62 protein-coding genes (1 of these 62 only partly in view) are annotated in these 56,901 nt (G+C 41.9%); 17 read left to right on the top strand and 45 right to left on the bottom strand.

The annotated features are described in order from the left end of the window. Window positions 1-64, top strand: the final stretch of a protein-coding gene (locus tag BUC10_RS16290; RefSeq protein WP_073181630.1) for a sterol desaturase family protein. 386 nt of this gene lie to the left of the window's left edge; 64 of the gene's 450 nt are visible here — the last part of the coding sequence; its start codon lies off the left edge, out of view; its stop codon occupies window positions 62-64. On the opposite strand, the gene BUC10_RS16285 is transcribed toward BUC10_RS16290, so the two are convergent. The 6 genes from BUC10_RS16285 to BUC10_RS16260 all read right to left on the bottom strand — a co-directional run bounded on the left by BUC10_RS16285 (window position 65) and on the right by BUC10_RS16260 (window position 6,875). Continuing rightward, window positions 65-631 (bottom strand): TlpA family protein disulfide reductase, encoded by a 567-nt coding sequence (locus BUC10_RS16285; RefSeq protein ID WP_073181725.1) that lies wholly within the window; start codon window positions 629-631, stop codon window positions 65-67. Window positions 632-640: 9 nt separating this feature from the next. Continuing rightward, complete coding sequence (locus BUC10_RS16280; RefSeq protein WP_073181628.1) at window positions 641-1,201, bottom strand: TlpA family protein disulfide reductase; 561 nt, start codon at window positions 1,199-1,201, stop codon at window positions 641-643. A 75-nt stretch (window positions 1,202-1,276) separates the two neighbouring features. Continuing rightward, window positions 1,277-3,547 (bottom strand): aconitate hydratase, encoded by a 2,271-nt coding sequence (locus BUC10_RS16275; RefSeq protein ID WP_073181626.1) that lies wholly within the window; start codon window positions 3,545-3,547, stop codon window positions 1,277-1,279. 101 nt (window positions 3,548-3,648) lie between these two features. Continuing rightward, entirely contained in the window at window positions 3,649-4,602 is a 954-nt protein-coding gene (locus BUC10_RS16270; RefSeq protein ID WP_073181624.1) for an AAA family ATPase, read from the bottom strand. Window positions 4,603-4,606: 4 nt separating this feature from the next. Beyond that, window positions 4,607-5,980 carry a peptidylprolyl isomerase gene (locus BUC10_RS16265; RefSeq protein WP_245812847.1) on the bottom strand — a complete coding sequence of 458 codons (1,374 nt, stop codon included), beginning with the start codon at window positions 5,978-5,980 and terminating at the stop codon, window positions 4,607-4,609. A gap of 13 nt (window positions 5,981-5,993) precedes the next feature. Further along, entirely contained in the window at window positions 5,994-6,875 is an 882-nt protein-coding gene (locus BUC10_RS16260; protein ID WP_073181620.1) for a peptidylprolyl isomerase, read from the bottom strand. Window positions 6,876-6,990: 115 nt separating this feature from the next. On the opposite strand from BUC10_RS16260, the gene BUC10_RS16255 reads away from it, so the two are divergent. Genes BUC10_RS16255 through BUC10_RS16240 form a run of 4 tightly spaced genes read left to right on the top strand, consistent with a single transcriptional unit; the run spans window position 6,991 to window position 9,350 of the window. After that, on the top strand, window positions 6,991-7,443 hold the full coding sequence (locus BUC10_RS16255) for an SRPBCC family protein (RefSeq protein WP_073181618.1): 453 nt from the start codon (window positions 6,991-6,993) through the stop codon (window positions 7,441-7,443). Between the two features lie 5 nt (window positions 7,444-7,448). After that, on the top strand, window positions 7,449-7,706 hold the full coding sequence (locus BUC10_RS16250) for a hypothetical protein (protein ID WP_073181616.1): 258 nt from the start codon (window positions 7,449-7,451) through the stop codon (window positions 7,704-7,706). Further along, entirely contained in the window at window positions 7,681-8,841 is a 1,161-nt protein-coding gene (locus BUC10_RS16245) for a serine hydrolase (RefSeq protein ID WP_245812846.1), read from the top strand. The genes BUC10_RS16250 and BUC10_RS16245 overlap by 26 nt, the downstream gene beginning before the upstream one ends. Continuing rightward, entirely contained in the window at window positions 8,838-9,350 is a 513-nt protein-coding gene (locus BUC10_RS16240; protein ID WP_073181612.1) for an SRPBCC family protein, read from the top strand. The genes BUC10_RS16245 and BUC10_RS16240 overlap by 4 nt, the downstream gene beginning before the upstream one ends. 7 nt (window positions 9,351-9,357) lie before the next feature. On the opposite strand, the gene BUC10_RS16235 is transcribed toward BUC10_RS16240, so the two are convergent. From BUC10_RS16235 to recR, 22 genes are all read right to left on the bottom strand, one after another. After that, complete coding sequence (locus BUC10_RS16235; protein ID WP_073181610.1) at window positions 9,358-10,977, bottom strand: Gfo/Idh/MocA family protein; 1,620 nt, start codon at window positions 10,975-10,977, stop codon at window positions 9,358-9,360. Then, window positions 10,974-11,462 carry a DoxX family membrane protein gene (locus BUC10_RS16230; RefSeq protein ID WP_073181608.1) on the bottom strand — a complete coding sequence of 163 codons (489 nt, stop codon included), beginning with the start codon at window positions 11,460-11,462 and terminating at the stop codon, window positions 10,974-10,976. The genes BUC10_RS16235 and BUC10_RS16230 overlap by 4 nt, the downstream gene beginning before the upstream one ends. 77 nt (window positions 11,463-11,539) lie before the next feature. Continuing rightward, entirely contained in the window at window positions 11,540-12,859 is a 1,320-nt protein-coding gene (gene rimO / locus BUC10_RS16225; protein ID WP_073181606.1) for a 30S ribosomal protein S12 methylthiotransferase RimO, read from the bottom strand. 82 nt (window positions 12,860-12,941) lie between these two features. Then, window positions 12,942-13,463, bottom strand: coding sequence for a cupin domain-containing protein (locus tag BUC10_RS16220; protein ID WP_073181604.1), 522 nt, complete (start codon window positions 13,461-13,463; stop codon window positions 12,942-12,944). Next, window positions 13,456-14,079 carry an FMN-dependent NADH-azoreductase gene (locus BUC10_RS16215; RefSeq protein WP_073181602.1) on the bottom strand — a complete coding sequence of 208 codons (624 nt, stop codon included), beginning with the start codon at window positions 14,077-14,079 and terminating at the stop codon, window positions 13,456-13,458. Before BUC10_RS16215 ends, BUC10_RS16220 begins: the two co-directional genes overlap by 8 nt. A 68-nt stretch (window positions 14,080-14,147) precedes the next feature. Next, window positions 14,148-14,531, bottom strand: coding sequence for a RidA family protein (locus BUC10_RS16210; RefSeq protein WP_073181600.1), 384 nt, complete (start codon window positions 14,529-14,531; stop codon window positions 14,148-14,150). A gap of 15 nt (window positions 14,532-14,546) precedes the next feature. Next, window positions 14,547-15,389, bottom strand: a complete 843-nt coding sequence (locus BUC10_RS16205) for a sigma-70 family RNA polymerase sigma factor (RefSeq protein ID WP_073181598.1) — start codon at window positions 15,387-15,389, stop codon at window positions 14,547-14,549. Between the two features lie 98 nt (window positions 15,390-15,487). After that, a complete protein-coding gene (locus BUC10_RS16200) occupies window positions 15,488-17,251 on the bottom strand; it encodes an amidase family protein (protein WP_245812845.1) in 1,764 nt (587 codons plus the stop codon). Continuing rightward, window positions 17,224-18,099 carry a DUF2911 domain-containing protein gene (locus BUC10_RS16195; RefSeq protein ID WP_073181721.1) on the bottom strand — a complete coding sequence of 292 codons (876 nt, stop codon included), beginning with the start codon at window positions 18,097-18,099 and terminating at the stop codon, window positions 17,224-17,226. Before BUC10_RS16195 ends, BUC10_RS16200 begins: the two co-directional genes overlap by 28 nt. Before the next feature lie 7 nt (window positions 18,100-18,106). Then, window positions 18,107-19,507 (bottom strand): sialate O-acetylesterase, encoded by a 1,401-nt coding sequence (locus tag BUC10_RS16190; protein WP_073181596.1) that lies wholly within the window; start codon window positions 19,505-19,507, stop codon window positions 18,107-18,109. 40 nt (window positions 19,508-19,547) lie between these two features. Further along, window positions 19,548-20,318, bottom strand: coding sequence for a hypothetical protein (locus BUC10_RS16185; protein WP_073181594.1), 771 nt, complete (start codon window positions 20,316-20,318; stop codon window positions 19,548-19,550). A 12-nt stretch (window positions 20,319-20,330) separates the two neighbouring features. Continuing rightward, window positions 20,331-21,287 (bottom strand): signal recognition particle-docking protein FtsY, encoded by a 957-nt coding sequence (ftsY, locus tag BUC10_RS16180; protein ID WP_073181592.1) that lies wholly within the window; start codon window positions 21,285-21,287, stop codon window positions 20,331-20,333. Window positions 21,288-21,378: 91 nt separating this feature from the next. Then, window positions 21,379-21,531, bottom strand: a complete 153-nt coding sequence (locus tag BUC10_RS16175; RefSeq protein ID WP_073181591.1) for a DUF4295 domain-containing protein — start codon at window positions 21,529-21,531, stop codon at window positions 21,379-21,381. A gap of 7 nt (window positions 21,532-21,538) precedes the next feature. Then, on the bottom strand, window positions 21,539-21,721 hold the full coding sequence (gene rpmG / locus BUC10_RS16170; protein ID WP_073181589.1) for a 50S ribosomal protein L33: 183 nt from the start codon (window positions 21,719-21,721) through the stop codon (window positions 21,539-21,541). A 26-nt stretch (window positions 21,722-21,747) separates the two neighbouring features. Continuing rightward, complete coding sequence (gene rpmB / locus BUC10_RS16165) at window positions 21,748-21,975, bottom strand: 50S ribosomal protein L28 (protein WP_073181587.1); 228 nt, start codon at window positions 21,973-21,975, stop codon at window positions 21,748-21,750. Window positions 21,976-22,048: 73 nt separating this feature from the next. Next, window positions 22,049-23,296 (bottom strand): competence/damage-inducible protein A, encoded by a 1,248-nt coding sequence (locus BUC10_RS16160; RefSeq protein WP_073181585.1) that lies wholly within the window; start codon window positions 23,294-23,296, stop codon window positions 22,049-22,051. Then, complete coding sequence (locus BUC10_RS16155) at window positions 23,297-23,635, bottom strand: Hpt domain-containing protein (RefSeq protein ID WP_073181583.1); 339 nt, start codon at window positions 23,633-23,635, stop codon at window positions 23,297-23,299. Next, window positions 23,635-24,246 (bottom strand): fumarylacetoacetate hydrolase family protein, encoded by a 612-nt coding sequence (locus BUC10_RS16150; RefSeq protein ID WP_073181581.1) that lies wholly within the window; start codon window positions 24,244-24,246, stop codon window positions 23,635-23,637. Before BUC10_RS16150 ends, BUC10_RS16155 begins: the two co-directional genes overlap by 1 nt. Before the next feature lie 24 nt (window positions 24,247-24,270). Further along, window positions 24,271-25,047 (bottom strand): 3'-5' exonuclease, encoded by a 777-nt coding sequence (locus tag BUC10_RS16145; protein WP_073181579.1) that lies wholly within the window; start codon window positions 25,045-25,047, stop codon window positions 24,271-24,273. A 7-nt stretch (window positions 25,048-25,054) separates the two neighbouring features. Next, on the bottom strand, window positions 25,055-25,837 hold the full coding sequence (locus BUC10_RS16140; protein ID WP_073181719.1) for a carboxylesterase family protein: 783 nt from the start codon (window positions 25,835-25,837) through the stop codon (window positions 25,055-25,057). A gap of 66 nt (window positions 25,838-25,903) precedes the next feature. Further along, complete coding sequence (locus tag BUC10_RS16135) at window positions 25,904-27,244, bottom strand: dihydrolipoamide acetyltransferase family protein (protein WP_073181577.1); 1,341 nt, start codon at window positions 27,242-27,244, stop codon at window positions 25,904-25,906. Between the two features lie 94 nt (window positions 27,245-27,338). Continuing rightward, window positions 27,339-27,959, bottom strand: coding sequence for a recombination mediator RecR (gene recR, locus BUC10_RS16130; RefSeq protein ID WP_073181575.1), 621 nt, complete (start codon window positions 27,957-27,959; stop codon window positions 27,339-27,341). 76 nt (window positions 27,960-28,035) lie between these two features. Between recR and BUC10_RS16125 the strand changes: the two genes are divergently transcribed. Beyond that, complete coding sequence (locus tag BUC10_RS16125) at window positions 28,036-29,523, top strand: sodium:solute symporter (RefSeq protein ID WP_073181573.1); 1,488 nt, start codon at window positions 28,036-28,038, stop codon at window positions 29,521-29,523. Here BUC10_RS16125 and BUC10_RS16120 read toward each other — a convergent pair. Then, complete coding sequence (locus BUC10_RS16120) at window positions 29,500-29,859, bottom strand: CoA-binding protein (RefSeq protein WP_073181571.1); 360 nt, start codon at window positions 29,857-29,859, stop codon at window positions 29,500-29,502. The two genes, BUC10_RS16125 and BUC10_RS16120, sit on opposite strands and share 24 nt — an antisense overlap. A 346-nt stretch (window positions 29,860-30,205) precedes the next feature. Here BUC10_RS16120 and BUC10_RS16115 point away from each other — a divergent pair, with 346 nt between their 5' ends. Continuing rightward, window positions 30,206-32,659, top strand: coding sequence for a TonB-dependent receptor (locus BUC10_RS16115; protein ID WP_073181569.1), 2,454 nt, complete (start codon window positions 30,206-30,208; stop codon window positions 32,657-32,659). Window positions 32,660-32,757: 98 nt separating this feature from the next. Here the strand turns inward: BUC10_RS16115 and BUC10_RS16110 are convergent, their stop codons facing one another. The 4 genes from BUC10_RS16110 to BUC10_RS16095 all read right to left on the bottom strand — a co-directional run bounded on the left by BUC10_RS16110 (window position 32,758) and on the right by BUC10_RS16095 (window position 36,378). Continuing rightward, entirely contained in the window at window positions 32,758-33,297 is a 540-nt protein-coding gene (locus tag BUC10_RS16110) for a pyridoxamine 5'-phosphate oxidase family protein (protein WP_073181567.1), read from the bottom strand. Then, on the bottom strand, window positions 33,298-34,305 hold the full coding sequence (locus tag BUC10_RS16105; protein ID WP_073181565.1) for a 3-oxoacyl-ACP synthase III family protein: 1,008 nt from the start codon (window positions 34,303-34,305) through the stop codon (window positions 33,298-33,300). Window positions 34,306-34,404: 99 nt separating this feature from the next. After that, window positions 34,405-35,715 (bottom strand): ABC1 kinase family protein, encoded by a 1,311-nt coding sequence (locus BUC10_RS16100; RefSeq protein ID WP_073181563.1) that lies wholly within the window; start codon window positions 35,713-35,715, stop codon window positions 34,405-34,407. Window positions 35,716-35,721: 6 nt separating this feature from the next. Then, entirely contained in the window at window positions 35,722-36,378 is a 657-nt protein-coding gene (locus BUC10_RS16095; protein ID WP_073181560.1) for a TetR family transcriptional regulator C-terminal domain-containing protein, read from the bottom strand. Window positions 36,379-36,710: 332 nt separating this feature from the next. Here BUC10_RS16095 and htpG point away from each other — a divergent pair, with 332 nt between their 5' ends. Beyond that, on the top strand, window positions 36,711-38,597 hold the full coding sequence (htpG, locus tag BUC10_RS16090) for a molecular chaperone HtpG (RefSeq protein ID WP_073181558.1): 1,887 nt from the start codon (window positions 36,711-36,713) through the stop codon (window positions 38,595-38,597). Window positions 38,598-38,671: 74 nt separating this feature from the next. On the opposite strand, the gene BUC10_RS16085 is transcribed toward htpG, so the two are convergent. Together BUC10_RS16085 and BUC10_RS16080 are read right to left on the bottom strand one after the other, a co-directional pair. Beyond that, window positions 38,672-39,076, bottom strand: a complete 405-nt coding sequence (locus BUC10_RS16085) for a hypothetical protein (protein WP_073181555.1) — start codon at window positions 39,074-39,076, stop codon at window positions 38,672-38,674. After that, window positions 39,063-39,647: an RNA polymerase sigma factor gene (locus tag BUC10_RS16080; RefSeq protein ID WP_073181553.1), complete on the bottom strand. Its 585-nt coding sequence runs from the start codon at window positions 39,645-39,647 to the stop codon at window positions 39,063-39,065. The genes BUC10_RS16085 and BUC10_RS16080 overlap by 14 nt, the downstream gene beginning before the upstream one ends. Window positions 39,648-39,779: 132 nt before the next feature. Between BUC10_RS16080 and BUC10_RS16075 the strand changes: the two genes are divergently transcribed. Together BUC10_RS16075 and BUC10_RS16070 are read left to right on the top strand one after the other, a co-directional pair. Beyond that, window positions 39,780-40,133 (top strand): DUF6249 domain-containing protein, encoded by a 354-nt coding sequence (locus BUC10_RS16075; protein ID WP_073181551.1) that lies wholly within the window; start codon window positions 39,780-39,782, stop codon window positions 40,131-40,133. Window positions 40,134-40,199: 66 nt separating this feature from the next. After that, window positions 40,200-40,835, top strand: a complete 636-nt coding sequence (locus BUC10_RS16070; protein WP_073181549.1) for an MOSC domain-containing protein — start codon at window positions 40,200-40,202, stop codon at window positions 40,833-40,835. 204 nt (window positions 40,836-41,039) lie between these two features. Here BUC10_RS16070 and BUC10_RS17895 read toward each other — a convergent pair whose 3' ends face one another. Beyond that, complete coding sequence (locus BUC10_RS17895; protein WP_165614922.1) at window positions 41,040-41,201, bottom strand: hypothetical protein; 162 nt, start codon at window positions 41,199-41,201, stop codon at window positions 41,040-41,042. 29 nt (window positions 41,202-41,230) lie between these two features. On the opposite strand from BUC10_RS17895, the gene BUC10_RS16065 reads away from it, so the two are divergent. Beyond that, window positions 41,231-42,388, top strand: coding sequence for an Omp28-related outer membrane protein (locus tag BUC10_RS16065; protein ID WP_073181546.1), 1,158 nt, complete (start codon window positions 41,231-41,233; stop codon window positions 42,386-42,388). A 564-nt stretch (window positions 42,389-42,952) separates the two neighbouring features. On the opposite strand, the gene BUC10_RS16060 is transcribed toward BUC10_RS16065, so the two are convergent. Further along, the gene (locus BUC10_RS16060; protein ID WP_073181544.1) at window positions 42,953-43,303 is read right to left on the bottom strand and encodes a hypothetical protein; all 351 of its coding nucleotides are present in this window, start codon (window positions 43,301-43,303) and stop codon (window positions 42,953-42,955) included. 202 nt (window positions 43,304-43,505) lie between these two features. On the opposite strand from BUC10_RS16060, the gene BUC10_RS16055 reads away from it, so the two are divergent. Continuing rightward, window positions 43,506-44,381, top strand: coding sequence for an AraC family transcriptional regulator (locus tag BUC10_RS16055; RefSeq protein WP_073181543.1), 876 nt, complete (start codon window positions 43,506-43,508; stop codon window positions 44,379-44,381). A 1-nt stretch (window position 44,382) separates the two neighbouring features. After that, window positions 44,383-44,979: an alpha-ketoglutarate-dependent dioxygenase AlkB family protein gene (locus BUC10_RS16050; RefSeq protein ID WP_073181541.1), complete on the top strand. Its 597-nt coding sequence runs from the start codon at window positions 44,383-44,385 to the stop codon at window positions 44,977-44,979. Window positions 44,980-44,982: 3 nt separating this feature from the next. Here the strand turns inward: BUC10_RS16050 and BUC10_RS16045 are convergent, their stop codons facing one another. Further along, window positions 44,983-45,753, bottom strand: coding sequence for a S1/P1 nuclease (locus BUC10_RS16045; protein WP_073181538.1), 771 nt, complete (start codon window positions 45,751-45,753; stop codon window positions 44,983-44,985). Between the two features lie 155 nt (window positions 45,754-45,908). Between BUC10_RS16045 and BUC10_RS16040 the strand changes: the two genes are divergently transcribed. The 4 genes from BUC10_RS16040 to BUC10_RS16025 are packed head-to-tail and all read left to right on the top strand — an operon-like array spanning window position 45,909 to window position 50,939. After that, entirely contained in the window at window positions 45,909-48,107 is a 2,199-nt protein-coding gene (locus BUC10_RS16040) for a DUF5916 domain-containing protein (protein ID WP_073181536.1), read from the top strand. Next, on the top strand, window positions 48,108-48,905 hold the full coding sequence (locus BUC10_RS16035) for a Cof-type HAD-IIB family hydrolase (RefSeq protein ID WP_073181534.1): 798 nt from the start codon (window positions 48,108-48,110) through the stop codon (window positions 48,903-48,905). Window positions 48,906-48,939: 34 nt separating this feature from the next. Then, window positions 48,940-50,202 carry a DUF819 family protein gene (locus tag BUC10_RS16030; RefSeq protein ID WP_073181531.1) on the top strand — a complete coding sequence of 421 codons (1,263 nt, stop codon included), beginning with the start codon at window positions 48,940-48,942 and terminating at the stop codon, window positions 50,200-50,202. Window positions 50,203-50,246: 44 nt separating this feature from the next. Further along, window positions 50,247-50,939 carry a DUF4369 domain-containing protein gene (locus BUC10_RS16025; protein WP_073181529.1) on the top strand — a complete coding sequence of 231 codons (693 nt, stop codon included), beginning with the start codon at window positions 50,247-50,249 and terminating at the stop codon, window positions 50,937-50,939. Window positions 50,940-50,942: 3 nt separating this feature from the next. Here the strand turns inward: BUC10_RS16025 and BUC10_RS16020 are convergent, their stop codons facing one another. The 7 genes from BUC10_RS16020 to BUC10_RS17890 all read right to left on the bottom strand — a co-directional run. Continuing rightward, window positions 50,943-51,215: a hypothetical protein gene (locus BUC10_RS16020; protein WP_073181527.1), complete on the bottom strand. Its 273-nt coding sequence runs from the start codon at window positions 51,213-51,215 to the stop codon at window positions 50,943-50,945. A gap of 24 nt (window positions 51,216-51,239) precedes the next feature. Continuing rightward, window positions 51,240-52,208, bottom strand: coding sequence for a type I phosphomannose isomerase catalytic subunit (locus BUC10_RS16015; RefSeq protein ID WP_073181526.1), 969 nt, complete (start codon window positions 52,206-52,208; stop codon window positions 51,240-51,242). A gap of 3 nt (window positions 52,209-52,211) precedes the next feature. Further along, window positions 52,212-52,619: a 6-pyruvoyl trahydropterin synthase family protein gene (locus BUC10_RS16010; protein ID WP_073181524.1), complete on the bottom strand. Its 408-nt coding sequence runs from the start codon at window positions 52,617-52,619 to the stop codon at window positions 52,212-52,214. Then, window positions 52,600-53,142, bottom strand: coding sequence for an isopentenyl-diphosphate Delta-isomerase (gene idi, locus BUC10_RS16005; RefSeq protein WP_073181521.1), 543 nt, complete (start codon window positions 53,140-53,142; stop codon window positions 52,600-52,602). The genes BUC10_RS16010 and idi overlap by 20 nt, the downstream gene beginning before the upstream one ends. A 71-nt stretch (window positions 53,143-53,213) precedes the next feature. Continuing rightward, entirely contained in the window at window positions 53,214-54,173 is a 960-nt protein-coding gene (locus BUC10_RS16000) for a PorP/SprF family type IX secretion system membrane protein (protein WP_073181520.1), read from the bottom strand. After that, window positions 54,174-56,195, bottom strand: coding sequence for an Ig-like domain-containing protein (locus BUC10_RS15995; protein ID WP_084732688.1), 2,022 nt, complete (start codon window positions 56,193-56,195; stop codon window positions 54,174-54,176). 22 nt (window positions 56,196-56,217) lie between these two features. Then, on the bottom strand, window positions 56,218-56,901 hold a 684-nt coding region (locus BUC10_RS17890; protein WP_073181518.1), incomplete at its 5' end, for a RodZ family helix-turn-helix domain-containing protein.

Below are 56,901 nucleotides of genomic sequence, written 5' to 3'. Positions count from 1 at the left end.
GGGAAAACAGGATGGTGAATGCTTTGGAATGCTAGTGGTTCCTTTCAAATATTTTAAGAAATAGTTATTGATCTTCCGCAAGTAACTGATCCAATAAATCCCTGGTACTTTGGGCATCCCATTTGGCTGCCCCGATTTCCTTTACAACAACTTTCCCCTTTTTATCCAAGATATAGGTAGCTGGTATACTGCTCGACACCAACACATCCGGAGTCTTTGTGTTTTCAAAATATACTGGAAAAGAGTATCCTTTTTTATCCAAAAACTTCGAAACCTTGATTTTTTCATCGCTGGCCACAAAGGCAAAGATAACCCTATCCTTATAATCCGAGTGAAGCCTTGCCAAACTGGGCATTTCTGCAACACATGGTGGACACCAGGTTGCCCAAAAGTTTACCAAAACAACTTCATTTTCGAAGGATTTGAAGTTGACCGGATTTCCTTTCATATCCTGAAGCTGCCAATTATAGCTTTCCAACATCTCCCGGTCTTCAACCGCTATCACATCTGCCGTTCCCGAAAATAACTTGCCTACAAATACCTTCAAATGGAAACCTATAGGTGTAAATAGGATGAGCAAAATCACCACAATCCAGACCACATTCCCAATCTGCTCTTTGCTAAGTTTCATTCCCATTCTTTACTCGGCAATCAATTCGTCTAGAAGTGCATAAACTTTGGACGTACTCCAATTTGCAATTTTCTTTTTGTAGATGACAATATCTCCAGATTTGTCTATGAGATAGGAGGAAGGAACCTCGTTTGGATTTATGGGCATCTTTTCTCCAATGATCAAATACGTGACAGGAAACGTAAAGCCATGTTTGTCCATAAATTCCTCAACGGGCGGCCTGTTCTCATTGGTGATAATATAAAAATCCATCTTCCCTTTGTAGTCATCATACATTTTCTGAATACTTGACAATTCCGCTTCACTAGGCAATCTCCAAGAGGCCCAAAGGTTGATAAATACAACTCGACCTTCAGAGCGCTCAAAATTGAAAAAATTCCATTCCTCATCCTTTAATTTCCAATCATAGTCACCCAATTTCTCGCGTTGTGACACTTCAATAATTGGAGGAGAAAACGAAAAGGCACGGTTTAAAAGTATTTTCCCATAATGTCCCAAAGGGGTGACAAAAAATGAGACTATGAAAAGAATGAGAACAATGTTGATTATAGTCTTTTTACCCTTCTTCATCTGGTTGGTTTGGTCTCAAAACTAAAAAACTCCTGAAACAAAATCAGGAGTTTTTTCATTTATCCGTTTAGGAGTCTAAGCGTTTTCCTTTTTAATCATGTTCAAAGCAGAACCTTCCCTAAACCAATCTATCTGTGAAGCGTTATAGGTATGGTTCACCTTGATGGTATCAGAACTGCCATCTTTATGGGTAACCTCTAAGGTCAGCTGTTTCCCTGGTGCAAATTCTTCAATATCAACAAAGCTGAAGGTATCATCCTCCTGAATCAAATCGTATTCGTTCTCATTATCAAAGGTCAAGGCCAACATCCCCTGTTTCTTTAAATTGGTCTCATGGATTCGCGCAAAAGACTTTACCAATACCGCGGCAACCCCTAAATGTCTAGGTTGCATGGCCGCATGCTCCCTTGAAGAACCTTCACCATAATTATGATCTCCAACAACGATGGTTCGAATACCTTCTTTCTTATAGGCACGTTGTGTATCTGGCACAGCACCATACTCTCCTGTCAGCTGGTTTTTCACAAAATTGGTCTGCTTGTTAAATGCGTTGACGGCTCCAATCAAGGTATTATTGGCAATATTATCCAAATGACCTCTATAACGTAACCATGGTCCTGCCATAGAAATATGGTCGGTAGTACATTTGCCAAATGCCTTGATCAATAGTTTAACATTCTTAAGGCTATCTGGCGCTATTGGCACAAAAGGTTCCAACAACTGCAATCGCTCAGACGAAGGTGAAACCACCACCTGTACACCACTTCCATCCTCCATTGGCGCAATAAAACCAGCATCTTCAACAGCAAATCCCTCTGGAGGCAACTCATATCCTCTTGGCTCATCCAACATCACTTCTTCGCCTTCTTCGTTGATCAACTTATCTGTAATTGGATTAAAATCCAATCGTCCCGCAATGGCTATAGCAGTGACCAATTCCGGTGAACCGACAAAAGCCAGGGTATTTGGGTTTCCATCGGCCCGTTTGGCAAAGTTCCTATTGAATGAATGCACGATCGTATTTCTTGGTCCGTCTGCGGCTTTGTCCCCATAGCGATCCCACATACCAATACAAGGTCCACAGGCGTTTGCAAATACCGTTGCCCCAATTGCATTGAAAGTATCTATATATCCGTCCCGGTCGATGGTATATCGCACCTGTTCAGATCCCGGTGTAATGGTAAATTTAGATTTTGTCTTTAGATTTTTATCGGCTACTTGCTTCGCCAAGGAAGCAGCTCTTGAAATATCCTCATAGGATGAGTTGGTGCAGGAACCAATAAGTCCTACCTCAACATTCAGGGGCCAGTCGTTAGTTTTCGCCGCCTCGCTCATTTTAGAGATTGGTGTGGCCAAATCTGGGGTAAATGGTCCATTCAAATGGGGTTCCAATGTGGTCAGGTCAATTTCAATTACTTGATCGAAGTAACTCTCTGGATTGGCATAGACCTCCGGGTCAGCCGTTAAATGCTCTTTGACTTCGTTTGCGGCATCCGCCACATCAGCTCTATCAGTGGATCTCAAGTATCGGTCCATAGATTCGTCATACCCAAAAGTAGACGTGGTTGCCCCAACTTCAGCTCCCATATTACAAATGGTACCTTTTCCTGTACAGGACATTGAGGTGGCACCCTCTCCAAAATATTCAATGATGGCCCCTGTTCCACCCTTAACGGTAAGGATATCGGCCACTTTTAATATAACATCTTTTGGAGCCGTCCATCCGGATAATGTTCCGGTCAGTTTAACCCCGATCAATTTTGGGAACTTTAGTTCCCAAGCCATTCCAGCCATTACATCCACAGCATCAGCACCACCAACTCCAATAGCAACCATGCCCAATCCTCCGGCATTAACGGTGTGCGAATCAGTCCCAATCATCATCCCACCAGGAAAAGCATAGTTTTCCAAAACTACTTGGTGAATAATTCCGGCGCCTGGTTTCCAGAAACCAATCCCATATTTGTTGGATACGGATTCTAAAAAGTTAAAAACCTCATTACTCGTCTCATTGGCTCGTTTCAAATCTGTTTTGGCATCAACTTTGGCTTGAATCAAGTGATCACAGTGTACAGTAGTTGGCACAGCCACTTTAGGCTTACCTGCATGCATAAATTGAAGCAAAGCCATTTGGGCTGTGGCATCCTGACAAGCTACCCTGTCAGGGGCAAAATCCACGTAATCTTTCCCTCGGGTAAATTTTTGGCTTGGTTTACCTTCCCATAAATGTGAATACAATATTTTTTCAGCTAGGGTCAACGGCCTTCCCACTAATTCGCGGGCTTTTCCTACACGCTCACCCATTGAGGCGTATACCTCCTTGATCATGTCAATGTCAAATGCCATTCTGCAGTTTGGATTTAAGAAGTTTGTAATTCGGTAAATTTACTAATTTACCTACGATTTAGGAATTAGAATCCTCTAAATAAGTCGGTCTCTTATTGAATTTATAACAATTCTAAGATGATTTTTTCTTCTGAAATACCTTCGGCCTCAGCTTTGTAGTTTTTAAGGATTCGATGTCTTAAGATACCCATGGAAACCGCTTTGACATCTTCAATATCGGGAGAGAACTTACCATGGATCGCTGCATGTGCTTTTGCTCCCAAAACCAAATTTTGAGAAGCGCGGGGACCAGCACCCCAGTCCACGTAATTGTTTACAAAATCGGAGGAATCTGGCAATCCTGGACGGGTCTTGTTTACCAAACGCACTGTGTAATCAATAACATTGTCAGGCACGGGAATCCGTCGTACCAAATGTTGGACCGCAACAATTTCGTCAGCGGAAAACAAGGTTTGAATATCCACTTTATCATCTGTTGTAGTTGACTTTACGACCTGTATTTCCTCCGCTATGGATGGGTACTTCAATTCTATAGCGAACATAAAGCGGTCCAATTGGGCCTCAGGTAACGGATAGGTGCCTTCCTGCTCTATTGGATTCTGGGTCGCCAAGACAAAATAGGGCATGTCCAGTTTATGCTGTTCCCCGGCTATGGTAACCGCACGTTCCTGCATGGCCTCCAATAAAGCGGCTTGGGTCTTTGGTGGAGTTCTATTGATTTCATCCGCCAATATAATATTGGCAAACACAGGTCCCTTGATAAACTTAAAGTTTCTGTTCTGATCCAGTATCTCACTACCCAAGATATCACTGGGCATTAGATCAGGAGTAAACTGAATTCTTTTAAAATCCAACCCCAAGGTCTGGGCAATGGTATTTACCATTAAGGTTTTGGCCAAACCAGGTACACCAATGAGCAAGGAATGTCCTCCAGTATAGATGGAAAGTAGAATTTGCTCAATTACTTTTTCTTGGCCAACAATGACCTTGGCAATTTCGTTCTTAAGCGCTTGATGTTTTTGTACGAGGTTCTCTACTGCTGCAACGTCTGACATGCACTTATTGCTTTAACCAATTATTTGCAAAATCACATCCCCTATTTCCGGTATTTACATGTATGTAGGTATCCTCAATATGTTCGTCCATCCATTCCTTGATAGCCTTAAACTGCTTTTCCCTTAAAGCCAGTTCTTGGATCTTTAGGTAGTCTTTTGCAAAATCGGCCTTGTGTTCATCATATCTATTGGAAATCTTCATGATCTTGAACTTGGGTGGGCCTCCGCGCTGATCATCCTCCCGCAGTGGTCTGGAAATCTCACCATCTTTTAAATTCCTTACCTGATTGTACAAAGCAGGGTCCATATTGGTCAGTTCAAAACGGGACCCATAGTTGATTGGATTTCTAAGAACACCACCATCGTTTTTGGTTTCTTTTTCATCCGAAAAATTCAATGCAGCATCAGCAAAAGTATATTTCCCGTCCAAAATGTGCTGACGGATACTATCCAACTCCTTTACCGCATCATCTATAGCACTTTGCGGAATCTCGGGAATCAAAAGAATATGTCTCAAATCCAATTCCTGTCCCCTTATTTTTTCAATATATATGATATGATATCCGAAGTCGGTTTCAAACGGATCGGAAATCTCACCTTCCTGCAAACTAAAGGCGACATCCTTGAACTCTTTTACGAATGGAGTTTCCCTTGTCATGCTATAAAAACCTCCCTTTGACTTTGATCCAGGATCTTGTGAATACAGAATGGCCTTTACGTTGAAACTTGCATCGTTGTCCTCCACATCCTGCTTGATCTGATTCAACCGGTCTATAATTTTCTGCTTTTCATCTTCCGAAGCTGTAGGCTGCTTCACAATTTGGGCTATCTCTAATTCCGCTCCAAAAACAGGGCGTTCATCCTCTGGAATTTTGTAGAAGAACTGTCTCACCTCTTCTGGGGTCACTTCCAATTCCTCAACAATTTTGGTCTGCATCTTCTCGGAAAGCATCCTTAGTTTGTTGATTTCAAAAAGTTCCTCCCTAAAACTTTCCACATCGGATTTCTTATAAAACTTCAACACCTTCTCCATAGAACCTACCTGGGAAACCAATTGCTGAATTTGTCTATCACTTTGGGCATTCACCTGATCATCGGAAACCAGCAAGCTATCCTGTACGGCCTGATGGGCATAAAGTCGATCTTCCATCAACTTCCCCAGTAGACTACATTTAGTGATATCTTCAGTGGAAGCACCTTGGCTTTTTAAATCAATCAACGTCTTTTCAACATCGGAATCCAGAATTACATAATCCCCAATCACCGCAGCGATGCCATCCAGTTTAACCTTGGTAACCGACTCGGTGGAGTCTTTTGTCACTAGTGCCACATCGTTTTCTTGGGCATTGGAAATTCCCACCAACGCAAAAAACGCCATTATCCACAGGTTTCTATTCATCTTTTCCATAAACTTCAAATTCATTCTTCTGTATCGCTTCATCAATAATTTCCGTTTCCAGCCTTCTAATGTAGTCCATTCTCCTTCTGTTCAAAATTAGCTGCTTAATATCCGGTGATATATATTCAAAAGGAGCTATATCGTTAATTTCCAGCACATCGGTCACCTTACCCAAATATACCTCCAAGGAATCCTGTATTTCAAAAAATTGTGATTTTTTTAAGTAGTCCTCCTCGTTCAAGGGGTTTAAAGGCGGTATTTCCTCCATTACACGGGAGGCACTTACCCAAATAGAATCATTGAAATGAATCTTTTTAAACTGCATTGCAATGGAATCCAAATAGTTCCTATCAATATCCTCCCAGTTTTTCATTCTGGAAACCACCTCATCCTTATCCAAAAATTGCGCGGGCATTCCAATAAACCTTAGCTGGACCAACTTTTCGTTAAGTTTGAAATTTTCCTTCTCCTTTTCGTAGTACTGCCGCAATTGGGTAGTGGATATGGCAGTGTCTTGATCCTTAAACACCAATGCCTCCACATAGGCCCTAGTATATAGGTCAGCTTTGTAATCGGACACCAAACGATCAAATTCAGCCAATTTCTCTTCCGGCAGATTGATTCTGGATTTGGATAATAGCAATTGTTTAGAGGCCCAATTGTTGATATAATTGGTCACGAACAAGGCACTGTCCTGTTCGGTCATATCAGGGTGAATCAAGGGTGCCATATCCTCCTTGTACAAAAATTGCTCCCCAACCCTGGCAAGTGGCTCCTTTTCCACTTTTTCCCTAAAAAGGGAATCGCATGATGCTAACAACATAAGTCCAGCCATGGCGATGGGGACCGCCTTATTTTTCTTAAGAAAAAGCATTGCGCAAAAATAACAATAACTTAAACCCACACAAGAAGTATGGGAAGGAGTTAACAGATTTTTAGTAGGCCTAGCGAACCATATATTTATTACATTAGTACAATAACCAACTAAAATGAAGTATACCTGTGAAATTATCGTGGATCTTCCGCGGGACGAGTTCATTAAAAAATTGGACAATCCCGAAAATATGAAGCACTGGCAGAGAGGCCTAGTGGCTTACGAGCACCTTACCGGAACACCAGGTAACGAGGGAGCCCAAATGAACCTAAAGTACAAAATGGGTAAACGGGACCTGGAAATGGTTGAAACCATCATTAGAAGAGACTTGCCCACCGCATTGCACGCTACATACGACACCAAGGGTGTCCATAACATTCAAAAAAATCACTTTAAAGAAGAAGGTGGGAAGACCAAATGGATATCCGAAAGCGAATTTCAATTTTCCGGATTTGGGATGAAATTAATGGGCTTTTTGATGCCAGGTGCCTTCAAAAAACAATCCATGCAGTATTTGCAGGATTTTAAAGCATTTGCCGAAAATGGAACTTCAGTCTTAGATATCTAACTTCTATGGAACCCGTACTTGACAGAAAAATTAAGATTATTTGGGATTTTCGAGGACCTGGAGCTGCCAGAACTGCAGAGCATTACCAAAAACATTTGGAAGAATTCATTGTCATTGAAGAGCTCAAATTTGATATTACCGGATTCAATCACTTGAGTGATACACACAGTATTACCTATATGGTGGTTGCCGAGTTTGAATTAAAAGAAGTAAAGGATATCCTAAAACCACATCGAGGTGAAATTTATCTGGATGATGCCTAGAAAGTCAGTACTTTTTATTCTGTTCGCGGTACTATTCCTTTTTTCTTGTACCGAAACAAGTAAGAACGAGAATCCACTACAAATGGTGCTCCGTTCTGAGAACCCTAAAATTAAAAGGGTTGTGGACAACCTTGAGGCACATGAAGTTCAGATAAGGTACACACAGATAAATCGTGAAAACGACAGTATTGTCTTCACAGATTTTGATTTCCAAGTTGATCCCAATCGTTATTTCTATCCTGCAAGCACCGTAAAGTTTCCTGCTGTCGTTGCCGCCCTGGAAAAAGTAAGTGAAATTGATTCTTTAACCTCACGGACCATATTCTATATTGAAGGGGATTCTGTGGAAACGACAATTGCTAAAGCCGTTTCAGAGATTTTTGCGGTTTCGGACAATGCTGCCAATAATCGACTCTTGGAGTTTTTGGGCCAAGATGACCTCAACCAAAGGATGGCGCATAAAGGTGTTGCACCTATCAGAATAGCCCACCGGCTTTCCACTCCAAATGCGGATGATGCCACGACAAGACCTTTGGTGATTTATATAAACGATTCCACCACTTCAGTTTCCAAATCCATCATCAACACCTATCCTTCACCATTAGATATCCTAGGTGTTGAAAAAGGCACAGGATTTTATACGGATGACTCTTTGCATAGAGAGCCCTTCGATTTCTCGTTGAAGAACTACTATCCCATACAAGCACAGCATGGGTTGTTAAAGCGGGTTATTTTTCCAGAAGCTTTTGCCATGGAAGAACGTTTTCAGATTACGGACGAACAGCGCCATCTTCTATTGGCCGCCATGCATACCCTACCCAAAGAGGTAGGCTACGATTCCAACACTTACTATGATAGTTATGTGAAATTCTTAGTGTTCGGGGATAGCACCGATCCCATTCCAGAACATATCAAGATATACAACAAAGTGGGTTATGCGTATGGCACACTAACCGATTGCGCTTATATCAAAGACACTCAAAACGATATCGATTTTATGGTTACCGCCACCATTTTGGTGAACAAAGATGGTATCTTTAATGATAACTTCTATGAATACGATGAAATTGGAATCCCATTTTTGGCAGAATTGGGAAGGGAACTTTACGCTTACGAACTAAAACGAAAACGATGAGCCAATTATCATTTGATTGTTTCAACAAAAAAATCTACATCAAAGCTAGCAAGGAGAAATTGTATTGGTGCTGGGGCACCGAAGAAGGCATAACTTCATGGTTTCTGGAGAGTGCCATTTACACTTCACCAAATGGTGAACGGCGAAAACCAGGAGAAAACATACAGGCTGGGGATAGTTATACCTGGAAGTGGCACAATTGGGATGGGGTGGAAAAAGGCACAGTACATATGGCCAATGGCACTGATTTTATGGAAATCTCCTTTACGGACAGTAAAGTATCCGTAACCTTAGAGGACCATGACAAGGCCGTTTTGGTTACTTTAAAACAACATCAAATCCCTACCGATGAAGAAAGCAGACTAAATATCCATCATGGCTGCAGCAATGGATGGACCTTTTGGCTAGCCAACTTAAAAGCCTATTTGGAGCACGGTATATTGCTTAATGAAACCGAATTTGACCTTAGGAACATCCCATTGTCAGGTTTTGAATTTGTAAATATGTAGTCTGGGGTCAAACCTCTAGGTTTTCCGTTGGACTTTCCCATTCCCCATTGGATAGGAGCACTTCATCAAAGTTGATTCCCTCAATAGGTTTCAACTCCTCTTTTTCGGTATCCCATTCAATTCGTCGGCCTAATTTCCAGGAAAGACCTGCCATATGCGCTGCGATAGCTTCTTCAAAACCTTCCTTGATACCACAACTCACTTTACCACCATTTTTGATAACGCTCAACCATTCCCGCATGTGTAAAAATGTAGAATCGACCCGAACTCCATTGATGTAGGTCCACATCAATCCCTTATCCGCAAAATATTGGGAAGTGGCGGATGAAATAGCATCTGGCACGTTGGCGGCAGGATTGTACTGATAGATAGGTACGTTAGGTTTCATTTTCCCTTCCTCCAGCATTTCTGCATACCGGGTAGAAGCACCATCGGGCCATACCGTCAATCGGTTTCCCAACTCCATCGTTGCATCATGTCCCATCAAAATTGTTGGACGTCCAAATGCATTTCCCAAGGAGGCGCTGTAGCAGAAGGTCATTCCCTTTTCCTTGCCCTTCACTTGGCTGCTTCCTGTTGAAAAATTCGGAAACTCCATGTTCACCTGCAATACATCCGGAACATTACGACCATCGTTATGGGTATAAATACCTCCGGACGCTGAAACAGCTTCAGGAATCCCCATATTGAGGACACAATTCAATCGGTCATAGTCATGCGTCAACAAATCACCGGACAAACCTGAGCCATAGGCCCACCATTTGCGCCATCTAAAAAAGTGGTTCTTGTTGAACGGTATTTTGGGTGCAGTGCCCAAAAATTGTTCCCAATCTATGGTTTGGGGGTTGGCCTGTTCATGGATATCGTAGTTCCAAGCGCCATTGTCATCATTTCTGTTCGTATTGGTCTGTATAAGGGATATATGCCCCAAAGTACCTTTCTCAACAATGTCTCTAGCGGTGCTAAAACTTAAAGTCTGCCTATGCTGATGCCCTACGGCCAAAACTGCCTTAGAGGCCTTTGCGGCATCCCTTAACCTATAAGTTTCCTCAACGGTATGGGTCATAGGTTTTTCCACATAGGCATGAACATTATTGTTCAACGCCTCAATGGCCATTGGAGCATGCCAATGATCGGGAGTGGCTATCACCACGGCATCTACCTCACCGCTTCGAATCATTTCTTGATGGGTTCGATATCTTTTGATAGTGTTATCAGGACTGGAAAATGACTTCAGGGCTTTTTCTGCTCGATAATCGAAAATATCGCAGACGCCTACCAGCTTAAGGTTCAACTTTTCTTGGCTCAAAAAATCTTCAAGGGCTTTATTGGCAGGATCTTCTTCCGCTGCCAATCGCATTTCCTCCATCCATTCCTTCGTTGCAAACCCTAGGGAACGGCATAATTGTTCGCCTCGTATTCCAAAACCAATAATTCCTACCCTAACCGGTTCACCGGTGATTTCTGGAACAGTGGGGGGCAAAGAGGGCCTAATATTCAATTGTTCCAAAATCTCTGATCGTTTCTTTCTCCCATAGGCCACGCTTGCGGCACCAGCCCACCAAACAGCTCCTAAAATTGGAAGTCCACCTAAGCCTTTCAATAAGTCTCTTCTAGTCCACTTCATGATTTTTCAATTTTGGTTAATCGTTCTTTTCTAAAATAGCCCAGGCCGAAAAAGTGACCTGTAGGATAGTGGTACAGCAAAATACAGACTGTCAATTCTATCAGATTTTTGTTAACCAACCAGTAATTTCCTTCCACATTAAGTTGGTGTAGGCCTGGCAAGGAGGGGTGCGCCAGATAATAGAGACTCAATAGACCTATTCCAACCAATGCGCCCTTTTTCTCAAATATTCCAAGAATAAGCGTAATGCCCACGACCAATAAGGCCGTCATGTTCAGGGCATCTACCCAAGTGATTACCGATGGGTGTGTCAACATTGAAAAAAGTGGTTTCAACGGGCCTTGTGAAGAAGCCAAATACCCAAATGATGTCCAATCTGGATTGTATAATTTAACAATCCCTTCGTACAAGAAATGCCACCCGATAAGTACCCTCAAAACGGTGACCCAAATCTTGACCTTACTAGTTTTAGAGTCATGTTCCATGCTGCTATCTTTTTGATTTGCTACAAACAAACCAAAGCTACAATGAATCTAATAAAACAGCAATGATATTTGTCAAGCTAGGAATCTTGGACAACCGATACTGGAATTCCGTATAAATCAAAGTCTGAAGCTTCCGTGATTTCTATGTTCACAAATTCCCCAATTTTAACGTAATGTTGGGTTGCATCAATCAAGACTTCGTTGTCAACATCCGGGGAATCAAATTCGGTACGGCCCACAAAATGGTTCCCTTCCTTACGATCAATGATACATCGAAATGTTTTACCTACTTTTTCTTGGTTGAGCTCCCAAGATATTTGGGATTGGAGTTCCATAATCTCATTGGCCCGTTCCTGCTTTATTTCCTCTGGAACATCATCGGTCAAGGTATAGGCGTGGGTATTTTCCTCGTGGCTATAAGTGAAGCATCCCAAGCGTTCAAATCGCATTTCCCTTACCCATTCTTTCAGGGTTTTGAAATCTTCTTCGGTTTCGCCGGGATAGCCCACGATCAAAGTAGTACGAATGGTCATTTCAGGAACGGCAGCCCTGAACTCTTCCAATAATTTTGTGGTTTTGGCCTTGGTTGTTCCTCTGCGCATACTTTTCAAGATAGGGTCCGCGATATGCTGAAGGGGAATATCAATGTAATTGCAAATTTTTGGTTCTTTTCGCATTACCTCCAAAACATCCATTGGAAATCCCGTTGGGAAGGCATAATGCAATCGAATCCATTCCACGCCCTCAACCTTGGCCAAGGCCTGAAGTAGTTCAGCGAGATTCCTCTTTTTATACAAATCCAAGCCGTAATAGGTAAGGTCTTGGGCAATCAGAATCAACTCCTTTACTCCTTTGGCGGCCAATTTTTCAGATTCACCCACCAACTCTTCTATGGGTTTGCTCTTGTGCTTACCACGCATCAAGGGAATGGCACAAAAGGAACAGGGTCTATCGCAGCCCTCGGCAATTTTTAAATACGCGTAGTTCTTGGGAGTAGTGGTCAATCGTTCTCCAATAAGTTCATGTTTATAGTCCGCTCCAAGGGCTTTCAACAGATTGGGAAGGTCACTTGTTCCAAAATACTCATCCACATTTGGAATCTCCTTTTCTAAATCGGGTTTGTACCGCTCACTTAAGCAACCTGTCACAAAAACCTTGTCCACCTCCCCTGACTCCTTTTTCTGGACGTACTCCAAAATTGTATTGACGCTCTCCTCCTTTGCATTGGCAATAAATCCACAAGTATTGATCACCACCACATTGCCTTCTTCCTCATGGGCAACTTCCTTGTTGTTGGCCTTCAACTGTCCCATGAGCACCTCTGAATCGTAGACATTTTTGCTACATCCAAGAGTTACTACATTGATTTTGTTCTTCTTAAGCGATTTTGTGCGCATGCTTGTGTAAAATGGTGTGCAAAAATACAATAAAAAAGCCCCGAAATACTCCAGGGCCTTTTCTTGGTTAACTAAACAAGAATTAAGGTTCCCTTTTGGGAATCATATTGGAAGTATCCACCGGGAAACTATCATATTTATTGTAAAGCTTTAAGTACTTTTTTGGATCAATGGGTTCCTCCATAAGTGTTTCCTGAAGTCCTCTAAAAAAACCTTCCCTTTTTTGAGATGGATTGAAGAGCAACGTAAGTTCCACTTTTTCCTCAGTGTCATTTTGAAAGCCATGGGGCGTAAACCTAGGAACATACACAATGGTTCCCACACCAGCCTTATACTCTTCTTCCCCTACTTGAATGGTCAGTTCACCTTTGTCCACAATAAAGGTCTCGTCCATGAACCTATGGTAGTGCAACTTGGCGCCAATGGCCATGGGATTCAGGGTAATTTTGTAAACTCCCAATTGGTCATTGGACATTTCACTGGTGACTTTAAAGGTAAACTCAATATCGTTGAGCAGAAGTTGTTCCCCTTTCTCGGGTAATATTACAGTAGCTCTATCTTCCAGAACGTCATTAAAATAGTCGGTTTTAGCTATATCATCCATTTGTTGTCGTTTTAAGAGTTGAATCAATTGCGTTTTGAATGTTCATTTTATTCTTAGCCACCAAATTTTGGTAGCTGGTTCCTTCTAGAGAGAAGGTTTCAACATCCGTTATCCCCATATGCGCAAAGATGGCCTTGAGGTAAGGTTCTTGGAAATCCAATTTTTCCAACGGAGTGTTTTTATAGACCCCTCCTTTGGAAGTGATCAAAAACACCTTTTTGTTTTGGAGTAATCCGTGGTACCCTTGTGCATCCATACCAAAGGTATGCCCTGCGCGTACCACCTGATCCATATAGGCTTTAAGGTTGGAAGGCACATTAAGGTTGTAAAGAGGGCTACTTACGACCACCTCATCAGCCTTTTTAAGTTCGGCAATCAACCGATCAGAAAGTGCTACCGCATTTTTCTGATGGACATCTGCCTTGTCTGGAGAAACATGGAAGCCCTCAATAGTATTGTTTTGGATATGGGGCAATTGTTCCCGTGTTAAATCCCTGTGGACAACACGACCTCCAGGATTGGATTGTTTCCATCTTGCTTCAAAATAATCTGTCAATTCCCTGGAATGGGAACCTAGCTTTCTAGCGCTACAGTCAATTCGTAACAATGTCTTCATAGTATTTTGCTTTGTATGAATAGGACAAAATCCGAACGGAAAACGTGACACTGTTGCCATAGTATTTCTTATTTCTTCTTTAATGCGGTTACTTGGATTTCAATTTTCATACGGGAATCTGATAACCCAGCAGAAATCATGGTTGCCGCCGGACGAACAGTTCCAAAGTATTCACGTAGTACGGGCCAACACTTTTCAAATTTCTCAGTATTGGGAAGGATGTACAGTACACGTACCACATCTTGCAAGCCAGATTCGGCTTTCACTAGGGCCTCTTCAATATTTTTAAGGCATTGCTTGGTTTGTTCTGTCAAATCTTCCGAGATGGTCATGTTGGTGTAATCAAAACCTGTGGTCCCGGAAACAAAGACCCAACGTCCATCAACTATGGCGCGGGAATAGGCAATCTGTTGCTCAAAGGTTGAACCCGAGCTAATTCGTTCTCTAGTCATGTTATTTTTTTGGATTTATGGATTAACGGCCGATCTGAGTGCCTTTAATTTATTGGGTGCCAGTTGCGCATGGATTTGGACAATCTTCCTTTCCTCAATCTGAAAAATCTGACAATTGACCAACACCTCATCTTGATAGTAGAGCAAGGCAGGTTGATGGTTAACCTCGGTAACAATAATCCTGTTTTTTTGCTGATAGGTCTTAAAAACGTAAAGAAGGAGCTTAACAGCCGCTTTAAGACCATGGGTCAGTTCCCGAACCACCTGGATTTCGTCGCCACCATCGGCAGAAACCATAATATCCTCGGACAACATTTGCTCCAAATTCTTGATATCTCCATTACGTATGCTTTCCACATACCGCTGCAAATAGGCCTTGGGAACCTTGGCATGATCTATGGACACCCCGCTTTTAAGGGTGCGCAATCTGCTCCTTCCCCTGCTCAAAAGCTTCCTTGAATTTTCAAGGGTCATTTCCAACACCAAACCAATTTCCTTGTGGGAATACCCAAATGCTTCCTTAAGAATAAAAACCGCTCTTTCCTTGGGCGAAAGTTTTTCCAAAAGCACCATCATGGAATAGGATATGATTGCTGAGCTATCTATCTGTTCATCGGCGGCATCCGTTGCAATGGGTTCTGGGAGCCATAGTGCATCGGACAAACCCAATTGCCGTTTCTTTTTAAGGTTGATGGACTCATTGATCACGGACCGTACAAGATATCCCATCTCATTTTGGACGGCTTGGTTTACGTTTTGGTATTTGATCAAAATTTCCTGTATGGCATCTTTGGCATCATCTGCGGAGCCTAAAATGTTATAGGCGTAGGGAAATAGCTTATTTTGATAATCTTCCATAACTTAATGACAAACCAAAATCAAAAAGCGTGACACCATTTTGAAAAAAAATTGCCTCCCAAAAGGATACCAGCATACAAACCTGGGCAACCATGGAATCAATCCATATATGCTTTTGGAATTTTGCGAGCTTGGATGAGGGATTCAAATGCCGCCCCCAGGGCATATAGCTTTCCTTCTTGAAATTGCTTTCCAATAAAGGTCAAATTTATGGGTTCTCCCGAAACTTTATATCCCATGGGAATAGTGAGGGCGGGATATTCAGCGGCGGCGGCTGCGCCAGCGTCATAGTTATTAATAGATAGTATGGCATCCAAACCATAATCGTTCATAGGGGTATTAAAATAGGTGCGGCCAGTAATTTTCATGCGTTTCTTTATTTCTTTTAGCCCTTCTGCCGATGTGGTATCGGCCAAAATACCGTCAAAACGAGGCTGCCCGTAGGGAATTCTGGCCGAGCTGTCTTTTTGGTTAAAATCCACCACGTCCTGCACACTGCGAACAGCAACTCGATTTGTGTCTTTCACATGCGCTTCTATATATACTGGCAGGTCATTTTTCATGTCTATATTCAGGATCGAAAGGAATCCATCAAAATTGACTTCCGGGGGTTCAAATTCAATAATCGTCGCGCCAGCCGCCTTTAATTGCTCCATAGTCGCATGATAAACAGAATCACTTTTCATGTAATTCTTAAAGACGCCAAATCTTTTACCCTTTAAGTTCACTTCTTCTGCATACCAATTTTCATCCCAATCTGCCTTCACCGATTTTTCATCTTCAATGTCAAACCCTCGCATGGCATCCATTAGTATTCCGTTATCAATAACACTTTTTGTCATAGGGCCAGGAGTATCCAAAGTGCTGGAAATGGGTACTATTCCAGTACGGCTTAGCAACCCAATTGTGGGTTTCATGCCCACCACGGAATTCTGTCCGGACGGTGACAAGATTGATCCAGAAGTTTCTGTACCCACTGCGGCCACCGCATAATTGGCAGCCACTGAGGTCCCGCTTCCCGCGCTGGATCCACCTGTATCAAAAACACGTCGGCCATAAGGGTTTAAGGTTTGTCCCCCAACGGCACTTTGACCGTTGGGGCATTCACAAATAAAATTGGCCCATTCACTTAGGTTTACCTTGCCCAAAATAAGTGCGCCATTTTCTTTTAATCGTTGCACGATATATGCATCCTCCGTTTGATTATCCTGTAGCACAATGGCTCCAGCAGTGGTATTCATTCCCGAGGCACCAATATTGTCCTTCAGCAAAATTGGCATTCCATAAATCGGATGGTGTCCCTCCGCATTGGCATCCAATTTCTTGGCTTCATTCAAAATATTGGGGTTTAATGCGATTATCGTGTTCAGGGTGGTGGCTTTGTCCAGCTCATACCTGTAGATTCTGCTGAGATAGAACAACACCAATTCCGTGTAGTTGAATTTGCCCTCCTTAACCGCATTTTGGATGTTAGGTATGTCCTGTTCCAGCACCAACGGTTTCATCATTTCGTATTTTTCCTTTGGAAACTTAGACACCTCGGTATAAAGCGGAGCAAAAACCTCATTCTTGTCCAAAATTTTGGATTGAATGAATCTGAATCGCATTCGCTCATTTTCATGATTAGCGTTCTCCTGAATTTCTGCGGTCTCGTCATATGGAGTCCAAAGGGGTTCCTTGATTGTCTCCGTTATTTCTTTTTCCGTTTCCACAGCTGTCGAAACACTTTCATCTTCTGTCTCAACCTCTTTCTTCTCAATGAATTGGCAGGATTGCAACGCAAACCACAATGTCACCATTCCCAAGGCAACCCTAAGGGAATTCTTTGGTATTTTTATTTTTGTTCCAGTAATTTTTCCCATTTGACAATGTTCTTTTGATTCATCCGAACAAACTCATCTTTCTCCAGATTTGCAGCAATTTTTAGTGATTTCCGAGCAGAAGCTATAGCTGATCTATAATCTCCCAACTGAGCTTCCACAAGGGATTTTACCCTATGAAAGTAATAAGTGTCACCTCCTAATTCCAGGGCCTTTTTCAAATAACCCAAAGCTCTTTTGGGGTCTTCGTTCTGCTCCTGCAGGTAGCGTGCCGCTTCATAATAGGTTTGGGCCGTTGGCGATTCCTCTAACTTTTTTGAGATTTCCTTTTCCATTTGGGCATGGGTATCAACTTTGAAGGGGATTACCACCTGGGTGTTTGCCCATATCAATTTCATTTGCGCGGAATTATGGGATATGGCATCAAAAGTGATCAGAAAGTTCTCTTGATGGCCTCCTATTTTCTCCGGTTGTACCGAGATACGAAATAGGTCTTCCTCTGGTTTATAGTTCTTTCGACCATCTCCCCAATGGCTCAAATTGTTGTGGAATGCAATTTCCCATTCATCTGATTCAGGAAAAGCATATAGCGCATAAGTTCCTTTGGGAAGGGCTTTTCCCGAAACCTCCATAGCTGTATCCAGAGTAATTTTAGTGGATTCATTGGCCCCAACACGCCAAATCCTACCGTAAGGCACCAAGTCGCCAAAAATACTTCTCCCTCTAACTGCGGGTCTAGAATAGTGGACTGTTACCTTAGAAAGTCCCACCGCCTGTTCCACCACCGATGCTGGACTGGCCTTAGGATATTTGAGCTGTGCTGTGAGCTGCCCTATTGACAACACAACCAGCGATCCAAAAATTCGCAAGGTCAATTTAAGCTGCCCCATCCTGATATCAATCCAAGTTAATTTCCCAATCATCTGTTCTAAAAGCCGAAGCAGGTAAGCCCTCCTGGTTGAATAAATTGGGCAATGCCTTGTCATAAAATGCAAACCTGACTGCAACGGGTTCCTTTACTTTTGAAGAAGATACCTCAACGGTACTTCCTTTAATTCTGGCCTTGGCCTCATGAAAGATTCGATCCTCACCTGCCACATAAAATTCTTTTAAGGTCTTTCCCTTCATAATCAAACCTTCATCCGCAAAATCAAAGTGCAAAACAGCCTTGTTTTTCCGCAGTTCCATATTTTTAAATACCGGACCGCTATAGGGTTGTTTTACGCCATACGTTTTTGCCAAGGCCCACAAAGCCAACCGTCGCCCTACCTCCTGCTTGTTTGTTGGATGGATATCATCGAGGTTTCCAATATCACTGGTAACCGCCATACCGGTTTTAGCAATATTCCGCAACGCATACAATTGGGCATCACGGACCACAGCGGCCCTGATGTCGTTTTTTTCTTTATCGTAATTGAAAGGTGCTATTTGTGCAAAGTAAAATGGAAAATCCTTTTTCCAGGCTGTTCGCCATGATTCAATAAGCAATGGAAAAGATTCATAATACGAATTTGCATTGGCCCGGTTAGACTCACCTTGGTACCAAATGGCCCCAGCAATTTGGAACTTGGTCAATGGATGAATCATAGCATTGTAGGTAGCTCCGGGTTTTTCCGGCCACCATTCAAATTCGGAAAGTTGACCGGCTGCGGCCTTTAATTCTTCATTTTCCACAATCAATTCCTCGGGAATCCAAACCTCAACTGGCGTCCCCCCCCAATTGGAACTTATCAATCCCACAGGCACGTCTAATTCTTTGTGTAGTTTTCTCCCAAAAAAATAGGCCACAGAACTAAAATCCTGCATCGTTTTCGGTGAACAACTCACCCATTTTCCGGGAGTATCGTCCTGTTTACCATCCGATTTTCGCTGGGGGACATTGAAAAAGCGAATATTGGGATAAATGGCATTTTTGATTTCCTCCTTTGCATTATCGAGCCCCATATTTGGGGTCCACTGCATATTGGATTGCCCAGAGGCTATCCATACCTCCCCAATCATCACATTTGAAAAAACCAATTCTTCATGTCCCTTTATGCTTATGGTATGTGGTCCTCCAGCCCCCGGGGTCGGGAACTCAATGCGCCAAACACCTTGGTGGGCTTTGGTAGTCATCTCCGAATCATCCCAAGAAAGTCTTATGGTAAGTGTTTCATTGGTTGCAGTGGTCCAACCCCAAAAAGTTGCTGTGGATTGCTGTTGCAAAACCATATTGTCGGAAATAATAGAGGGGGTCCAAAGTTTTGCATAGCCTAAATGGACCAATAGGAAGCTAAGAATAAACAGTGCCTTTTTCATTGGGTATAATGTTGGTGGTTATCTATTATGATGGATTCCCTTATTTGGGAATTCCTAAAAGATACAAAATCACGCCGGGACCCGACTTTATTCTTTGAATTTCCCAATCGTATGACTCAGATTTATCTAGATTGGCAACAAGATCTTGCATTTCCTTCACAGAATAGGTTCTGAGGGATGAAACAACACCGTCCCATAAAACAAACAGGGGCACAATGGGAATTAGATACGTAAAAATGATTCTCCCAAGGCTAAATGGTTTTATAAACGGGGTGGTAAAAAGAACACTTATGGGCGAAAAGAGCATGGCCAAAACGCTGGGGACACTTCTTTCCTGAGCTTCAAAAACCCCAATACAAGCTCTGGAATCAACCGCATTCTGAAGGATTTTCGTAGCATCAGTGGGTTTAAAATGATGCAACGATAAAAATTGAGTTCTGATTCCCTTTAGGTCTTCCGGAACATCACGTGCATCTATGGAACGCTTAACAAAATCAAAGTTGGCAGCCTGTTGTTGGGAATATTCAAATGCCTTTATATTGGGAAAGTAATCGGTAAGGATAATTTTTAAATCGGGAATCGACTTCTTAAGTTCACGGTTGAGCCAGAGTAACCCCCCGCCTCCACCAGATGCCAAATCTACAATTTGATGGGTGCCACTTGCTCGAATTCCCCGTTCCAAAACGGGAAGAATGGGTTTGTATAACTTGGTCTTGTTTGCAAGAAATTGCAGAAAATCTGTTCCGTAGTTCCTCAAAAAGGCAGGGAACCATTTTTGGTCTTCAAATTCGAACAGATGTATTCTGCCCATAGGTTATGGGATTCAAACTTTAAAAAAAGAATCTACAAATTCATATTTATTGAAGACCTGCAAATCCTCAATTCCTTCGCCTACCCCAATATATTTTACCGGGATTTGAAACTGGTCTGAAATTCCTATCACTACTCCCCCTTTGGCCGTGCCATCCAATTTGGTGACTGCCAAACTGCTCACCTCGGTTGCCTTTGTAAACTGTTTAGCCTGTTCAAATGCATTCTGCCCCGTAGAACCATCCAACACCAAAAGGACATCATGTGGCGCATCTGGCACTACTTTTTGCATGACCCTTTTCACCTTGGACAGCTCGTTCATAAGATTCACCTTGTTATGAAGTCTGCCAGCAGTATCAATAAGTACCACATCCGCCCCGTCGGCTACAGCCGAGTTCAATGTATCAAAAGCTACCGAGGCCGGGTCGCTTCCCATTTTTTGTTTGACAATAGGAATATCCACACGTTCTGCCCAAACTTGCAACTGATCTATGGCTGCCGCCCTAAAGGTATCTCCAGCACCTAAAACTACCTTAAGTCCTTGTTTTTTGAACTGATGGGCCAACTTGCCAATGGTTGTGGTCTTGCCAACGCCGTTTACCCCCACCACCATGATCACATAGGGCTTTTTATCCTTGGGAACTACAAATTCTGTGTCCTCCCCAACATGCGTCTCGGATAGAAGACCAGCTATTTCTTCCCTTAAAATGGTATTTAATTCCTCAGTTCCCAGATACTTATCCCTAGAGACCCGCTCTTCAATACGTTCAATTATTTTCAGGGTGGTATTCACACCAACATCTGAGGTCACCAGTACTTCCTCCAAGTTGTCCAATACCTCATCATCCACCTTGGATTTTCCTGCAACAGCCTTTCCAAGCTTTCCAAAAAAACTGGTTTTGGACTTTTCCAAACCCTTGTCCAAAGTCTCTTTTTTATCCGAAGAAAATATGTTTTTAAATAGGCTCATATGCAATCGTCATCAAGCTTCAAAGATAGGAAAGTAAGTGCATAAAAAAAGCCGCTTAACAAGCGGCTCTATATATTGTATTACGAATGGGTTATTTTTTGTTCAACCAATCGTTTACCAATTCCGGTGCCATTACAGACTCCACAAAAGTATAAGCTCCCGTTTTTGGGGATTTCACCATTTTGATAGCTTTGGTCAACCTTTTGGATGAGGACTGAAGTGTTGCTACTGTTTTCTTTGCCATGGTCTACTTATTTAATTTCTTTATGAATGGTCATACGCTTCAAGATAGGATTGAACTTTTTGATTTCCATCCTGTCCGGCGTGTTCTTTTTATTCTTGGTGGTGATGTACCTTGAAGTACCTGGCATACCAGAGTCCTTATGCTCTGTACACTCTAAAATAACTTGAATTCTATTACCTTTCTTTGCCATTGTATCGTACTTAAAAAATTATCTCCCTATTTTTTGGATTTGATATCCTTTAAAACGGCAGAGATTCCTTTTTTGTTGATAATCTTTAAACCTCTCGAAGACACGTTAAGGGTAACCCAACGATCTTCTTCAGGGATGTAAAATCTCTTTTTAGAGATATTTACATCAAATCTTCTCTTGGTTTTATTGATAGAGAAGGAAACGTTGTTTCCAAACATTACCTTCTTACCTGTTACTTCACAAACTTTAGACATCTCCCTAACTTTTGAGTGATTTTATTGAGGCTGCAAATTTATGGCATTTATACGGGACGCACAAAATTCTTTTTCAGAAATTTAAAATTTCTTTCCAGAGCATTTCGAAGGCCTTGTTTACTGACCGTTTTACGATACGTTCCCGACTATTTCCCATGGTAAAACGCTGGGCAAAAGTACGTTCAGGGGTGCTGATAGCAATAAAAACCGTGCCCACATCTGCATCCGAGTCACCCTTGGTTGGCCCGGCATTGCCTGTGGTTGCAATGGCAAAATCTGATTCCATTGCCCGCTTTGCATTTGTGGCCATGGCCATAGCAACTTCTTCACTCACAACGGAATATTTATTCACCAATTCCTCAGGAACACCCAAGACCTTAATCTTGGTTTCAGTGGCATAGCTAACCAGACTACCCTTGAAATATGCTGATGCCCCCGGGATTGAGGTTATACGTCCTGCAATAGCGCCTCCAGTAAAACTCTCTGCGGTTCCCAAGGTAAATCCCTTTTGCGTCAACCATATTCCAATTTGACGTTCTATGGCATCTTCCTCCTCCTCCCCAAAAATAATGTCACCTATTACGGCATATAGTTTTTTAACTTCAGCAACGACAGCTTCTTCAATAGCTTCCTTATCGGTTCCCTTTGCCGAAAGCCGCAACCGAACCCTTCCCAAATTGGGTAGGTAGGCCAGTTTTATAAATTCGGGTAAATTATTCTCCCAGTCTTCAATTTTGTTCGCAATTGCACTCTCTCCCAACCCATAGGTGATTATGGTCTTATGGAAAATATGTGGGCGTTCAAATTCCTCTGTAATCTTGGGGATAACCCTATCTGTTATCAGGTGTTTCATTTCAAACGGCACGCCGGGAAGCGAAACAAAAACGGTCTCCCCCTTCCTCATCCAGATACCTGGTGCCGTACCATTGGCATTGTGGAGGACTTCAGATTTGGATGGAACCAAGGCCTGTTTTCGATTGAGGTCCGAAATGGGTGTGGAAATGTAGGTCTTGAAAAGTTCTTCTATATGCTGAAGTACGTCCTCATTTTTAACCAATCTATCCCCAAAAAACTCACAAAGGGTGTGTTTTGTAATATCATCCTTGGTTGGACCTAGGCCTCCTGTCATGATTACTACTTGAGATCGGTCACCAGCCTCTTCCAGTACTTGAAGGATTTGCTCCCTGTCGTCTTGTACAGAGGTAATTTGGTAGACCGCTACACCAATCTTGTTTAATTCCTTGGAAATGAATGCGGAATTAGAGTCCACAATCTGCCCAATGAGGATTTCATCCCCAATGGTGATGATTTCGGCTTGCATTTATAAGTTGAAGTCTTTTTGCAGTTCGGCTACCACCTGGAGTACATCTTTCTTTAGAACGGGAAATTTCTCCTCAATTTGGGTCATGTTGTCGGCATTCTTACCCAATGTCTCAATCTCCAGGGCTATGGCACGGGTTTGTTCCATTCCAAGTAAATCCACATTGGGTTTTATTTTATGGGCAAGCTTGTACACATTTTCATAATCCCTTTCAGCGATGGCCTTCTCCAAACCTTCCAAATCTATAGGAACTTCTTCCAAAAAAACGGAAATAACCGAGGTGATAAAATCTTGATCGCCCTCCGCCATTTCGTTAATCTTATCGAGGTTGTAAATCATTATCTCACATTAATTTCAAATACCTGCTCTCCTTCGAGTGTCCCTACAAGGTAATCATTTGGACTTACTTTACCAACCCCAGAAGGGGTGCCCGTAAAGAGAATATCGCCCTTTTTCAGCATAAAATAAGTGGAGACATGGGCAATTAACTCATCTATTTTCCACAGCATCAAGGAAGTATTGCCATTTTGTACATTTTCCCCATTTTTTAACAAGGAAAACCCCAGTTTGTCTATATTTTCGTACTTTTCTTTTTGTATCCATTTACCAACAACGGCCGAACCATCAAAACCTTTGGCTTTTTCCCAAGGCAATCCCTTGGCTTTTAACTGGGATTGTAAGTCTCTTGCTGTAAAGTCGATTCCCAATCCTATTTCATCGTAGTAGGTATGTGCAAATTGTTGGGCTATGTGCTTGCCCACCTTCTTGATTTTTACCAAAACCTCAACTTCATAATGTATATCCGTGGAAAACTCGGGGATATAGAAATCTTGTTCCTTGGGTAAAATAGCGGAATCCGGCTTCATGAACACCACGGGTTCTTGGGGACGCTCATTCTCAAGTTCTTCAATATGGGCCGCATAGTTACGGCCAATGCAAATCAGCTTCATAGTGCTCTGGTTTTGGGGTTAAATTTATGAAAGCTTATTATTCAGCTTGCTCAGCTTTAACTGGGTAAGTACTTTTTTTGTGTATAAGGGGAAGTCTGCATTCAGAATCCAGCCAAAATAGCCTGGCTCCTTTTCCATAACCTCATCTACCGTTTTTCCTTTGTGCTTGCCAAAAGCGAAAATGGGTCGGTCTTCTTTATCCACTCCAATGAATCCGGCGAAATCCAAGGATTGTTTTCTAGTTGTGAACTCAGAAAGCTTTTTAACATCATTATCCAATTCTGGGTAACGGTCTAACTGAGCCAAAAGCACTTCGTAGGTTGCCAAGGTATCTGCCTGTGCGCTATGCGCATCGTCCAGGTTTTTATCGCAATAAAATTTATAGGCGGCCTCAAGGGTACGCTTTTCCATTTTATGAAAAATGGTCTGCACATCAACGGAAACCATGTTTTTCATATCAAAATCAACATCCGCTCTTAACATTTCTTCGGCCAGTAATGGAATATCGAACCTATCCGAATTAAAACCGGCCAAATCGCTGTCCTTTATCATGCGGTAGATTTCCTTGGACAGCTCTTTGAACGTGGGCTCATTGGCCACCTTCTCATTAGAGATGCCATGGACGGCCACAACCTCAGCAGGTATGGGCATTTCTGGATTCACCAGCCAGGTTTTACTTTCTTTATTGCCGTTGGGAAACACCTTGAGTATCGAAATTTCAACAATGCGATCTTTGGCCACATTGATACCGGTGGTTTCTAGATCAAAAAAACAAATCGGCTTCTTTAATTGTAGTTGCATGAAGTAGTTATTTGGATTTGGAAAAGACCCAGGAGAGCAATTCGGGTTCTGCAAAAGCATTGTCCCAGCTGTTATGTCCGACTCCCGGATATATGGAATACTTGATATTGACCCCAAGATCTTCCATTGCCTTAACCATTTGGGCCGAGTATTTCTCCGGAACAACCTGATCGTCGTCCCCATGAAAAACCCACCAGTCAAGTTTTGTCAGTTTTTTACTGATTTTTGGGTTTGCCCCGCCACAAATGGGAAAAGCAGCGGCAAACATTTTGGGGTTTCTACGAACCAATTCAAAGGTCCCCATTCCACCCATGGACAAACCGCCCACATACCATCTTTTTTTATCCAATTTGTAGTTTTTCCTAAGGTGCTTCAAAAGTCCTTCCAACAACAACATATCGGCAGTAGGTTCGGCATTTTCGTAATAGATGAACTCCCTATTTGGAAAATCACCTTCAACATCGATTTTGGCCCATGAACTCCCAGCGGCACATTGGGGAAACACCACAATGGCCTCGTAGGAATCCCTGACCTCCTCCTTTAAGAACAAACTTGAGCCATGCACCAATTGTGCTTCATTGTCGTTACCGCGTTCCCCAGAACCATGCAAAAACAAAAGCAGAGGGTATTTTTTATTGGCATCATAATCTTTTGGCAATAATAGACGATACGGAAGGCTCTTTCCATCCTTAACAAATACTTTTTTTTGATAGGGTGAAGAATCCTGTGCGGTCATTTGGGTACAAAACAAAAAAAGGAATGTTATTCCAAGGGTGTTCAAAAGTTTCATGGATTGATGAATTGGTTTCATCCCCTAAAATAAGAATAGTGAAAAGAATTCAGGTGTTTTTTGGGCTTAGATTTCCCTATTCACGTCCCAAGCTTCCAAATAATCCGCCACCGTTTTTACAAACATCCCGCCCAAGGCCCCGTTTACCACCCTATGGTCATAACTATGGGACAAGAACATTTTACTTCTGATGCCAATATACTCTCCTTGGTCAGTTTCTATTACCGATGGCATTTTGCGAATTGCACCCAGTGCCAGAATACCTACTTGTGGCTGATTGATTATGGGTGTACCGAAAATACTTCCAAATGATCCTACGTTGGTCACGGTGTAAGTTCCATCCTGAACTTCATCCGGCTTAAGTTGATTGGTTCTGGCCCTGTTGGCCAAATCATTTACGGTCTTCGCCATGCCCACAAGATTTAACTGGTCGGCATTTTTGATGACCGGAACAATTAGATTTCCATCGGGTAAGGCCGCTGCCATACCCAAGTTGATGTTTTTCTTTTTGATAACCTTGTCCCCATCCAATGAGATGTTCATCATCGGATATTTCTTCAGTGCCATCGCCACAGCTTCCATAAATATTGGAGTGAAGGTAAGTTTCTCACCTTCCCGTTTTTGAAAGCTGTCCTTGTTCTTGTTTCGCCAATTTACCACATTGGTCACATCCACTTCCACAAAACTCTGAACATGTGCAGAGGTGGAAACACTTTCCACCATATGATGGGCGATTAGCTTACCCATTCTTGTTAAGGGGATGATTTCATCTCCACTAGCTACAGGTACTGGAGCTGCCTTAGGTTTTTCTTGGGCTTGCTTAGTCTGGGGAACCGGGGTTTTCTCAACCACAGGTACCGCAGTTTGAGCGCTACCATTTGCGGAACGATGTTCCAAAAATGCCTTAATATCATTTTTTGTCACTCTCCCTTCCTTCCCCGTACCTATAATGGCATCCAATTCTTCCATGGACACCCCTTCTTCTTTGGCAATGTTGCGCACCAAGGGTGAATAGAACCGTTGGGATTCTGAAAAGTTTGGGGTCGCTGCTGTTACCGTTTCCTGTACTTCGGCCATTTGGGTTTCGAGTACTGCAGCCGGTGCCTCAATTTGCTCCTCCACTTGGGGAGTTGCCTCAACCCCGTTTGCAGGAGATTCTAAAGCCTGGTCGGTCTGGATAACGGCCACAACCTCACCTACTTTAATAATGTCGTCCACATTGAACCGTTTTTCCAGCAATACGCCCTCCACTTCGCTGGGAACCTCGGAATCTACCTTGTCCGTGGCGATCTCAAATACAGCCTCGTCCATTTCAATGGTATCCCCTACTTCCTTCAACCAAGTAGTTAGAGTTGCCTCGGCAACACTTTCTCCCATCTGCGGTAATTTTAATTCAAATTTTGACATATTCTTATTTAACGGTCTTTTCTGGACTTATATTTTGCAAAAATAATAAAGAATTCCTCTTATTCTTAATTTATATGCATTTATTGATAATCTGTCAGCTTGCTTTTATAGAGTTTTCAAATGGTATTCTGTTCAAGATACTCCTACCCAATGTCACCTCATCCGCATACTCCAACTCGTCCCCTACAGCTATTCCACGAGCTATGGTCGAGGTGGTGACATCAAGGCCTTCCAACTGTTTATAAATATAGAAATTGGTGGTATCGCCCTCCATCGTGGAACTAAGTGCAAAAATAAGCTCCTTCACCTCCCCTTCCTTAACTCTGTTCACTAAGGATACTATGGATAAGTCTTGTGGGCCAATGCCTTCCATTGGTGATATTTTTCCACCGAGTACATGGTACAACCCATTATACTGGGAGGTACTCTCTATTGCCATTACATCACGTATATCCTCTACCACGCAAACCAAACTCTTATCCCTCTTATGGTTGCTGCAAATTTCACATATCTCGGTATCCGAAATGTTATGACAGCTTTTACAAAAGTTAACCTTGGCACGCAAGTCTGTCAATGCCTCCGAAAGCAGATTGGTTCGCTCTTCGGGCTGTTTTAGCAGATGAAGAACCAATCGTAGGGCGGTTCGCTTACCAATCCCTGGCAACTGTGACATTTCGTACACCGCATTCTCCAAAAGCTTAGATGAAAAATCCATTTCTTCAATTATGGCACAAAATTACGATTTTACGGTTACCAATTAACTTTTGTACTTTGCAATTCAAATTGCTCTTATGTCCGCAGTACAGATTCTCTTGCTCATCAGCGCCTATTTTTTGGTGTTGATGATTATTTCCTACTTCACAGGAAAAAACGACTCCAATTCAGACTTTTTTAAGGCAGGAAGACAGTCACCGTGGTACTTGGTGGCATTTGGAATGGTAGGGGCCTCCCTCTCTGGAGTAACCTTTATTTCTGTACCCGGGTGGATTGAAGCTTCCGAATTTGGCTATATGCAAGTAGTTTTTGGATACCTATTTGGCTACTTCGTTGTGGCATACGTGTTACTTCCGCTCTACTATCGTCAAAATCTTACTTCCATTTACGAGTATTTACTGGAACGATTTGGGAACGTTAGCCATAAAACCGGAGCTTTTTTCTTTTTCATTTCGCGGGTGTTGGGAGCCGCATTTAGATTGTATCTCGTAGCCATCGTGTTACAGCAATTTGTCTTTGATGACCTGGGTGTACGGTTTGAATTTACCGTGGTGCTTTCCATACTATTGATTTGGATTTACACCAACAGGGGAGGGATTAAAACCATCGTTTGGACAGATACGCTGCAGACCCTTTTCATGATACTGGCGGTTGTGCTGTCCATTATTTTCATTAATCGGGAATTGGAATGGAGTTTTGGGGAGTTCTTAGTTTCGGATGAACTTAAAAACTATGACAAATTCCTTTTTACGGATAGCCTTTTGGAGCGAAACCATTTTCTTAAATCCTTTATTGGAGGAATGTTCGTGACCATTTGTATGACCGGATTGGACCAGGACATGATGCAAAAAAACCTAACGTGCAAGACCTTGAAGGATGCTCAAAAAAATATGGTATCGTTTAGCTTGGTCTTGGTTGCCGTGACCTTTCTTTTCATGCTGCTTGGAGCTTTGTTGTTTATTTTTGCTGGAAAAAACGGGATTTCCATCCCACTAATGGATGGCAAACCAAAATCTGACCTGCTATTTCCGGAAATAGCTTTGAACAGCGGTCTGGGACTGACCCTGGCCATTACTTTTATGTTGGGACTTATTGCCGCTGCCTACAGTAGCGCGGACAGCGCATTGACATCGTTGACCACTTCTTTTTGTGTGGATTTTTTACATATTGAAAAGGAAAAGGAAGCCGATCAGAAAAAAATTCGGAAACGAACCCATATTGCCATGAGCGTTATGTTGGTGCTGGTCATCATATCCTTTAAATATATCTTGAACAGCAACGTCATTGACAGCTTGCTTACTGTGGCGGGTTATACCTATGGCCCATTACTTGGCCTTTTTGCCTTTGGTATTTTAACGAAACATGAAATACAGGACAAGTTTGTATGGTTGGTGAGCGGATTGTCTGTCTTAATCATATGGATGATTGCCAATATTCCAAAGGAATATCTTGGCGGCTATGTGGTAGGATATGAACTCTTGCCCTTGAACGGGTTATTAACCTTCTTTGGCCTTTGGTTGATTCGAAAAAAAAGCGCAGCCTCAAAATTGGCCAGTGGCCAATAATACCAAAGTGCAGGAATTTTCCACCTTTATTCCCGCTTTTGTAAGCATCTTATAAAACTCAGGATTTTCTGTTCCTGGATTAAAAATTACACGTTTCGGCTTCAAATCAAGGATTTGCTGATAGTATTCGGGTTGGCGCGTTGGATTGATGTACAAAGTAATGGTATGTACATTTTGAAAATCACTAAGGTTGGTTTTAATTTGTACTTTGGACACAGTTCCTTCCCTGACCCCAAATGCTACCGTTTCTATGTTGTTTTCCAGTAATCGGCGTATCGCAAGATTACTATATCTGCCTGGGTTAGTGGAAGCCCCAATAACAAGTGTCTTTGCCATTTGTTAATTTAAATGTTAAACTGAATTAATGATTGTAACTATTCAAAAAAAAACTCGTCTATTGTACATACGAAATTAGGCATTGGTAAGTCTGTATTTTTTTATAGTTAATGGTTAGTGTTTAGTATAGCTTATCAATGTATCAAGCCCTGGCGTTTCGGTCACTATCGAAAGTCAGGGTTTCTCTTTTCCCGAATATCGATTTTTGTCTTTTCAAAACTACCTCCCTTACAGTGCCTTAACATTTTTGCAATAGTTAAAATATGTTAAAGCAGAAATAATATGTAACATCCGCACTTGGATATCGTCTTGTAGACAACATCAATCAATCAAAAACGAACAACTCATGAAAAGAGTAATTCTTCTTTTTGCGCTTGTACAGTGCATTATTTTTTCTGAAAACGCATATGCCAATCCCGAGAACGAACCCCCAGTGGGTTCTATTTCAGGTACTGTAGTGGACAATGCGCTAAATCAACCTGTAGCCTACGCCGCCATCGTGGTTAAATCCGAAGATGGATCGCAGACCATTACCGGAGGAATCACAACCGAAGATGGAAACTTTGAGATCAAGAAACTTCCTGAAGGTTCCTTTGTGCTGGAGGTTCAATTTATTGGGTACAAGACCCATTCCCAAAAGCTGGTCATTACCAAAAAGAATCGAAAAGTAAACGTGGGCACCATTACCTTGATGGAAGAAACAGAAGAACTTTCCGAGGTAGAAGTGGTCGCGGAACGCACTACTATTGAACAGCGGGTAGACCGGAAGGTAATCAATGTAGGGAAAGACCTTACTACCGCGGGAGCAACGGCATCGGATATTATGAACAACATTCCCTCACTTAACGTGGATTCGCAGACAGGTGACATTACCATGCGAGGTAACTCCAATGTAAGGGTTATGGTCGATGGTAAATTGTCCAATGTACCTGTTGCCCAGTTACTACGGCAAATCCCATCCACTTCCATAAAATCAATTGAATTGATCACCAATCCTTCGGCAAAATACAATCCTGAAGGAATGAGTGGTATTATCAATATTGTACTGCACAAGAATGCCAATATCGGTTTTAACGGAAACATCACTACGGGACTTACCAAAGGTGTGGAGGCCAAGTTCAATAGTTCCATCGATATGAACTACAGAAGTGGAAAATTCAACTTTTATGGTAATTATGGCAACAATATTGGGAAATATGTCAATGATGGCTTTATCGACCGTTTGGATGAAAACTCACTCCAAGAATTTGATTTCTTCAACAACAACAAATCCCATTTGTACAAGGTAGGGGTGGATTTCTATTTGAATGATAAAAACACCATCTCGGTTTTCACCAATCAAAACATATTTGATGGAAAAGGTGAAGGCATAACTGCGGTGACCTACAACAATGATTTGGCTAGAAATGTAACCCAAATCTTTAGTGACGTCAGCGAGAACCATAGCGAACAGTACAACTTTGATTATAAATTGGATTTCAACAAAGAAGGTCACAACATTGAGTTGGAGGTAGATCACAATCGCTTTGAAAACGACCAAGATGCGAACTTTGATTCCACTGGGGCCAGTTTGTTTCCAGACTACATGGACTTTGTAGATACGGAGCGAACCCAGACCATTGCCAATTTAGACTATGCCAATCCTTTGGACAGTATTTCCAAATTGGAAGTTGGGGTGGAATCCAGGCTTTTTGAAACCAATGTGGGCTATACTTCCACTGGGCTTTCATTTAATTCTGGCGGGGATTTGATTCCCACACCCAGTACCGACTTTGATTACAATATGGATATCTACTCCGCTTATGTGACCTTTTCGCAAAACCGAGAAAAGTGGTCATATCAGGTGGGTGCGCGAATTGAAAACGTGGAGGTCAAAGCTGATACCAACAGGATTAGGGCTTTTACCGATAAGTATACGGAAATTTATCCTTCGGCATTTGTTACCTACAAACCGAACGAAAAAGACCAAATACAAGTTAGTTACAGCCGTAGGGTAGATCGACCCGGTTTGGATCAGGTCAACCCAATTCGAGAATGGGCAACACCACTGATCTCATCCTTCGGAAACCCTAGTTTGGTACCACAGTTTACCAACTCCTACGAAGCCAATTACACAAAGCGTATCAAAAATGGAAGCATCACTGCCGGCGTTTTCTACCGATCCATCTCGGATGAGATCAACCGAGCAGTATATGTGGACCGATTGGATTTCAACAGGCTTATTTTGACCTTTGATAATTTTGACAATACATCTGCCTATGGCTTTGAAGTATCCAGCAACTACAGGCCTGCTAAATGGTGGAACATCAACGGAAGTTTTGATTTTTACTCCCAGACCCAACGCGGTATTACGGAGAGTTTAAGTGGCAATAGCCCAAATCCCACAGAGAACGAAATCGAAGTGGAAAGGGTTGAAGTGGACAACACGGCTTGGAATATGCGATTGAACAATAGCTTCACCGTAAACAAAAAACTTACGCTACAGCTATTTGGATTTTATAGGGGTCAAAACAGGACTATTCAGTTTACGGCACGCCCTATGTATTTTGTGAACCTTGGCGCCCGATATACCTTCGCCCAAGGCAAGGGTACGTTTAGCGTAAACTACAATGATATTTTCAATACTATGCAATTTGGTTTTGACGGAGACCGTCCTTACCCGCAAAAGGGTGAATTCAATTGGGAGAGTAACAATCTCTACGTAGGGATGTCGTACCGATTTGGAAGCGGAAAGAACAGAGCCAAGCAACGTAAAAGAAGGGATAACAACACCAAGCAATCAGGTGGCGGAATCCTATAGTGAAAATCTTGATATTCCTTGCTAGAGTGTTGGTTGGTTAGTCTTTCAAGGTCTATCATTAAAAAGCCCCAATTTCGTATGAAGTTGGGGCTTATTTTTTATTCAGTTTTGTGGTCAAACCCATCAATACTGGTCTGATTTTTTTTCTTCCAGTATTTTTTGAGGCCCTCGTCACCCTGTTGGGCCGCCCAGTCCACTAAGCCCTGTCTTTGTGCCGAATAGTCCATCAAGGGAACTCCCATACCGCAAGAAGTTTGTACCCTGTCAATTTTGACATCGATAAGCTGTCTTCCCCCGGGAATCTCCGGAAAAAGTGAAATCAATTTCCTGTAGGAATCATCACCGGCCCCATGGACCTGGGCCGTGCCATATAATCTAAGAATGATAGGGTCTCCTTCAAAAGCACAGAACATCAAGGTGATTCGATTTTTATGGCTTAAGTGGATGGCCGTCTCGTTGCCGCTCCCAGTCAAGTTGAGCCAAAGCACTCGGTTCGGGTCCATGACCCGGAGCGAATCCAATCCTTTCGGCGAAAGGTTTATGGAACCTTCTTCCCTGGCAGTAGCCACGAAAAACAGTTTTTGATTTTGAATAAATTCAATTAAATATGGTGTAAGTTCCGGTAACAGTCTCCCCATCTACCATCTTATTATAACACTCCCCCAGGTGAACCCGCTACCAAAAGCGGCCAGCACCACCAAATCACCCTCTTTGACCTTACCTTGTTCCCAAGCTTCTGTCAATGCTATGGGAATTGAGGCAGCGGTGGTGTTTCCGTAATTCATGATATTGTTAAAAACTTGGTCATCTGAAAGTCCAAACTTCTTTTGGACAAACTGCGAAATGCGAAGATTGGCCTGATGGGGTATCAACATATCTATATCCTGAGGCCCTAAATTATTCGTCTGTAGGCCCTCCATAATGACCTCGCTGAAGCGGACCACCGCGTTTTTAAACACGAACTGTCCGTTCATATATGGAAAATAGGAAATGTCTTCTGGATCTTTTTCTTCTATAATATCGGTAACCCATCTTTTGCCCATTCCCGGAGCAATTAGCGACAGTTCTTCGGCATGTTGCCCTTCAGAATGTAGATGTGAGGACAAAACTCCTTTTGAGGAATCTTCTTCCCTGGTTAAGATCGCTGCTCCCGCTCCATCGCCAAAAATAACGGAAACTCCCCTACCCCTAGTGGTCATATCCAAGCCATGCGAATGTAATTCGGAACCGATGACCAGCACATTTTTATACATGCCACTCTTGATATATTGATCAGCAACGGAAACCCCATACACAAAGCCAGAACATTGATTTCTCACATCCAGGGCTCCAACCGTTTTTATGCCCAAATCACGCTGGACCAATACTCCAGGACCAGGAAAATAATAGTCTGGGCTTAGGGTAGCAAAAACAATAAAATCGATATCATCCTTATCAATTCCGGCTCGTTCTATGGCTTGTTTGGCCGCCTTCACCCCCATTGATGTGGTGGTATCAGTGCCTTTTTCAACATGTCTTCGTTCCTTGATTCCGGTGCGTTCCTGAATCCATTCATCACTGGTATCCATTACCTTGGACAAATCATCATTCGTCACCACGTTTTCCGGGACGTAGTATCCCAAGCCAGATATTCTTGAGTTGTACATAGTTAGTAAGTTTGAAACTTCTCTTTTTTTAAAAAAACGGAAGCTATTTCAAGGAAAAGTATAAAATATATTCAACGTAGTACGAATATCGCTTGAAAATTAGCCCATGTACCTTCTAAACTGATTGACCTGCACCTTTGCCCTAAGATCATGCAACAGGTTAAAAAGCCCAAAAAACGTGCGGTTCATGTAAAGAAAATGTTTGGACCCCCTATTACCGTTCATCTTGCGTATTTGTTCATCCTTGGAATAGCGCTCGCTCAGATCAGCAATCCGTTCCCAAAAATCACCAGAACCAAAATCAAATTCTTCTTTATGAAAAGGTGATGTGAAGAGGCTCAACATCTCCTTGAACAAGGCCTTAAAAAACTCCAATTCCTTTTGCGAATCTGTTGGGGTAAGGATTTCCAGTTCATAGAGTTTTTCCATGAAAACAGCATCGTTGTTGATGTTTTCCTCTTGGGCAAGCTCAAAATAAGGTTTGTAAAACTCATCCGGAATCTGCTTGATGCAACCAAAATCGATAGCAATAAGCGAATCCTTCTGGCTTACCAAAAAGTTGCCCGGATGCGGATCGGCATGAACTTTTCGCAACTTGTGGATTTGGAACATATAAAAGTCCCATAGGGCCTGGCCAAGTTTATGACCTAGTTCAGTGTCAAAACTATTTTGTGTGAACTCGCTCAAGTGCTGTCCCTTCATCCAGTCCATCGTTAGGATGCGCTCACTGGACAGGTTTGGGTAGTACTTCGGAAATTCCATGTTCGGAATAATGGAACACGCCTCGGTAATCTCCTTGCTTTGCTCCAATTCCAGAATATAATTGGTCTCTTCTATAAGTTTATGCTCTACCTCTTTAAAGTATTTTTCGGAGTCTTTTCCCTTCAGGTTGAACATCTTGATAGCTATGGGTTTTACCAAAGCCAAGTCACTGCTTATACTCTCGGCAACACCGGGGTATTGAATTTTGACAGCCAATGGTTTCCCATTTTTCTCAGCCCTGTGGACCTGTCCGATGCTGGCCGCATTGACCGAATCCCGTTCAAAATGATCAAAAACTTCTTCAGGGTACCGGTCCAAATACTTTTTAAAGGTTTTTCGGACCAATGGCGCCGAAAGCGGAGGTACGGAAAACTGGGAAAGTGAAAATTTTTCAACATAGGCCCGTGGCAAAAGATTCTTCTCCATACTGAGCATCTGTGCCACCTTTAGCGCACTTCCTTTGAGGCTTTTCAATCCATCGTAGATATCTTCAGCATTATCTTGGTCCAATTCTTCCTTTGCATTATCCGAATTGACCAATTTCTTGCCATAATATTTCACATAGTTCCCTCCAATTTTTACACCTGTCTTTACGAGTTTACTAGCGCGTTCAATTTTTCCGGTAGGGATGCTATCCAATGTCTTCATAGGCCTTTAGGCAAAACTTTCTTTGTAGAGGAATTTTCCAAAGTCGATAACTTTTTCCAAAGGTGTGGTCTCAAGGACCTGAAAAATAGTCGTGACCGATTTTTCAATGGCAATATCGGTTTTCTCAAAACCGGGAGAGGAATCGTTCATCCAAAACTTGAGTAAGAAAAGAAACTGTACCCATGCACCTTCCGAAAATAGTTGGGGGCTATACTTTAGAACTTTTAAATTTTTGGTCTCGTTTCGAGATGCTATAAGACCTGCCGCAAATTCTTTAATATTTTTTCGAAGACCTTTGAGCTGGCCTAATTTCTCCATGGCGTTTTCATGTCCTTGGAGCATAAAAAGAACGTAACTTCTATTTAAAGAAAGTGATTCAAAAAAGGTAAAGAAAAAGGTAAGCATCTTTTCTTCATTGGTCATGCTCTCATAGCCTTTGTTCTTCTGCATCACCGATAGGGTGTTATCGAAAAATTTATGCCAAATGGTCTCCTGTAGACCTTGGAACGAACCAAAAAAGCCATAAAAATCTTCTTCCGTAATCTTATGGTCTTTGCAGAACTTGAATACCGACTTGGGTATCGCCTCATGCTCCAGGACCGATTCCATGTACCATCCAATAATTTTCTCCTCGGTAAGCTTAGAATTTGATGTATTTGCCATTTTGCCAATTGTTTAAACAAAAATACGTCTTAAAGAACAGAGATTTAGTTAAGCTATCTTAATTTTTAAAGAAAACGCACTTCCGGGCGAAAGTGCGTCTCCAACAACCTAACCAATAAACAAACTTGTTATAGCATGAAATCTTTTCATAGCAATTTCTTCCATAACGATACAAATATATAAATTTTGTTTATTCTTTTAAAATAAAAGCTAAACAAAAATGTGTTAAATGTTTACTTCCGAATGTTAAAGGTTGCTCACGGTGTCAGTTTGTCATATTTGAGACTATGGTATTTTTTTTGATCTATTAAGCATGAAAAAAAACTAAAACGATGGCTACAGGCAAAATCAATGTTTCAGTAGAAAACATATTTCCCCTTATTAAAAAGTTTCTTTACAGTGACCACGAAATCTTTTTGAGGGAACTTATTTCCAATGCAACCGACGCAACCTTAAAGTTAAAGCACCTTACCTCCATTGGCGAAGCCAAGGTTGAATACGGCAATCCCCGGATTGAGGTCAAAGTGGATAAGGACAAAAAGCAAATCCATATTCTGGACCAAGGGATTGGCATGACAGAGGATGAGGTAAAGAAATATATCAATGAAGTAGCTTTTTCAGGAGCTGAGGAGTTCTTGGACAAATATAAAGATGCAGGCAAAGATTCCGGAATTATCGGTCATTTTGGTCTTGGGTTCTACTCGGCCTTTATGGTAGCGGATAAAGTTGAGATCATCACCAAAAGTTTTAAGGATGAGCCAGCAGTGCACTGGACATGTGATGGATCTCCGGAGTTTACGCTCACCAAAGCTAAAAAGGAAGACCGTGGTACGGAAATCATCCTGCATGTGGCTGAAGATTCCACAGAGTTTTTGGAAGACACCAAAATCAGGGAGTTGTTGACCAAATACAACAAGTTTATGCCCATTCCCATTAAGTTTGGGATGAAAACAGAAACCCTTCCCAAACCAGAAGGCGCCAAAGAAGAGGATCCTGCCCCAACGCAAGAGGTAGATGACATCATCAACAACCCAACCCCGGCTTGGACAAAAAAACCATCAGACTTAAACGAAGAGGATTACAAAGGTTTTTATCGGGAACTATACCCCATGCAGTTTGAAGAACCCTTGTTCAACATACACCTAAACGTTGACTATCCTTTTAATTTAACTGGTATCCTATACTTCCCAAAGTTGACAAACGACCTCAACATTCAAAAGGATAGGATTCAATTGTATCAAAATCAGGTTTTTGTGACGGACAATGTGGAGGGAATTGTTCCGGAATTTTTGACCATGCTTCGCGGAGTGATCGATTCGCCCGACATTCCACTGAACGTTTCCAGGTCCTATTTACAAGCCGATGGTGCCGTCAAAAAGATTTCCACCTATATCACCAAAAAAGTTGCGGATAAACTCAACTCGCTCTTTAAAAACAACAGGGAAGATTTTGAGCAAAAGTGGAACGATATCAAGGTGGTCATCGAATACGGAATGCTTTCAGAGGAAAAATTCTTTGAAAAAGCGGACAAATTCGCCCTATACCCTACTGTAGATGGCAAGTACTTCACTTATGAGGAGTTAGAAACCAAAATCAAGGACAACCAAACGGACAAGGATGATAAATTGGTAGTGCTATATGCCTCGGACAAAGAAGCCCAACACAGTTATATTCAAGCGGCTAAGGCCAAGGGCTACGAAGTGCTATTATTGGATTCCCCAATTGTATCGCACCTAATGCAAAAGCTGGAAACCTCCAAAGAAAAACTCTCCTTTGCCCGGGTTGATGCCGATCATGTGGACAACCTCATCAAAAAAGAGGATACTGCCATTTCCAAGTTATCCGATGAGGAAAAAGAAAAGCTAAAAGGTGAAATAGAAGGTATTGTCCAGGAGAAAGGTTTTACTATACAAATGGAAGCCATGGACAGCAGTGCTTCCCCTTTTATCATTACCGAGCCTGAATTTATGCGCCGCATGAAAGAAATGCAGCAGACCGGTGGCGGTGGTATGTTCGGAATGGGCAATATGCCCGAAATGTACAATTTGATCGTGAACACCAATCACGAGCTGGTTGGGGAGATTCTCAACACCAAAACATCCAAGAAAAGGGAACGTTTGATCAATCAGTCGTTAGATTTGGCCCGATTGTCCAAAGGGTTGCTAAAGGGCGAGGAGTTGACCAATTTCATTGCCAGAAGTTACGAGATGATCAAGTAAACCCCATAAGTAAATATAAAAAGAGCGCAAAAAGGCTTTTCGGTCACTTTTTGCGCTCTTTTTTGTTCCCTTTTTCAGCTGACCAAACGATTTGTAAAATAGCGCTTCAGCAACAGGGACTGAAAGCAGATCATGGCACCGATGGCCACAATACTATAGCTTAAGGTCTTCGAAAACTGGAATTGGGACAGGAATTGCGATGCCCATTTTCCAGAATCAGTAAGATACGTGACCAAAAGGGAACCGTCTTCACCCATATTACCATTCCACGCCCCTACATACCAAAGAGACAGGCACAATCCTGCCAAGACAAAAGCAATTGTCTTTTTTGAAATCAAACTCTTGTATTTGATTTTGGAATCGACAACACTTTCTACCTCTTTCAGTACGTTGGAGGTAAAATCCACAGAAGGTGTATCCAAAGGAACCTCTTCCATAAGCTGATCAATAAGTTTTTCCAAATTTTTATCCTTGTCCATAACTTCCAATAGTTTCTGGTTCCAATTGTTCTTTAATAATAACGCCCAATCGGGTTCGGGCCCTATGCAATTTAACTTTGGCCGTATTGGCGCTCATTTCCAATACCTCTGCCATTTCGTTCAAGTTCTTGTCCTCAAAATAAAAAAGTGTCAACAAGGCGGCATCTGTGGGCAAGAGTTGGTCAATACATTTCTTGATCAACTCCAATCGCTCCTTTTGTATCATACCCGTTAGGGCATTCTGTATTTCCGCCACCTCAAAAGCATTAATTTCTTCCATAGGACGGTTCTGCATTTCCTTTTTGTACTTCTTTAAACGATCCAAACAGGTATTATAGGCTATTCTATAGATCCAAGAAGAGAGTTTCGCGTCCCCTTTAAAGTGTTTTATCGATTTAAATACTTTAACAAAGGTGTCCTGGGCCACCTCCTCTGCTTCCTCCCTGGTTTTAAGGGTTCTCATAGCAAGGGTAAACACCATATGCTTATAGGTCTCCACCAGTTTTGAGAACTCATGGGAATCTCCATTTACTATGGCCGCAATATTGGGTTGGTCTACCGTTTGCTTCATGTGTTTGGTTAGACGATACGGAAAAGGCCGAGGTTACACTAAAATTAAAAAAATAAACTTGGGTGTAACCTCCTTGATAAAGTTGTCGTCCTATGGGCAAAGAGTTTATTAATCAGTTAAAAAGCGAAAATCATGTTACCAGCAGTTTTAATCCCCATTAGTTTCTTCCTGACGGTGTTTGCCATCCTCTATCTTTATTTTTCAACGCGGAACAGGGAACGACTTGCCCTAATTGAAAAAGGAGTGGATGCCAATATCTTTTTTAAGGCGAAGGATGAAAAGGACATTCCCGCATGGAAAATTGTACTGATCAACTTTGCCGTGCTTCTTATGAGTGTGGGGGTTGCCATATTTTTGGGCTCCGCACTGGAAAATTGGATGGGGCTGGATGAGGAGATCGCCTATCCCGGAACTATCTTTTTTATGTCTGGAGTGGGACTCATGATAGGCTTTATGCTAACCAAAAGATTGGAAAAAAAAGACTGAAACAAAATACCACATCTTTCTGTTAAAGGCCATCGCTAATCCCGATGGTTTTTTTAATTTCAAGACATGAAAGTTATCTCCACCAATCTGGGTAGACCCACCCCTATTTTCTGGAACGGGCAAGAAACCACAACAGGAATTTTTAAGTACCCCGTGGACCAAGCCATAACTTTGGAAACCGAAAGTGTGGCCAATGACACTATAAGCGATAGAAGGGTTCATGGTGGGGTTCATAAAGCCTGTTATTTATTCGCCGCGGAGCAATATCCCTATTGGAAAGCAAAATATCCCAATTTGGACTGGGATTGGGGCATGTTTGGAGAAAATCTTACTGTTGAGGGATTGGACGAGTCCAAACTTGTGATTGGCGATGTGTATCGTTTGGGTGGTGCATTGGTGCGAATTTCCCAGCCTAGGGAGCCCTGTTTTAAGTTGGGCATTCGGTTTGATGATCAAAATATCCTTAAAGAATTTATTGATCATGGCCATCCGGGCACCTATGTGCAGGTTTTGGAAGTAGGCGAGGTAAAAGTCGGTGATACTCTTGAACTTGTTGAACCCTCTACTAACAAATTAACCACACAAGAGTTCTACAAATTACTTTTTACCCGGAAAAAGGATCCCAAGTTATTGCAATTGGCCTTGGAAAATGATGCCTTACCAGAGCGCAAAAGGGACAAATTAAAACGGTTTTTGAAATAAGCTCAAACTGCATTAGGTGGTTTGGTGTTAGGCAAAAAACTCTATAATCTGACTTCTGATGTTTAGCCTCTGGTCCCTCAAACACAAGTTCAAACTCAAGTTTCAAGTTCAACATTTTGTGGTCAGGTAATGGAAAACCATACACTGTCTGAGGTAACCAAAAATATAACTTACTAGGCACAAGCTCAAATGTCAAGTTCAAGTTCAAGGTCTTGGCTCTTGAATCTTGAATCCAATGAATTGTTCATTGTTCACTACCAACTGAAAATTGTCAACGGTCAATTCAAAACGGGCATCCATCAATTCAAAAGGGGTATCTGTCCATTGGTTTCCAATTACAGATAAAAGCAGGGTTACATTCCCCAAAATATTTTAGTAACAAATCTTGCTTTATTATGAAAACCATTAAAATCAAAAAAATTGTGATTTACACTTTGTTATGCCTTCCAGTCATATTACAAAGCTGTAGCAAGGACGACTCGCCCAAGGAACCGGATCAAACTACAGAGGTACTGGGTTGTACTGACCCTGATGCCACCAACTATAATGAAAATGCAACTAAAAATGATGACTCCTGCTCATACCCCCCAGTTGCTGGGTGTATGGATCCCCTTTCCGTAAACTACAATGCGGATGCAGTGGAAGACGATGGTTCCTGCTTGTACAATTGCACCGATTCCAGAGCAGATAACTTTAACGAAGATGCTGTCATGGATGATGGTAGTTGTACTTATAGTGGTTCCATTACAAAACAATTTACAGAGAATCCTGGAGAGTATACAAGAAAAATACTATTGGAAACTTTCGTTGGTACCTGGACCGGCTGGAGTGTAGATGTTCCCATTCGCATTGAGGTCATGAACAACAATTACGATGATAAAATCATTGTTTCCAACATCTATCAGGGCAGTCCAGGATTGGAAAATGAATTATTTTATGAATATATGGATGATTCTTTTGATGTCAAAGGTTTTCCAGCTGGCTTGGTCAACCGTAGGGCATCAATTACCAGTCAAGATTATGCAATGTCACGTTCGGAATGGGAAGACAATGTAGTTGAGCAATTGGACGAAGTAATTAACACAGGTCTTGCTTTAAGCGCATTAATCAATGAGAATGACGAATTGGAAATCTTTGTTGAGGTTGGTTTCAGCGCAAACGAAGAGGGCGTCGCTCTTCATGTACAGTTATTGGAAAATGGGATGATTGTGCCCCAATACAATTACTATAGTTATGAATATGGTGATGATTTTGAAGGACATCCATTTTATAATGAAAAAAATCTAATAAACGATTATGAACATAACAATGTAATCCGAGAGGCTTTGACTCCTTTTGAAGGACAACAGATACCGAATGATGTGATTGCCGAGCAAGGGAGGTTTCAACGTATGTTTAAGGTCAGTGATCTTAGTAACTACAATAAGGACAATCTGAAGATTATTGCTTTTGTCGCTAAAAATGGAGAGCCCGTAAACCAAAAATATGCGCTGAATGCACAACAATTGTCGATTAATGGAGATGGCACCCTAGCTGTTCAAGATTACGATTAGGACTATCTAGTTTCGCATAAGTAGTTGTCTTTTGCCCTGCCTAACTGCCCTTGGTTGGGTGGGGTTTTCCTATATAAGTTCAAATTCAAGTTTCAAGATCAAGTTCAATTTTTGATCAAACTGCATTAGGTGGTTTGGTGTTAGGCAAAAAACTCTATAATCTGACTTCTGATGCTTAGCCTCTGGTCCCTCAAACACAGGTTCAAACTCAAGTTTCAAGTTCAAGGTCTTGGCTCTTGAATCTTGAATCCAATAAATTGTTCATTGTTCACTACCAACTGAAAACCATCAACCGTCAATTGAAAACGGGCATCCGTCAATTCAAAAGGGGTATCTGTCCATTTGGCCGCAAAAGTTGTAAGCGCCTTACCTACATTTGGACCTTAGTGCAACAGAACCATTGCAATCCCATATTACGATTAAGTGATGTAATTAGTTAGTGTTCTTTTTTGTCCTACCGGGTGCAATGGCCTAAATCTTTCCCGGTAGGGCTTTTTCAAAAACTTCCACAAAAAAAAGAGGCCCCAACAGGGCCTCCAGCAAACTGAAATTAACTAAACAAACTTATTTTACCGCAATGGTCTCTCTATAAGTACCACTTTCATCAACGACAACAACGGTATATTCATCTTCAAAGGCCTTTTCAAAGTTGAACGCCTTTTCAACTACCATTTCTCCCTTGATAGCCTCGCTATATACCACTCTGTTTTGGCTGTCGTACACTTTAACAACTACTTTATCCTGAGAAAGGTTCAAAAGGTTCAAAAACAACTTGTCGCCCTTCTTAACAAATACTGGATCAAGTTCAACACTGATCAAATTCTTCTCTACCTCGCTCTTTGCAGGTCCGTTAGCAAATCCCATTGTACCCAAAAGGAATGCTGCTACTGTAACATAATTTAAAACTGATTTCATAACGTCGTTTTTTTAAGATTACAAGGCAAAACTACCACCCTTGTCCAGCTCACAACACCACCCTGTTTTCCAATTTATATGCAATATTACCCTCCTATTCATGTTAAAATTACCTTAAAGGTAAAATAGCATATATTTTTGGTAATTTTGCATAGATACTCTAGGTAAAGCACCATAACTTTACATAAGCAAATTGAAAGAAATGGCAACAACACAAAAGCCTGCTTTTGAGGCAATTGCCCCAAATTTTGGAGGCTCATTCACCTACCAAAAGTTCAATGAGAACCATAAAAACAAGAACAATGGGTGGCATTACCACCCGGAGTTGGAGTTGGTCTATATAAATGGAGGTTCTGGGAAGAGGCAAATAGGAAGTCATGTATCCTATTTCAGGAACGGCGACCTCATCCTTATTGGTTCCAATCTGCCCCATTGTGGGTTCACGGATAAGCTCACCGGTAACAAGAGCGAGACCATTGTACAGATGAAGGCCGACTTCTTGGGAAGTGATTTTTTCAGCATACCTGAGATGAAAAACATCCAAAAACTGTTTGAGGTAGCCAAGGGGGGCATCGCTTTTTCCGGAAAGACCAAGGTCAAGGTTGGGGAGAAAATGGAAATTTTGGAGTATCAAACCGATTTCCAGCGTTTGCTATCCATTCTTAATATTTTAAACCAGCTCGCTACCTCCGAAGAAATCAAGGTTCTTAACGGAGAAGGCTTCTCCATGGAAACCGAGGTCAAGGATAATGATCGGATAAATATTGTCTTCAATCATGTAAAGGCGAATTTTAAGGAGGATATCAGCTTGGATCAAATTGCGGACCTTGTTAGCATGACGGTGCCTTCTTTTTGTAGGTATTTCAAGAAAATCACCAATAAAACCTTTACCCAATTCGTAAACGAATACAGATTGGTACATGCATCAAAGCTTTTGGCCGAGCAACCTCTGAGCATAACCCAAGTCTGCTATGACAGTGGTTTCAACAACTTTTCGCATTTCAACAAATCATTCAAGGCATTTACGGGCCAAAATCCCTCAGAATATAGAAACCAGTTGAAAGCAATACTAAAATAAGGTGGCTTTGTTTCAGGAAAAATTAGTGTTAGATCTTCCCCAGGGAAATGTCATCTATTATCCCTTATTTTTTTCCATGGAAGAGGCTGACCAGTATTTTCAAGTTCTAAAGGAAAAAGTACCCTGGCAGTTAGATCAAATCAAGGTTTTTGGTAAAACCTATGATCAACCGAGATTGACTTCACTCTTTGCCAACAACGGAAAAAGTTATTCCTATTCCGGAATTACCATGACACCCAACACATTTTCCCCAGAGCTATTGCAAATCAAAAGAAAAGTGGAGGAAATGGCAGGAACCGACTTTACCACCTGCCTATTGAATTTATACCGAGACGGCAAGGACAGCAATGGTTGGCATGCGGATGATGAAAAAGAGCTGGGCAAAAACCCTATCATTGCCTCTGTGAGTTTTGGAGCTTCCCGTTACTTTCATCTTAGGTATAAATCGGACAAGGCCAAAAAGCACAAGATATTATTGGAACATGGGAGCTTGTTGTTAATGCAAGGGGAAACTCAACACTTTTGGCAGCATCAAATTGCTAAAACCGCCAAAAAAGTTGGGGAGCGCATTAATCTGACCTTTAGGGTCATCCACTAAACCTTATTCAAACAGGTCGTTGAGCACCTTTGCCAGGCGTAAACCTCCTCGCTGCAGTTGCTGAAACAATATATCGTTATAATCGTATCCGTATCGGTATGCCAGTTTGTCGCCCACTTTGGCAGAATCATAAAGTTTAGCGCAGATTACGTGGGATTCATCAACCCAATCATAAATGGTTCCTTCTTGAATCTTTTTGCGTTCTTTTCGGGAGACCTGATCTAGCTCTGTTGCCAGTTCGGTATACGTCATACCATACGATTCAATCAAGTTTTTGTCCCAAACACGATGGAGATTAGATCCCTCTCCAAACCATTGTACCTGTATATCATTGCCCCCCTTATCCTCTGCCCTACTGGCATGCATGGGTTGATGAAGGTCTCCGATCAAATGAACCAACATTTTTAGATAAAATACCCGATCCTCTCGTTTGGAATTCTTGTCTTTTACAATGCGTACACATGTTTCTATTCCGGTAATTAAATCGCCATACTTGCTCTTTTCTGAATCTTCGTAACGCATCCCCAAAGGATAGTTCACAAAATGCCACGCAAAGTATTTGGAATAAGCGCGATCTGCTTTTATTTCATCGGCAAAAGTGGAGACATAAGCCAAACTATGACCATCCAGAAGCTCCTTAATGGCACGTTTTGCTTTACCGGTTAAATGATTTTGAGCAATGTGTCCAGTGACCCTATGGCCGGTTTTGCCCCAAATGGCATTACCTAAACAAAGTGCAGGTAAAAGTAAGAACAGGACGATGAGGTTTTTCATGATTGATGATTTTTCCAAATGTAAACACTACGGTTTAAAGGTTAAAAAATCGTTCAATTTATTTTATTCGTCAATTGAAATAGGTCATCCATATATTTTGGGATTTTTTTAACGGAGCTTCCCCGTAAATTTGGCAAGCTAACTCAAATTAACCTATGTTGAAACTTCGTTTTGTACTGGCGACAGCACTGTTCCCTTTAGTGTTGATGTCCCAAATCGACTTAAAAAGTTTTACCGTTAAGTATATTTCAGAGCCCATTTCCATTGATGGAGAACTCAATGAATCTGTTTGGCAGACCGCTGAGAGTGCTCATGATTTTCAGCAATACTTTCCGTCTGATTCCATTTTGGCCACTCAAAAAACGGACATTAAGATGTTGTTTGATGATACCACCCTATACATTGGTATTAGACAGGACACAAAAGGCAGGGATTACATTACACCCTCGCTGAGAAGAGATTATCGTGCAGGTGGGAACGACAACATCAGTCTTCTTTTTGACACCTTCAATGATGGCACCAATGCCTTTTTGTTCGGTATCACACCTCTGGGGGTTCGAAGGGAAGCTTTGATTTCTGGCGGCGGTGGCGACCTTGGTGGTTTTACCACATCTTGGGATGTAAAATGGAAAGGCGAATCTAAAATCCATGACGATTATTATATCTCAGAACTTGCCATTCCACTGACATCATTTAAGTTCCGTGAAGGTGAAACCAAATGGCGGTTCAACAGCTATAGATTTGATATGCAGGCCAATGAGCGTAGCACCTGGATAAAAATACCCCAGAACCAGCTGATTTTTGGTCTGGCTTTTATGGGGGATATGGTTTTTGAGAGGCCATTAGGTAAATCTAGAACACCTTTGGCAATCATCCCCTACATTAATGGTATTTCAGGGAAAGATTTTGAGACCGACGAAACCACCAACGATTTTAAGGTGGGCGGAGATGCCAAAATCGCCATCGGAAATGGGATGAATCTGGACATCACCTTAAATCCTGACTTTTCACAAGTAGAAGTGGACAACTTTATTACCAACCTTACCCGATTTGAGGTTTCTCTTCCCGAACGAAGACAGTTTTTTATCGATAATAGCGACCTATTTTCCAATTTTGGTGGCCGGCGGGATGCCAATCCTTTCTTCTCAAGAAGAATTGGAATTGCCACGGATACAGAAGACAACACCATAGAGAATAGAATTATTGGTGGGGTAAGACTGAGCGGAAAGCTCAATCAAAACCTTAGGCTAGGGTTTTTGAGTATTCAGACCGAAGAAGATGAGGCCAATGAAATTGCGTCTAACAACAATATGATGGTGGCACTTCAACAGAAAGTGTTTTCGCGATCCAATATTGGTATGTTTTTCATCAATAGACAAACCTTTGATTCTCCCGATTTTTTAGATGAGGATGAGGAGTACAATCGGGTCGTAGGTTTGGATTACAACCTTGCTACCGAAGACAATACTTGGGTAGGTAAGGCCTATGGACATAAATCATTTCAACCCGACGACACCGAAGGCAACTATTCCCTTGGAGCTTTTTTACAGTATAATTCTAGAAACTACGGCGCCTTTTTGGATGCAGTCTACGTGGATGAAGAATTCAATTCGGATTTAGGTTTTATCCCAAGAAAGGACATTTTTAAGCTTGCCGGGAATTTTAATCGCAACTTTTGGCCCAAGGACAGTAAAATTAATTCACACGGGTTTGGACTTTTTTCAATTTATACCTGGAGACCAACTTTAGATTACCAGAATACTGATTATAATATCAACTTTAACTGGGGAGCGGAGTTCAACAATCTATCCGAAATCAATGCAGAAATAGTGCATCGTTACATTTATTTGACCGATGAGTTTGAACCTACTGGCAAAGATGATGCGGTACCCTTGCCAGCCAATCAGGGATATTATTTTTACTCCACGGCGGTTGAGTATAGATCGGACAGGCGAAAAACCTTCTTCTTCGGGGCCATGCCTTCTTATGGAGGCTTTTTTAACGGCACGCGGTTTTCACTTCAGGCGGATGTAAACCTAAGGATTCAGCCCAAGGTCAACCTATCTTTAGATCTTAATTACGATCACCTGGACTTACCGTCCCCGCATGCCACAGCCGATATTTGGCTGGTTGCTCCCAGAATAGATATCACATTTAGCAAATCCATTTTCTGGTCCACCTTGGTCCAATATAGCAACCAAAGGGATAATTTAGGTTTTAATTCTAGACTACAATGGAGGTTCGCGCCTCTTTCAGACCTCTTTTTGGTGTACAACGACAATTATTTTGTGAATACCTTTATGCCCAGAAATAGGTCCATTAATCTGAAGCTTACCTATTGGCTCAACATTTAGATGAATTTTAAAATTTTATGTTCCGACTTGGATGGCACCCTACTGTCTTCCAAGAACGATGTTTCGGATTTCACGGTCTCCGAAATGAATCGGATCAAGGATAGGATGAGGGTTATCCTAGTATCTGCCCGTATGCCCAAATCCATGGTCTATCTTCAAAAAAGGTTGGGAATTGAAAACAATCCGATAATCTGTTATAACGGGGCTCTGGTCATTGAAAATGGCAACGAAATAAGCAATACCATGCTTTCCCCTTCATTGGTTGAAAATCTTTACGAAAGATGCCACCACTATGATATCAAGATGGGACTGTACCGAGGGGATGAATGGTGTGTGGAAGAAACTTCGGAAAGGGTGGAGAAGGAAATTTTCAACACAAAGGCTACTCCCGTATTTGAATCAACAACGGTGACCCTGAATAGATGGAAAACCCAAAACATGGGAGCTCATAAAATTATGCTGATGGGGAACAAGGCAAGTATGGATAAAATTACTCCACTCCTGGACGCACAATTCCAAAAGGATATGCATTGCTACCGCTCCAACGACACCTTAATTGAGATTGCGCCAAAATCAGTTTCCAAGCTATCGGCCATTCAATCCCTACTCCGACAGGGAGAGACTTTGGGGGATGTAATCGCCTTTGGCGATAACTACAACGACATTGACATGCTTAAAAACGTGGGCTATGGCGTGGCGGTGGCCAATGCAAGACCAGAAGTCAAGAATATCGTTCAAAAAGTTACCTTAGATAACAAGTCAAGCGGAGTAGCGCAATTTATAAAGGACCATCTTTGATTTTCCTATATTTGGAAATAGCTAGTACTTTTTTATGAACCAACTACCTTTTACCGAAGATACCATCATCTTTGGGCTTCTCTGTCTCTGCTTAGGTTTTGTTTTTTATACCTCTTCGATTAAGACCGGATTCTGGAAAAAATTCTATGGATTTGTTCCAACTGTCCTGATGTGCTACCTCCTTCCAGCCATATTGGCCAGTAGTGGGGTTATAGATGAAAAATCCTCCAACACCTATTATGTGGCCAGTAGATATTTACTGCCGGCCGCTCTGATTTTAATGACCTTGAGTATTGACCTTAAGGCCATAGCCAATTTGGGTTCCAAGGCGCTCATCATGTTTCTCACTGGAACCGCAGGTATTATTTTGGGAGGACCTTTGGCGATTTTGATAGTATCTATTTTTTCACCCGAAACCGTAGGTGGAAATGGTTTTGATGCCGTATGGAGAGGCCTGGCCACCATAGCCGGAAGTTGGATAGGCGGTGGTGCCAATCAAGCGGCAATGTTGGAAGTATTCCAATTCAACCAGGAAAAATACGGTGGTATGGTTTTAATCGATATTGTAATGGCCAATCTATGGATGGCCATATTGCTTTTGGGCATCGGCAAAACCAAAAAAATTGATGCTTGGCTCAAGGCGGATACCTCATCTATTGAGGAACTTAAGGAAAAGGTATCGACCTACACGGCAAAAATAGCACGGGTTACCTCGCTACACGATCTTATGATGATGCTTCTCTATGCGTTTGCCGGTGTTGGTATCGCCCATTTTCTAGGGCACCATTTTGCTGAGTTCTTGGAAGCCAATTTTGAGGTTATCCGAAACAAAGAAAAGATCCTGTCTTCCCTAGGCTCAAAGTTTTTATGGATGGTGGTGTTTGCAACCTCTATTGGTATTGCACTTTCATTTACCAAGGCCAAAAAATACGAAGGAGCGGGAGCAAGTAAAGTTGGCGGTATGTTCATTTACATTCTCGTAGCCACAATAGGAATGAAAATGGATTTGGGCAGGGTCATGGAAAACCCTGGCCTTATTGCTATAGGTTTTGTCTGGATATGCATTCATGCGGGACTTTTAATTCTGGTAGCCAAGTTGATCAAGGCTCCTTACTTCTTTTTGGCGGTCGGAAGTCAAGCCAATGTTGGTGGTGCGGCTTCAGCACCTGTGGTTGCAGCCGAATTTCACCCTTCCCTAACCTCGGTCGGAATTTTATTGGCCGTTTTTGGTTATGTTGTAGGTACTGCCGGAGCTTATTTATGTGCTTTGCTTATGGAAGTGGCCTCCAAAGTTTAATTATTGCATAAGTTTATGCATATTTGCCTCGCAAAATTGTAAACATGAAGCGGATTTTAGCGGTATTGGTAATAGGATTAATTGTGGTTTCCTGTGATACAAAGACAGAACAAACGATGACTGTGTCTGGGAACATCAAGGGACTTAAAAAAGGGACTTTGTTTTTGCAGAACTTTAAAGATTCCACCCTAGTGAGTTTGGATTCGCTAGAGATTTCCGGGGATGGTTCTTTTGAATTTTCGCAAGAACTGGAACACCCAGAGATTTTTTATCTCTATCTGGATAAAAAGGACAACAACAATATCAATGACCGAATCACCTTTTTTGGAGAACCGGGGGAGATAACTATTCGGACTTCATGGAATACTTTCGATATTGAGCCAGAAATCTATGGTTCTAAGAGCCAGGAAAAGTTGGAAGAATTCAATAATATGATGTCCAAATTCAGTATTCGCGAACTGGAACTGCTTCAACTGACCACCCAACCAGAATTTCAAGGAGATTCGCTTAAACTGGATTCGATTCAAAGGTTGGTCAACCACAATACGGTGGGAAGTTATAGGTACGCTTTGAACTTTGGTCTTACCAACAGTTCCTCATACGTAACCCCATATGCTATGTTGAATGTTTCTGACAGGGCCAATCCAAAATATCTGGATTCCATTTACAAAGCACTAGCTCCGGAAGTGGCGGAGTCAAAATATGGAAAAGCCTTAAAGAACTATTTAAGTAAATAGTGTCTAGCTGGCAAGCTTGTTAAGCTCCTCGACCAACTCGGTAGCTTTTTCCTCTAATTCGGTTCGAATTTCCTTGAAGTGTGTTTTGCTGTTGTCCACGTCTTTTTTGTGGATTTTGGACATGAGGTCATCGAAAACTGAAATGGCCTTATCAATAATAACGGTTCCCTCCTCTGATTCTTTCTTATCAGAACCGGCCTCCCATAGGTAAACGGCCTCAATAATATCGCCCAAGACAAAGTTTACATCTTTCTTTAAGTCGCGAATACTTGCCATAATGGTGTTTTTTCAAATGTACTATTAAATGGTAACTTCTAAAAGTTTTGCTCCTTTCGTATTGATGGTAATGGTTTTGCTACTTGCTGCAACCAAGGCAGTTTCTCCCTTCTGGAGATAAGCCGTCCCCCAATCATTGCCAATCTCAGCGCTCCCTCCCACGCACATGAAAATGGTAAAGGAATCGCGATCTGAAACGTCTTGGGTCAAGGTTTGGGTCAAATCAAGAAAATCAGTCTTAAAATAGGGGCTAACCACCATTTGGTTTATTCGATCCTGCTCATTTTCATAATTGACTTTGAAATCATCTTTACGGCTGTAATCCATGGCATCCAGGGCCAGTTCAGTATGAAGTTCTCTTAGATTACCTTCCTTGTCCCTACGGTTAAAATCAAAAACTCTATAAGTTACATCGGAGGTTTGTTGGATTTCGGCCAAAAGCACCCCTGCTCCAATAGCATGGATTTTTCCTGTATTGATGAAGAAAGTGTCCCCTTCCGTCACCTCTTCATAGTTCATTAAGTCTTCCAGAGTTCCCTCTTCCAAACTTTTGACGTATTCCGATTTTTCAACATCCCGTTTAAAACCTACGATAAGTTTGGCGCCCGGATCGGCATCCATCACGTACCACATTTCAGTTTTCCCAAAGGAATTATGTCTCTTTTTTGCCAATTCGTCATTGGGGTGCAACTGAATGGACAAATCCTGCTTTGCATCGATAAACTTGATTAGAATAGGGAAATCAGTACCAAAACGTTCCACTACACTATTACCAAGCAAGGTTTCCCTTTGTTGTTGGATTAAATCGTTCAGCGAGGTTCCTTCAAATTGTCCATTTGCGATTATGGAGATATCGCCAGAAACTCCCGATAGTTCCCAGCTCTCGCCGGTTATATCGCTAGCAATGTGTTTGTTCAATACGTCTTTTAGCTTAGTGCCGCCCCAAAGTCGTTCTTTAAGAATTGGGCGGAATTTTAAAGGGTATAAGGCCATTAGTTATCCAGAGTATGTTACAAAATTACGAGGTGTCTCGTAAAGAACCACTTCCAACTCTTTGTTTTTTTCAATATGCGGTCGAAGTTTGTTCCAGATGACCACGGCAATATTCTCTGCAGTGGGATTCAAATCTTTGAACTCTGGAACATCCATATTCAAGTTTTTGTGATCCAACGCTTCCTCAACATGTTCCTTGATAAGATCCTTTAAGACCTTTAAGTCCATCACAAAGCCTGTTTCCTGATCAATTTCACCATTCACACTGACAATAAGCTCATAGTTGTGCCCGTGGAACCTGGGATTGTTGCACTTCCCAAAAACTGCGTCGTTCTTGGAATCGCTCCAATCAGGTCTGTACAGCCTATGGGCGGCATTGAAACTTGCCTTTCTACTTACTTTTACTTTCATGGGCATTGTCAATGAGATAATCGTAGAATCGCTCGAATATTATTTTAAACCAAACTGTGTAGTTCTGGGGATTCTCGGCAATATCTTTCTTAATATCCGCGGGAAGCATCCATTTCCAATGCGCTACTTCCAAGGGGTTGATATTGGGTTCACCATCGTAGTTACCCATCATCACATGGTCCAACTCGTGCTCCGTTAGGCCATTATCAAAAGGAGCTTTATAAATGAAGGAGAACAGTTCCTTTAAATCGGTTCTAAATCCCATCTCCTCCATCAAACGACGTTTCCCGGCCTCAATGTTACTCTCCCCATCCCTTTGATGACTACAACAAGTGTTGGTCCACAAAAGCGGAGAATGATACTTCTCCTTGGCGCGTTGCTGTAGCATGGTTTCGCCTTTGTCGTTCATTATAAAAACCGAGAAAGCCCGGTGAAGAACGGCTTTTTCATGCGCCTCCATTTTGGGCATTAGACCTATGGGCTCATCATTGATGTTGACCAATATCACATTTTCTTCTTTCATAGCGTAAAAATATGACGTTTGTCAGGATTTATGCGATAAGAGGCTCCAAAAAAAATGCTAAGAAAGCGGTCTTAAAAGAAACGAGGTGATTTTAGGTTGCCCAGGTTTTTAACGAAATCGTATCGAAAGATTACTTCGAACGATCCATCATTGAAGGTTGCAGCACCCAAATCCGTTGTTTCACGGTCATAGGCAAGCCCCAAAAAGATTTCATCCGAAAGTCGGAAACCAAAAAGGCCACTAAAAGCTGCATCCCATCTGTAGGCAACGCCGCCGATAAATTTTTCGTTCAGCATAAAATTGGCAGACAAATCCACTTGCAAGGGTGCTCCTTGGACCATTTTGCCCAAAAGCGTTGGTTTGAATTTTAGGAAAGGGTTGATATCCCATACGTAGCCCGTAATCAAATACCAATTAATCTGTTCTTTAGCAGTGGAAATTGATGACTGATCAAAATGTGTTGTTTCTAACAATCTGGGTGCGGATAGTCCAGTATAAAATCGTTCTGTGTGATAGTACACACCTGCTCCAATGTTGGGTGAAAACTTGTTTCGAATATCTTGTTGGGCTTGTAATTGGGGGTCAATCTCAAACTCATCCAACTCACTGTATCGGATATCGAGCATATGGGCACTGGCCTTTAGGCCAAAACTCAATTTTCCTTCAAATGAGGTCTGGATAGTATAGGAAAAATCTACGTCAAAATACGTTTCGGAAGTTGGGCCAATCTTGTCATTAACCACTGATATGCCAAGTCCCACTCCTCTATATCCCATTGGGGTGTGCAAGTTCAAGGTCTGTGTTTCAGGCGCCCCATCAAGTCCCAACCATTGGTTTCGATAAAGGGCAGCAATGCTTAAATGGCCTCTAGACCCAGCATAACCCGGGTTCACACTTACGGTGTTGTACATGTATTGTGTATACTGGGCGTCCTGTTGTCCGTACGTGACCAAACTTAACCCTACCATAAAGAATGAAAGTAACCACTTTATCTTTTTTCGAATATCCTTTTCCACAGTACTTATCTTCATTTATCTGTTTATGTATAGGTAACCTGACAACTGTTTTGTTCTGCCTGTTGGATCTTCATAATCTATGACATAGAAGTACGTTCCCACGGGGAGCTGGTTGTCCTTGTTAACGGTTACCCGTCCTTCGGAAGTGCCATCAAAGACATTTCCGTTTGTGTTGTATGCCTTGGTTGCGTATACCTGCACACCCCACCTGTTGTAAATTTTTACTGTGTTGTTTGGATAATCTTCTAAATTATTTATAGTGAATACATCGTGTATTCCATCCCCGTTTGGAGTAATAACGTTAATAACATCAATTTCATCTACCTGAGTAGGTCCTAAATCAGAATCCAAATAGTTTGGAATACCGTCCGCATCCGAATCATCGTTGGCGTAATTTCCATCACCGTCCAAATCCTCATCAATGGTTTCAATGCCATCATCATCATCATCAGAATCCCTATAGTCCAATTCTCCATCCGAATCCGTATCGGGTAGACTTGCCACCGGATCATTGATTTCATCATTAACATCGATATCGATAACCGTGGTTCCTTCATAGCCATCATCCAAACCATCATTGTCCTTATCGGACCCAATAAAGATTACATCGGCGACGCCATCATGGTCTTGGTCATTTCCTTCAATGCTATCAGGCACATTGTCATCGTCGCTATCCTCATCCACATAATCTGGAATACCATCCCCTTCTGAATCAACTGGAATAAGTCCCACATTGCCCCCATTTTCATAGGCATCATCCAATCCGTTGTCATTGACATCGGTCAAACTTGGTGGAATATAACCAAGGGTAGATTGTGCCTCTACATTATCCGGAATTCCGTCATTATCGCTATCTATATCCAAATAATCTGGAATACCATCAACATCTGAATCTGTTGGATTGGTACTTGGGTCATCATCACTATCAGTATTCAAATCCTCAAAAGCATCAACAATACCATCATTATCCGCATCCAAATCAACGGAAGGAACGTTCACCATTATGGTAATCGTTGCCGTACTGCAGTTACCGATACCATCGCAAATGGTATAATCCAAGGAATCCGTACCAAGGTAGCCTGCATTAGGGGTGTATGTAATAAAATCGTCCGATGGATCGGTTGGAGTTCCGTTGTCGTTCAGTACCGTATTTCCATTGGATGGAGTGGTAATGGTTAAGGTTCCTGAATTTGGCAGGTCGTTATCATTAGTCAACATTAGGATGTCCACAGCTACATCTTGATCTGTATTCACGGAATCATCAATGGCATCAACAATAGGGATTACATCAACAGTTACTGTTGCCGTGCTGCAAGCACCGAAAAGATTACAAACCGTATAGTCAAATGAATCAGTTCCATTATAGTCCGGATCTGGCATGTATGTCACAATATCGTCGGTGGGGTCATTTGCCGTTCCATTGGTATTAATGGAAACGCTTCCATTTGCTGGATTCGTCGTGGTTAGAATGCCATCTGTAGGTAAATCCGTATCGTTGGCAAAAATGTCAACAATAACTGAGGTATCCTCATCAACAGATACTAAATCATCAACAAGATTGCCTGCTTGACTCATACAAACCACTGTGAATCGTGGTAGTTCACTTGAGTTTCCCGCTTTTGTAATTGTGGCAACATAACGCTCAACCGTTTGTGTGCTGGTCACGGTTGGTTGTGTTTGATCACCGGGTAGGGCTGGATTCCAGCTTACCGTTGAGCCTGTGGGAATGCTTGCCGAAATATCCAAGGTCACTTGATTATCGGGGGCTGCACAATCTGTTAGAATAAAATAACCCGTTGCATTGGATCCACATAAAGTTCCATCGTAGGTAGCAAAATAAACTCCAGGTTGAGTAGCTTCATAAAAGAAGTCCGTGGACAATACTGTTCCCAGATCCGAAGCTTCAAACCATTGAAAATTGGCTTCATCACCACTGTTGGGTGCTTGAAGCAAAAACTGGGCATGCCCGGATTGAAATCCAAAAAAGAGGATTACTAATCCGATAAATAAAGACTTATGTAGGTTGAACAATTTCAAAATTTTCTCTAGTCTTTATTTTTTATTTTACAACAAATACTACGTTGATCAATGAATTATATCCAGTAGGGACTGCATCTACGGTAAATGTCATAATACCTGCATCTGATACGGACACTCCCGAAAAAACAGAGGTATCGTAAAAGGTGATATAGTAATGTAATTCACCGGCTGCATATGTTGGAATAGAATTCGGAGCTGATGGACTCTTTACAGCTGGACTTCCATATTGAGCTACATATTGCGCATGCAAGTCAATTGGAGTTCCAGGTCCAGTAGATGAAGCGGGAACCGCAATGGAAGGGGGATAAAATATCCTCGCTGCTTTTGAGGTTATTGGTGCTATTGCTTGAATGGCTGCCTCAACTGTTGTTTCATTCGTAGGAGATGCTTCACCAGCTTCATCCATATCCACTGGGGTCACTAAATTCACCTCTCCTGCATTTTGATCATCCTCATCATCCACCCAGGAGTATACACCGCTTCCGTCAGTAGAAAGAATCTGTCCATTTGTTCCACCGGTTGGAAGTTCAATTTCGTTGGTATCATCGTTGACGTAAGCACTTAGGTCAACTGTTGTTCCATCATTGGTCAAGCTAAGTATATTACCTGTTAAGCTTAAATCTTGATTGTCAGTATTATCAAGATACCCACTAAGATCTATGGGGGTGGCCGTCGGGTCACCGCTCAAACTTAGGTCGTTGCC

It is taken from the genome of Flagellimonas flava, from assembly GCF_900129665.1.
GTDB classification, from domain to species: domain Bacteria; phylum Bacteroidota; class Bacteroidia; order Flavobacteriales; family Flavobacteriaceae; genus Flagellimonas; species Flagellimonas flava.
This window is presented reverse-complemented; position numbering and strand designations above follow the sequence as displayed.

Excerpts from the sequence above, each read along its gene's own strand:
- rimO (WP_073181606.1), bottom strand. The coding sequence starts at position 12,859 with ATGCGCACAAAATCGCTTAAGAAGAACAAAATCAATGTAGTAACTCTT.
- BUC10_RS16215 (WP_073181602.1), bottom strand. The coding sequence starts at position 14,079 with ATGAAGACATTGTTACGAATTGACTGTAGCGCTAGAAAGCTAGGTTCC.
- BUC10_RS16260 (WP_073181620.1), bottom strand. The coding sequence starts at position 6,875 with ATGCTTTTTCTTAAGAAAAATAAGGCGGTCCCCATCGCCATGGCTGGA.
- BUC10_RS16000 (WP_073181520.1), bottom strand. The coding sequence starts at position 54,173 with ATGAAGATAAGTACTGTGGAAAAGGATATTCGAAAAAAGATAAAGTGG.
- BUC10_RS16070 (WP_073181549.1), top strand. The coding sequence starts at position 40,200 with ATGAAAGTTATCTCCACCAATCTGGGTAGACCCACCCCTATTTTCTGG.
- rpmG (WP_073181589.1), bottom strand. The coding sequence starts at position 21,721 with ATGGCAAAGAAAGGTAATAGAATTCAAGTTATTTTAGAGTGTACAGAG.
- BUC10_RS16190 (WP_073181596.1), bottom strand. The coding sequence starts at position 19,507 with ATGAAAAAGGCACTGTTTATTCTTAGCTTCCTATTGGTCCATTTAGGC.
- BUC10_RS16255 (WP_073181618.1), top strand. The coding sequence starts at position 6,991 with ATGAAGTATACCTGTGAAATTATCGTGGATCTTCCGCGGGACGAGTTC.
- BUC10_RS16080 (WP_073181553.1), bottom strand. The coding sequence starts at position 39,647 with ATGAAGCAAACGGTAGACCAACCCAATATTGCGGCCATAGTAAATGGA.
- ftsY (WP_073181592.1), bottom strand. The coding sequence starts at position 21,287 with ATGAGCCTATTTAAAAACATATTTTCTTCGGATAAAAAAGAGACTTTG.
- BUC10_RS16275 (WP_073181626.1), bottom strand. The coding sequence starts at position 3,547 with ATGGCATTTGACATTGACATGATCAAGGAGGTATACGCCTCAATGGGT.
- htpG (WP_073181558.1), top strand. The coding sequence starts at position 36,711 with ATGGCTACAGGCAAAATCAATGTTTCAGTAGAAAACATATTTCCCCTT.
- BUC10_RS16210 (WP_073181600.1), bottom strand. The coding sequence starts at position 14,531 with ATGACTAGAGAACGAATTAGCTCGGGTTCAACCTTTGAGCAACAGATT.
- BUC10_RS16195 (WP_073181721.1), bottom strand. The coding sequence starts at position 18,099 with ATGGGGCAGCTTAAATTGACCTTGCGAATTTTTGGATCGCTGGTTGTG.
- idi (WP_073181521.1), bottom strand. The coding sequence starts at position 53,142 with ATGAAAGAAGAAAATGTGATATTGGTCAACATCAATGATGAGCCCATA.
- BUC10_RS16110 (WP_073181567.1), bottom strand. The coding sequence starts at position 33,297 with ATGGGGAGACTGTTACCGGAACTTACACCATATTTAATTGAATTTATT.
- BUC10_RS16280 (WP_073181628.1), bottom strand. The coding sequence starts at position 1,201 with ATGAAGAAGGGTAAAAAGACTATAATCAACATTGTTCTCATTCTTTTC.
- BUC10_RS16265 (WP_245812847.1), bottom strand. The coding sequence starts at position 5,980 with ATGGCGTTTTTTGCGTTGGTGGGAATTTCCAATGCCCAAGAAAACGAT.
- BUC10_RS16155 (WP_073181583.1), bottom strand. The coding sequence starts at position 23,635 with ATGATTTACAACCTCGATAAGATTAACGAAATGGCGGAGGGCGATCAA.
- BUC10_RS16115 (WP_073181569.1), top strand. The coding sequence starts at position 30,206 with ATGAAAAGAGTAATTCTTCTTTTTGCGCTTGTACAGTGCATTATTTTT.
- BUC10_RS16220 (WP_073181604.1), bottom strand. The coding sequence starts at position 13,463 with ATGGATGATATAGCTAAAACCGACTATTTTAATGACGTTCTGGAAGAT.
- BUC10_RS16020 (WP_073181527.1), bottom strand. The coding sequence starts at position 51,215 with ATGGCAAGTATTCGCGACTTAAAGAAAGATGTAAACTTTGTCTTGGGC.
- BUC10_RS16175 (WP_073181591.1), bottom strand. The coding sequence starts at position 21,531 with ATGGCAAAGAAAACAGTAGCAACACTTCAGTCCTCATCCAAAAGGTTG.
- BUC10_RS16030 (WP_073181531.1), top strand. The coding sequence starts at position 48,940 with ATGAACCAACTACCTTTTACCGAAGATACCATCATCTTTGGGCTTCTC.
- BUC10_RS16045 (WP_073181538.1), bottom strand. The coding sequence starts at position 45,753 with ATGAAAAACCTCATCGTCCTGTTCTTACTTTTACCTGCACTTTGTTTA.
- BUC10_RS16105 (WP_073181565.1), bottom strand. The coding sequence starts at position 34,305 with ATGTACAACTCAAGAATATCTGGCTTGGGATACTACGTCCCGGAAAAC.
- BUC10_RS16125 (WP_073181573.1), top strand. The coding sequence starts at position 28,036 with ATGTCCGCAGTACAGATTCTCTTGCTCATCAGCGCCTATTTTTTGGTG.
- BUC10_RS16240 (WP_073181612.1), top strand. The coding sequence starts at position 8,838 with ATGAGCCAATTATCATTTGATTGTTTCAACAAAAAAATCTACATCAAA.
- BUC10_RS16085 (WP_073181555.1), bottom strand. The coding sequence starts at position 39,076 with ATGGACAAGGATAAAAATTTGGAAAAACTTATTGATCAGCTTATGGAA.
- rpmB (WP_073181587.1), bottom strand. The coding sequence starts at position 21,975 with ATGTCTAAAGTTTGTGAAGTAACAGGTAAGAAGGTAATGTTTGGAAAC.
- BUC10_RS16055 (WP_073181543.1), top strand. The coding sequence starts at position 43,506 with ATGGCAACAACACAAAAGCCTGCTTTTGAGGCAATTGCCCCAAATTTT.
- BUC10_RS16040 (WP_073181536.1), top strand. The coding sequence starts at position 45,909 with ATGTTGAAACTTCGTTTTGTACTGGCGACAGCACTGTTCCCTTTAGTG.
- BUC10_RS16230 (WP_073181608.1), bottom strand. The coding sequence starts at position 11,462 with ATGGAACATGACTCTAAAACTAGTAAGGTCAAGATTTGGGTCACCGTT.
- BUC10_RS16065 (WP_073181546.1), top strand. The coding sequence starts at position 41,231 with ATGAAAACCATTAAAATCAAAAAAATTGTGATTTACACTTTGTTATGC.
- BUC10_RS16185 (WP_073181594.1), bottom strand. The coding sequence starts at position 20,318 with ATGGGCAGAATACATCTGTTCGAATTTGAAGACCAAAAATGGTTCCCT.
- BUC10_RS16060 (WP_073181544.1), bottom strand. The coding sequence starts at position 43,303 with ATGAAATCAGTTTTAAATTATGTTACAGTAGCAGCATTCCTTTTGGGT.
- BUC10_RS16150 (WP_073181581.1), bottom strand. The coding sequence starts at position 24,246 with ATGAAGCTGATTTGCATTGGCCGTAACTATGCGGCCCATATTGAAGAA.
- BUC10_RS16270 (WP_073181624.1), bottom strand. The coding sequence starts at position 4,602 with ATGTCAGACGTTGCAGCAGTAGAGAACCTCGTACAAAAACATCAAGCG.
- BUC10_RS16095 (WP_073181560.1), bottom strand. The coding sequence starts at position 36,378 with ATGGCAAATACATCAAATTCTAAGCTTACCGAGGAGAAAATTATTGGA.
- BUC10_RS16075 (WP_073181551.1), top strand. The coding sequence starts at position 39,780 with ATGTTACCAGCAGTTTTAATCCCCATTAGTTTCTTCCTGACGGTGTTT.
- BUC10_RS16025 (WP_073181529.1), top strand. The coding sequence starts at position 50,247 with ATGAAGCGGATTTTAGCGGTATTGGTAATAGGATTAATTGTGGTTTCC.
- BUC10_RS16200 (WP_245812845.1), bottom strand. The coding sequence starts at position 17,251 with ATGGGAAAAATTACTGGAACAAAAATAAAAATACCAAAGAATTCCCTT.
- BUC10_RS16285 (WP_073181725.1), bottom strand. The coding sequence starts at position 631 with ATGAAACTTAGCAAAGAGCAGATTGGGAATGTGGTCTGGATTGTGGTG.
- BUC10_RS16140 (WP_073181719.1), bottom strand. The coding sequence starts at position 25,837 with ATGAAACTTTTGAACACCCTTGGAATAACATTCCTTTTTTTGTTTTGT.
- BUC10_RS16035 (WP_073181534.1), top strand. The coding sequence starts at position 48,108 with ATGAATTTTAAAATTTTATGTTCCGACTTGGATGGCACCCTACTGTCT.
- BUC10_RS16160 (WP_073181585.1), bottom strand. The coding sequence starts at position 23,296 with ATGCAAGCCGAAATCATCACCATTGGGGATGAAATCCTCATTGGGCAG.
- BUC10_RS16120 (WP_073181571.1), bottom strand. The coding sequence starts at position 29,859 with ATGGCAAAGACACTTGTTATTGGGGCTTCCACTAACCCAGGCAGATAT.
- BUC10_RS16145 (WP_073181579.1), bottom strand. The coding sequence starts at position 25,047 with ATGCAACTACAATTAAAGAAGCCGATTTGTTTTTTTGATCTAGAAACC.
- BUC10_RS16235 (WP_073181610.1), bottom strand. The coding sequence starts at position 10,977 with ATGAAGTGGACTAGAAGAGACTTATTGAAAGGCTTAGGTGGACTTCCA.
- BUC10_RS16205 (WP_073181598.1), bottom strand. The coding sequence starts at position 15,389 with ATGGAAGATTATCAAAATAAGCTATTTCCCTACGCCTATAACATTTTA.
- BUC10_RS16015 (WP_073181526.1), bottom strand. The coding sequence starts at position 52,208 with ATGGCCTTATACCCTTTAAAATTCCGCCCAATTCTTAAAGAACGACTT.
- BUC10_RS16010 (WP_073181524.1), bottom strand. The coding sequence starts at position 52,619 with ATGAAAGTAAAAGTAAGTAGAAAGGCAAGTTTCAATGCCGCCCATAGG.
- BUC10_RS16135 (WP_073181577.1), bottom strand. The coding sequence starts at position 27,244 with ATGTCAAAATTTGAATTAAAATTACCGCAGATGGGAGAAAGTGTTGCC.
- BUC10_RS16250 (WP_073181616.1), top strand. The coding sequence starts at position 7,449 with ATGGAACCCGTACTTGACAGAAAAATTAAGATTATTTGGGATTTTCGA.
- BUC10_RS16100 (WP_073181563.1), bottom strand. The coding sequence starts at position 35,715 with ATGAAGACATTGGATAGCATCCCTACCGGAAAAATTGAACGCGCTAGT.
- recR (WP_073181575.1), bottom strand. The coding sequence starts at position 27,959 with ATGGATTTTTCATCTAAGCTTTTGGAGAATGCGGTGTACGAAATGTCA.